Annotated in this window: 42 protein-coding genes and 2 pseudogenes (1 of these 44 cut by a window edge); 21 read left to right on the top strand and 23 right to left on the bottom strand. The window is 72.8% G+C overall.

Translation table 11 applies throughout. The features are described from left to right. A partial coding sequence (locus tag IE225_RS26760) for an ATP-binding protein (RefSeq protein ID WP_190060183.1) occupies positions 1-1,135 on the top strand: 1,135 nt, incomplete at its 5' end. A 187-nt stretch (positions 1,136-1,322) separates the two neighbouring features. On the opposite strand, the gene IE225_RS26755 is transcribed toward IE225_RS26760, so the two are convergent. Continuing rightward, entirely contained in the window at positions 1,323-2,297 is a 975-nt protein-coding gene (locus IE225_RS26755; RefSeq protein ID WP_190060182.1) for a DeoR/GlpR family DNA-binding transcription regulator, read from the bottom strand. Between the two features lie 178 nt (positions 2,298-2,475). Next, positions 2,476-3,936: pseudogene (locus tag IE225_RS26750) on the bottom strand (NAD(P)H-quinone dehydrogenase); the annotation flags it as partial. Between the two features lie 105 nt (positions 3,937-4,041). On the opposite strand from IE225_RS26750, the gene IE225_RS26745 reads away from it, so the two are divergent. The 3 genes from IE225_RS26745 (at position 4,042) to IE225_RS26735 (ending at position 7,395) form a co-directional block, all read left to right on the top strand. Next, positions 4,042-4,479 (top strand): gamma-glutamylcyclotransferase family protein, encoded by a 438-nt coding sequence (locus IE225_RS26745; protein WP_190060180.1) that lies wholly within the window; start codon positions 4,042-4,044, stop codon positions 4,477-4,479. A 316-nt stretch (positions 4,480-4,795) separates the two neighbouring features. Next, the gene (locus tag IE225_RS26740; protein ID WP_190060179.1) at positions 4,796-5,620 is read left to right on the top strand and encodes a purine-nucleoside phosphorylase; all 825 of its coding nucleotides are present in this window, start codon (positions 4,796-4,798) and stop codon (positions 5,618-5,620) included. A gap of 146 nt (positions 5,621-5,766) precedes the next feature. After that, the gene (locus IE225_RS26735) at positions 5,767-7,395 is read left to right on the top strand and encodes a phospho-sugar mutase (protein WP_190060178.1); all 1,629 of its coding nucleotides are present in this window, start codon (positions 5,767-5,769) and stop codon (positions 7,393-7,395) included. Between the two features lie 188 nt (positions 7,396-7,583). Here IE225_RS26735 and IE225_RS26730 read toward each other — a convergent pair. Further along, a pseudogene (locus tag IE225_RS26730) lies at positions 7,584-7,928 on the bottom strand (hypothetical protein); the annotation flags it as partial. 148 nt (positions 7,929-8,076) lie between these two features. Here IE225_RS26730 and IE225_RS26725 point away from each other — a divergent pair. From IE225_RS26725 to IE225_RS26710, 4 genes are all read left to right on the top strand, one after another. Further along, complete coding sequence (locus IE225_RS26725) at positions 8,077-8,955, top strand: helix-turn-helix domain-containing protein (protein WP_190060177.1); 879 nt, start codon at positions 8,077-8,079, stop codon at positions 8,953-8,955. Continuing rightward, positions 8,952-9,161, top strand: a complete 210-nt coding sequence (locus tag IE225_RS26720; RefSeq protein WP_190060176.1) for a DUF397 domain-containing protein — start codon at positions 8,952-8,954, stop codon at positions 9,159-9,161. Before IE225_RS26725 ends, IE225_RS26720 begins: the two co-directional genes overlap by 4 nt. Before the next feature lie 80 nt (positions 9,162-9,241). After that, positions 9,242-9,451, top strand: a complete 210-nt coding sequence (locus tag IE225_RS26715) for a DUF397 domain-containing protein (protein WP_190060175.1) — start codon at positions 9,242-9,244, stop codon at positions 9,449-9,451. A gap of 80 nt (positions 9,452-9,531) precedes the next feature. Next, on the top strand, positions 9,532-9,738 hold the full coding sequence (locus tag IE225_RS26710) for a DUF397 domain-containing protein (RefSeq protein ID WP_190060174.1): 207 nt from the start codon (positions 9,532-9,534) through the stop codon (positions 9,736-9,738). Between the two features lie 28 nt (positions 9,739-9,766). On the opposite strand, the gene IE225_RS26705 is transcribed toward IE225_RS26710, so the two are convergent. Next, entirely contained in the window at positions 9,767-10,468 is a 702-nt protein-coding gene (locus tag IE225_RS26705; protein WP_190060173.1) for a PH domain-containing protein, read from the bottom strand. Between the two features lie 188 nt (positions 10,469-10,656). On the opposite strand from IE225_RS26705, the gene deoC reads away from it, so the two are divergent. Genes deoC through IE225_RS26690 form a run of 3 tightly spaced genes read left to right on the top strand, consistent with a single transcriptional unit; the run spans position 10,657 to position 14,082 of the window. Continuing rightward, positions 10,657-11,613, top strand: coding sequence for a deoxyribose-phosphate aldolase (gene deoC / locus IE225_RS26700; RefSeq protein ID WP_190060194.1), 957 nt, complete (start codon positions 10,657-10,659; stop codon positions 11,611-11,613). Between the two features lie 5 nt (positions 11,614-11,618). After that, positions 11,619-13,079 (top strand): aldehyde dehydrogenase family protein, encoded by a 1,461-nt coding sequence (locus IE225_RS26695; RefSeq protein WP_190060172.1) that lies wholly within the window; start codon positions 11,619-11,621, stop codon positions 13,077-13,079. Further along, positions 13,072-14,082 carry an aldehyde dehydrogenase family protein gene (locus IE225_RS26690; protein ID WP_229880070.1) on the top strand — a complete coding sequence of 337 codons (1,011 nt, stop codon included), beginning with the start codon at positions 13,072-13,074 and terminating at the stop codon, positions 14,080-14,082. Before IE225_RS26695 ends, IE225_RS26690 begins: the two co-directional genes overlap by 8 nt. Before the next feature lie 110 nt (positions 14,083-14,192). On the opposite strand, the gene IE225_RS26685 is transcribed toward IE225_RS26690, so the two are convergent. Continuing rightward, positions 14,193-14,594, bottom strand: coding sequence for a hypothetical protein (locus IE225_RS26685; RefSeq protein ID WP_190060171.1), 402 nt, complete (start codon positions 14,592-14,594; stop codon positions 14,193-14,195). 160 nt (positions 14,595-14,754) lie between these two features. Here IE225_RS26685 and IE225_RS26680 point away from each other — a divergent pair, with 160 nt between their 5' ends. Continuing rightward, positions 14,755-15,360 (top strand): uridine kinase family protein, encoded by a 606-nt coding sequence (locus IE225_RS26680; RefSeq protein ID WP_190060192.1) that lies wholly within the window; start codon positions 14,755-14,757, stop codon positions 15,358-15,360. A gap of 404 nt (positions 15,361-15,764) precedes the next feature. On the opposite strand, the gene IE225_RS26675 is transcribed toward IE225_RS26680, so the two are convergent. Then, positions 15,765-16,574, bottom strand: a complete 810-nt coding sequence (locus tag IE225_RS26675) for a SigE family RNA polymerase sigma factor (protein ID WP_190060170.1) — start codon at positions 16,572-16,574, stop codon at positions 15,765-15,767. A gap of 247 nt (positions 16,575-16,821) precedes the next feature. On the opposite strand from IE225_RS26675, the gene afsQ1 reads away from it, so the two are divergent. The 5 genes from afsQ1 to IE225_RS26650 all read left to right on the top strand — a co-directional run bounded on the left by afsQ1 (position 16,822) and on the right by IE225_RS26650 (position 20,988). Then, positions 16,822-17,499 carry a two-component system response regulator AfsQ1 gene (gene afsQ1, locus IE225_RS26670; RefSeq protein ID WP_190060169.1) on the top strand — a complete coding sequence of 226 codons (678 nt, stop codon included), beginning with the start codon at positions 16,822-16,824 and terminating at the stop codon, positions 17,497-17,499. A 143-nt stretch (positions 17,500-17,642) separates the two neighbouring features. Further along, a complete protein-coding gene (locus IE225_RS26665; RefSeq protein WP_229880084.1) occupies positions 17,643-19,271 on the top strand; it encodes an ATP-binding protein in 1,629 nt (542 codons plus the stop codon). Then, positions 19,268-19,891, top strand: coding sequence for a hypothetical protein (locus tag IE225_RS26660; protein ID WP_190060168.1), 624 nt, complete (start codon positions 19,268-19,270; stop codon positions 19,889-19,891). The genes IE225_RS26665 and IE225_RS26660 overlap by 4 nt, the downstream gene beginning before the upstream one ends. Positions 19,892-20,141: 250 nt before the next feature. Next, positions 20,142-20,693 carry a VanZ family protein gene (locus IE225_RS26655; RefSeq protein ID WP_190060167.1) on the top strand — a complete coding sequence of 184 codons (552 nt, stop codon included), beginning with the start codon at positions 20,142-20,144 and terminating at the stop codon, positions 20,691-20,693. A gap of 94 nt (positions 20,694-20,787) precedes the next feature. Beyond that, positions 20,788-20,988 carry a PspC domain-containing protein gene (locus tag IE225_RS26650; protein ID WP_190060166.1) on the top strand — a complete coding sequence of 67 codons (201 nt, stop codon included), beginning with the start codon at positions 20,788-20,790 and terminating at the stop codon, positions 20,986-20,988. Positions 20,989-21,080: 92 nt separating this feature from the next. Here the strand turns inward: IE225_RS26650 and IE225_RS26645 are convergent, their stop codons facing one another. Together IE225_RS26645 and IE225_RS26640 are read right to left on the bottom strand one after the other, a co-directional pair. Then, positions 21,081-21,494, bottom strand: a complete 414-nt coding sequence (locus IE225_RS26645; protein ID WP_190060165.1) for an ATP-binding protein — start codon at positions 21,492-21,494, stop codon at positions 21,081-21,083. A 147-nt stretch (positions 21,495-21,641) separates the two neighbouring features. Then, complete coding sequence (locus IE225_RS26640) at positions 21,642-22,796, bottom strand: adenosine deaminase (RefSeq protein WP_190060164.1); 1,155 nt, start codon at positions 22,794-22,796, stop codon at positions 21,642-21,644. A gap of 122 nt (positions 22,797-22,918) precedes the next feature. On the opposite strand from IE225_RS26640, the gene IE225_RS26635 reads away from it, so the two are divergent. Beyond that, positions 22,919-23,689: an alpha/beta hydrolase gene (locus tag IE225_RS26635; protein ID WP_190060163.1), complete on the top strand. Its 771-nt coding sequence runs from the start codon at positions 22,919-22,921 to the stop codon at positions 23,687-23,689. Between the two features lie 71 nt (positions 23,690-23,760). Here the strand turns inward: IE225_RS26635 and IE225_RS26630 are convergent, their stop codons facing one another. Next, the gene (locus IE225_RS26630) at positions 23,761-24,768 is read right to left on the bottom strand and encodes a LysR family transcriptional regulator (protein ID WP_190060162.1); all 1,008 of its coding nucleotides are present in this window, start codon (positions 24,766-24,768) and stop codon (positions 23,761-23,763) included. A 63-nt stretch (positions 24,769-24,831) separates the two neighbouring features. On the opposite strand from IE225_RS26630, the gene IE225_RS26625 reads away from it, so the two are divergent. Together IE225_RS26625 and IE225_RS26620 are read left to right on the top strand one after the other, a co-directional pair. Beyond that, positions 24,832-26,169, top strand: a complete 1,338-nt coding sequence (locus tag IE225_RS26625) for an MFS transporter (RefSeq protein ID WP_190060161.1) — start codon at positions 24,832-24,834, stop codon at positions 26,167-26,169. A 162-nt stretch (positions 26,170-26,331) separates the two neighbouring features. Continuing rightward, positions 26,332-27,357 (top strand): sigma-70 family RNA polymerase sigma factor, encoded by a 1,026-nt coding sequence (locus tag IE225_RS26620; protein ID WP_190060160.1) that lies wholly within the window; start codon positions 26,332-26,334, stop codon positions 27,355-27,357. Here IE225_RS26620 and IE225_RS26615 read toward each other — a convergent pair. The 10 genes from IE225_RS26615 to IE225_RS26570 form a co-directional block, all read right to left on the bottom strand. Then, a complete protein-coding gene (locus tag IE225_RS26615) occupies positions 27,241-27,627 on the bottom strand; it encodes an STAS domain-containing protein (RefSeq protein ID WP_190060159.1) in 387 nt (128 codons plus the stop codon). The two genes, IE225_RS26620 and IE225_RS26615, sit on opposite strands and share 117 nt — an antisense overlap. An 85-nt stretch (positions 27,628-27,712) precedes the next feature. Beyond that, positions 27,713-28,300 carry a Uma2 family endonuclease gene (locus IE225_RS26610; protein ID WP_190060158.1) on the bottom strand — a complete coding sequence of 196 codons (588 nt, stop codon included), beginning with the start codon at positions 28,298-28,300 and terminating at the stop codon, positions 27,713-27,715. Positions 28,301-28,396: 96 nt separating this feature from the next. Beyond that, positions 28,397-29,680, bottom strand: a complete 1,284-nt coding sequence (locus tag IE225_RS26605) for a thymidine phosphorylase (protein ID WP_190060157.1) — start codon at positions 29,678-29,680, stop codon at positions 28,397-28,399. A 74-nt stretch (positions 29,681-29,754) separates the two neighbouring features. Further along, positions 29,755-30,156 carry a cytidine deaminase gene (locus IE225_RS26600; protein WP_190060156.1) on the bottom strand — a complete coding sequence of 134 codons (402 nt, stop codon included), beginning with the start codon at positions 30,154-30,156 and terminating at the stop codon, positions 29,755-29,757. Next, positions 30,153-31,415: an ABC transporter permease gene (locus IE225_RS26595; protein WP_190060155.1), complete on the bottom strand. Its 1,263-nt coding sequence runs from the start codon at positions 31,413-31,415 to the stop codon at positions 30,153-30,155. The genes IE225_RS26600 and IE225_RS26595 overlap by 4 nt, the downstream gene beginning before the upstream one ends. Continuing rightward, positions 31,415-32,539: an ABC transporter permease gene (locus IE225_RS26590; protein ID WP_190060154.1), complete on the bottom strand. Its 1,125-nt coding sequence runs from the start codon at positions 32,537-32,539 to the stop codon at positions 31,415-31,417. Before IE225_RS26590 ends, IE225_RS26595 begins: the two co-directional genes overlap by 1 nt. Continuing rightward, entirely contained in the window at positions 32,536-34,206 is a 1,671-nt protein-coding gene (locus IE225_RS26585; RefSeq protein WP_190060191.1) for an ABC transporter ATP-binding protein, read from the bottom strand. Before IE225_RS26585 ends, IE225_RS26590 begins: the two co-directional genes overlap by 4 nt. Before the next feature lie 226 nt (positions 34,207-34,432). Then, entirely contained in the window at positions 34,433-35,476 is a 1,044-nt protein-coding gene (locus IE225_RS26580) for a BMP family lipoprotein (protein WP_190060153.1), read from the bottom strand. Positions 35,477-35,741: 265 nt separating this feature from the next. After that, positions 35,742-36,770, bottom strand: a complete 1,029-nt coding sequence (locus tag IE225_RS26575; protein WP_190060152.1) for a BMP family lipoprotein — start codon at positions 36,768-36,770, stop codon at positions 35,742-35,744. A 353-nt stretch (positions 36,771-37,123) separates the two neighbouring features. After that, complete coding sequence (locus IE225_RS26570; RefSeq protein ID WP_190060190.1) at positions 37,124-38,356, bottom strand: amidohydrolase; 1,233 nt, start codon at positions 38,354-38,356, stop codon at positions 37,124-37,126. A 296-nt stretch (positions 38,357-38,652) separates the two neighbouring features. Here IE225_RS26570 and IE225_RS26565 point away from each other — a divergent pair, with 296 nt between their 5' ends. Beyond that, positions 38,653-39,315 (top strand): class I SAM-dependent DNA methyltransferase, encoded by a 663-nt coding sequence (locus tag IE225_RS26565; RefSeq protein ID WP_190060151.1) that lies wholly within the window; start codon positions 38,653-38,655, stop codon positions 39,313-39,315. A 235-nt stretch (positions 39,316-39,550) separates the two neighbouring features. Here the strand turns inward: IE225_RS26565 and IE225_RS26560 are convergent, their stop codons facing one another. The 4 genes in view from IE225_RS26560 to IE225_RS26545 are tightly spaced (at most 59 nt apart) and all read right to left on the bottom strand, a layout consistent with a single transcriptional unit that may run on beyond the window. Then, positions 39,551-40,630 (bottom strand): hypothetical protein, encoded by a 1,080-nt coding sequence (locus IE225_RS26560; protein WP_190060150.1) that lies wholly within the window; start codon positions 40,628-40,630, stop codon positions 39,551-39,553. A gap of 32 nt (positions 40,631-40,662) precedes the next feature. After that, the gene (locus IE225_RS26555; protein WP_190060149.1) at positions 40,663-41,598 is read right to left on the bottom strand and encodes an N-acetylneuraminate synthase family protein; all 936 of its coding nucleotides are present in this window, start codon (positions 41,596-41,598) and stop codon (positions 40,663-40,665) included. Positions 41,599-41,613: 15 nt separating this feature from the next. After that, positions 41,614-42,981 carry an N-acylneuraminate cytidylyltransferase gene (locus tag IE225_RS26550; RefSeq protein WP_190060148.1) on the bottom strand — a complete coding sequence of 456 codons (1,368 nt, stop codon included), beginning with the start codon at positions 42,979-42,981 and terminating at the stop codon, positions 41,614-41,616. Positions 42,982-43,040: 59 nt separating this feature from the next. Then, on the bottom strand, positions 43,041-44,116 hold the 3' portion of the coding sequence (locus IE225_RS26545) for a DUF6716 putative glycosyltransferase (protein ID WP_190060147.1). The gene runs 259 nt beyond the window's last position; the window shows 1,076 of its 1,335 coding nt (coding positions 260-1,335); its start codon lies off the right edge, out of view — the gene reads right to left on this strand; it ends in the stop codon at positions 43,041-43,043.

Raw genomic sequence — 44,116 nt, 5'->3', positions numbered from 1 at the left:
CGACACCCACGGCAACGTGGTGGTGGTCTCCACCCGGGACTGCTCGCTGCAGCGCCGCCACCAGAAGCTGGTGGAGGAGGCCCCCGCCCCCTACCTGAGCGACGAGCAGCTGGCGGAGCTGTACCGGGCCTCCAAGGCCATCCTGAAGGAGGCCGGCTACGTCGGCGCCGGCACCTGCGAGTTTTTGGTCGGCCAGGACGGCACCATCTCGTTTCTGGAGGTCAACACCCGCCTGCAGGTCGAGCACCCGGTCACCGAGGAGGTCGCCGGCATCGACCTGGTCCGCGAGATGTTCCGCATCGCCGACGGCGAGCCTCTCGGCTACGACGACCCGGTGCTGCGCGGGCACTCCATCGAGTTCCGCATCAACGGCGAGGACCCGGGCCGCAACTTCCTGCCCGCGCCCGGCACGGTGACGAAGTTCGAGGCACCGTCCGGGCCCGGGGTGCGGCTGGACGCGGGGGTGGAGGCCGGCAGTGTGATCGGCCCGGCCTGGGACTCGCTGCTGGCCAAGCTGATCGTCACCGGCCGCACCCGCAAAGAGGCCCTGGAGCGGGCCGCGCGGGCCCTGGACGAGTTCCGCATCGAGGGCATGGCCACCGCGCTGCCCTTCCACCGCAAGGTGGTGCGCGACCCCGCCTTCGCCCCCGAAGTCCACGGTTCCGAGGGCCCGTTCAGCGTGCACACCCGCTGGATCGAGACCGAGTTCACCAACGACATCCCGCCCTTCGCCGCGCCCGCCGAGGCGGCCGAGGCGGAGGCGGAGGCCGGCCGGGAGACGGTCGTGGTCGAGGTCGGCGGCAAGCGCCTGGAGGTCTCCCTGCCCGCCTCCCTGGGCATGTCCCTGGCCCGCACCGGGCTGGCCGCCGGCGCCAGGCCCAAGCGGCGCGCCGCACGCAAGTCCGGCCCGGCCGCCTCCGGCGACACCCTCGCCTCCCCCATGCAGGGCACCATCGTCAAGGTCGCCGTCGAGGAGGGCCAGCAGGTCAAGGAGGGCGACCTCATCGTCGTGCTGGAGGCGATGAAGATGGAACAACCCCTCAACGCCCACAAGTCCGGCACCGTCAAGGGCCTGACCGCCACCGTCGGCGCCGCCATCAGCTCCGGCGCCGCCATTTGTGAAATCAAGGACTGACCCGGCGGACGGGCCGGCAGACAGACGGACAGCGGGGGCTCCCGGCATCGGGAGCCCCCGCTGTCGCTGTCGGGGCGGAGGCGCGCGGCCCGCGGGGCGTGCGTCCATGCGGACTGCCGGGCGTACGTCCGCCGGGGCGCGCGCCCGCGGGACACACCCGCCCCGGCATACGCCCCGCCGCCGTACGTCACCGCCGCCGCAGGTCCGCCACCCGGGCCCGCTGCTCCGCCCCCGTGGGGGCCTGCTCACCCAGTACCCCGGCGCTTCGCAGGCCCGGGGCGCCGGGGTGCTGCCCGCGGCGCGGCCCCGGGAGGGGTACGTCCCGGCGCTGTGCGCGCGCCTGGTTCTGCTCACCCCCCGCCCCGCCGCCCGCGGTCCCGGAAGGGTTCGCGACGGCGATCTGGACGCCCTGGTCGGCGAGCGCCTGCAGCTCGGTGGCCGCCCGCTCCTCGTGCGCGGGCGGCTCGTCGGTGACGAGGCGGGTGATCAGTTCGGTCGGCACGGTCTGGAACATCGTGTCGGTGCCGAGCTTGGTGTGGTCGGCGAGCACGACGACCTCCGCGGCCGCCTGCACCAGCGCGCGGTCGACGGACGCCGACAGCATGTTGGACGTGGACAGGCCGCGCTCGGCGGTCAGGCCACTGCCGGACAGGAAGGCCTTCGACACCCGCAGCCCGTGCAGGGACTGCTCCGCGCCCGAGCCGACGAGGGCGTAGTTGGAGCCGCGGAGCGTGCCGCCGGTCATCACCACCTCCACCCGGTTGGCGTGAGCGAGCGCCTGGGCCACCAGGAGGGAGTTGGTGACGACGGTCAGCCCGGGCACGCGGGCGAGCCGGCGGGCCAGTTCCTGCGTGGTGGTGCCCGCCCCGACCACGATCGCCTCGCCCTCTTCGACGAAGCCGGCGGCGAGGTCGGCGATGGCGGTCTTCTCGGCGGTCGCGAGGTGCGACTTCTGCGGGAAGCCGGATTCGCGGGTGAACCCGCCCGGCAGCACCGCACCGCCGTGCCGGCGGTCGAGGAGTCCTTCTGCCTCCAGCGCGCGCACGTCCCGCCGTACGGTCACTTCGGAGGTCTGGACGACGCGGGCGAGCTCACGGAGCGAGACCGCTCCGTTGGCCCGCACCATTTCGAGGATCAGTTGGCGACGTTCTGCAGCGAACACGAAACTGACAGTAATGCCAACGACCGTCTGGTTTCAGCAGTTTGCGCCGATTAACAGAAGTTGTTCGCACCGTGGGGCGGAAAGTGGTATACGGACGCGGAACGTTCCACCTGTGCCGCCCGCGGGCCCGGCACCCCGCGTGACCAGCGGCGATCCGCCCCCGTGCGGGAGCGGACCGTCAGGCGCCGTCCTCCACCTTGCGGGTGTGGAGCTGCCGGGCCACCTCGGCGATCGACCCCGAAAGGGAGGGGTACACGGTGAACGCGTTCGCGATCTGTTCGACCGTCAGATTGTTGTCGACGGCGATCGAGATGGGGTGGATCAGTTCCGAGGCGCGCGGCGAGACGACCACGCCGCCGACGACGATCCCCGTGCCCGGCCGGCAGAAGAGCTTGACGAAGCCGTCCCGGACGCCCTGCATCTTCGCGCGCGGGTTGCGCAGCAGCGGCAGCTTCACGCACCGGGCGTCGATCCGGCCGGCGTCGACGTCGGCCTGGGTGTAGCCGACGGTGGCGATCTCGGGGTCGGTGAAGACGTTGGAGGAGACGGTCTTGAGGTTGAGCGGGGCCACCGCGGCGCCGAGGAAGTGGTACATGGCGATGCGGCCCTGCATGGCGGCGACGGACGCCAGCGCGAACACGCCGGTGACGTCGCCGGCCGCGTACACGCCCGGAGCCGTCGTGCGCGACACCTTGTCGGTCCAGATGTGACCGGACTCGCGCAGCTTCACCCCGGCCTCCTCCAGGCCGAGCCCGGCGCTGTTGGGGACGGCGCCGACGGCCATGAGGCAGTGGGTGCCGGTGATGACGCGGCCGTCGGCGAGGGTGACCTCGACCCGGTCGCCGACGCGCTTGGCGGACTGCGCGCGGGAGCGGGCCATGACGTTCATGCCGCGACGGCGGAAGACGTCCTCCAGGACGGCGGCGGCGTCCGGGTCCTCGCCGGGCAGCACGCGGTCGCGGGAGGAGACGAGGGTGACGCGGGAGCCGAGGGCCTGGTAGGCGCCGGCGAACTCGGCGCCGGTGACGCCGGAGCCGACCACGATGAGCTCCTCGGGCAGCTCGGTGAGGTCGTAGACCTGGGTCCAGTTCAGGATGCGCTCGCCGTCCGGCCTGGCGTCGGGCAGCTCGCGCGGGTGGCCGCCGGTGGCGATGAGGACGGCGTCGGCGACGAGGGTCTCCTCGCTGCCGTCGGCGGCGGTGACCACGACCTTGCGGGAGCCGTCGAGGGCCTGCTGGCCCACCAGCCGGCCGCGGCCGCGCATGACCCGGGCGCCGGCGCGGGTGACGGAGGCGGTGATGTCGTGCGACTGGGCGAGCGCGAGGCGCTTGACGCGGCGGTTGACCTTGCCGAGGTCGACGCCGACCACGCGGGCGGCCCGCTCCAGCGGCGGGGTGTCGTCGGCGACGATGATGCCCAGCTCCTCGTAGGAGGAGTCGAAGGTGGTCATCACCTCGGCCGTGGCGATCAGGGTCTTCGACGGCACGCAGTCGGTCAGGACCGAGGCCCCGCCGAGCCCGTCGCAGTCGACGACCGTCACCTCCGCACCGAGCTGCGCGGCCACCAGGGCCGCTTCGTATCCGCCGGGTCCGCCACCGATGATCACGATCCGAGTCACGTACTCCATTGTCCCGCACTCCCGCCCGGCCCCCGGCCCCGGGGCCGGGGCGAGGCGCCTCCGTTATCGGTGCGAGGCACCTCTGTTACGCCTGGGACGCGAGTGTCGCTGCCGTACGCTTCACGCATGTCGCTCTACGCCGCGTACGCCGGCAATCTCGACGCGCGGCTGATGTCCCGCCGCGCCCCGCACTCCCCGCTGCGCGCCACCGGCTGGCTCAACGGCTGGCGGCTGACCTTCGGCGGGGAGCAGATGGGCTGGGAGGGCGCGCTCGCCACCATCGTCGAGGACCCGCTCTCCCAGGTCTTCGTCGCGCTGTACGACATCGCCCCCATGGACGAGGACTCCCTCGACCGCTGGGAGGGCGTCGGCCTCGGCGTCTACCGCCGCGTCCGGGTGCGCGTCCACACCCTCGACGGCGAGGAGCCGGCCTGGACCTACGTCCTCGACGCCTACGAGGGCGGCCTGCCCTCGGCCCGCTACCTGGGCGAGATCGCGGACGCGGCGGAGTCGGCGGGGGCGCCGCACGACTACGTGATGGAGCTGCGCAAGCGGCCGTGCTGACGGCTTCCCGAACGCGTCCCGAACGGCTTCCCGAGGAGGCCGGCCGGCCCGCGCGAGACCGGCGCCCTCGTCGCCGGCGTCCGGCCGGGACCGGGCGCGCCTCCTCGGAGGCGATCACCGCAAACCGTCGCCGGGAACGGCCACCGGGAGCGACCACCGCGAACCGTCACCGGGAGCGACCAGCGAAAGCGATCCCCGGAAGCGACCCCCAAGAACGCTCCCCGGAAGCGATCGCCGGAAACGACAAGACAACGATCGCCTTCCCGTGACCTCCCTCATCTACGCGCGTAGGCAAAGACCGGCTACCCTCATCCGCGTGAACGCATCTCTTCTTCCGGAAGACATCCAGGGCGACCCCCACGCGGCCGCGGACGCCGCTGCGGCACGCCTGCGCGAGCTCACGGGCACCGAGACCCACGACGTCGCCCTCGTGATGGGCTCCGGCTGGGCTCCGGCCGTGGACGCGCTCGGGGCACCCCAGTCCGAGCTCCAGGTCACCGAGCTGCCCGGGTTCCCGCCGCCGGCGGTCGAGGGCCACGGCGGGCGGATCCGCTCCTACGCCCTCGGCGACAAGCACGCCCTGGTCTTCCTGGGCCGCACGCACTACTACGAGGGCCACGGTGTCGCCGCCGTCGCCCACGGTGTGCGCACCGCGGTGGCCGCCGGGTGCAAGACGGTGGTGCTCACCAACGGCTGCGGCGGCCTGCGCGAGGGCATGCGCCCCGGCCAGCCCGTCCTGATCAGCGACCACATCAACCTCACCGCGGTCTCCCCCATCGTCGGCGCCCACTTCGTCGACCTCACCGACCTGTACTCGCCGCGCCTGCGCGCCCTGTGCAAGGAGGTCGACCCCACGCTGGAGGAGGGCGTCTACGTCCAGTTCCCCGGCCCCCACTACGAGACCCCGGCCGAGATCCGCATGGCCCGCACCCTCGGCGCGGACCTCGTCGGCATGTCCACGGTCCTGGAGGCCATCGCCGCCCGCGAGGCCGGCGCCGAGGTGCTCGGCATCTCCCTGGTCACCAACCTCGCCGCGGGCATGACCGGCGAGCCCCTCAACCACGAGGAGGTCCTCCAGGCCGGCCGGGACAGCGCGGCGCGGATGGGGTCGCTGCTGGCGCAGGTGCTGCGGAGGCTGTGAGGGGCGGCCGGCAAGGGGCGTCGGCCCCGCCGGCGCCGGGGCCGCGCGGTCCCACATGTCCGCCGGGCGCCCCGACCGCGACGGCGGGCCCGGCATCCTCCGCCGAAGGCAACCCGCACGATCAAGCAACGAGAGGCTGACGAACCGTGCACGACGTGATCGCCCGCGCCCAGGCCTGGCTCGCCGAGGACCCCGACCCGGACACCCGCGCGGAACTCGCCGCCCTGATCGACGCCGGCGACACCGCCGAACTGACCGCACGTTTCTCCGGCACCCTCCAGTTCGGCACCGCCGGCCTGCGCGGCGAGCTGGGCGCCGGCCCGATGCGGATGAACCGCTCGGTGGTGATCCGGGCCGCCGCCGGCCTGGCCGCGTACCTGAGGAAGAAGGGCCACGACGGCGGCCTGGTGGTCATCGGGTACGACGCCCGCCACAAGTCCGCCGACTTCGCCCGCGACACGGCCGCCGTGATGACGGGCGCGGGCCTGCGCGCGGCGGTCCTGCCCCGCCCGCTGCCGACGCCGGTGCTGGCGTTCGCCATCCGCCACCTGGGCGCGGTCGCCGGCGTGGAGGTCACCGCCAGCCACAACCCGCCCCGGGACAACGGTTACAAGGTCTACCTCGGCGACGGCTCCCAGATCGTCCCCCCGGCGGACGGGGAGATCGCCGCCGAGATCGCCGCCGTGCGCAGCCTGCACGACGTGCCCCGCCCGGACGGCGGCTGGGACGTTCTGGACGACGGCGTCCTGGAGGCCTACCTGGCCCGCACGGACGCCGTCCTGGCCAAGGACTCCCCGCGCACGGCCCGCACCGTCTACACGGCGATGCACGGCGTCGGCAAGGACGTGGTGCTGGCCGCCTTCGCCCGCGCCGGCTTCCCGGAGCCGGTGCTGGTCGCCGAACAGGCCGAGCCCGACCCGGACTTCCCCACCGTCGCCTTCCCCAACCCGGAGGAGCCGGGCGCGATGGACCTGGCCTTCGCCAAGGCCCGCGAGAGCGACCCGGACCTGGTCATCGCCAACGACCCGGACGCCGACCGCTGCGCGGTGGCCGTGAAGGACGGCGCCGACTGGCGCATGCTGCGCGGCGACGAGGTGGGCGCGCTGCTCGCCGCCCACCTGGTCCGGCGCGGGGCCACCGGCACCTTCGCGGAGTCGATCGTGTCCTCCTCCCTGCTGGGCCGCATCGCCCGGAAGGCGGGCCTGCGCCACGAGGAGACCCTGACCGGCTTCAAATGGATCGCCCGCGTCGAGGGCCTGCGCTACGGCTACGAGGAGGCCCTCGGCTACTGCGTCGACCCCGACGGCGTACGCGACAAGGACGGCATCACCGCGGCGCTGCTCGTCACCGAGCTGGCGTCGGTCCTGAAGGAGGAGAACCGCACCCTCCTCGACCTCCTGGACGACCTCGCCGTCGAGCACGGCCTGCACGCCACCGACCAGCTCTCGGTGCGGGTGAAGGACCTGTCCCTGATCGCCGACGCGATGCGGCGCCTGCGCGAGCAGCCCCCGACGCACCTCGCCGGCCTGCCCGTGACCCGCCACGAGGACCTCGCCCGGGGCACGGACACCCTCCCGCCCACCGACGGCCTGCGCTACACCCTCGACGGCGCTCGTGTCGTCGTCCGCCCCAGCGGCACCGAGCCCAAGCTCAAGTGCTACCTGGAGGTCGTCGTCCCGGTCACCACCCACGCCGACCTCCCCGCGGCCCGCGCCAGGGCCACCGACCTCCTGACCGCCCTCAAGCGGGACCTGTCGGCAGCGGCGGGCATCTGACCCGCGGCCCCCGCCCCCGCCCGGCGCCCGGCGACCGGCACGCGGCTGTGCGCCGGGCGGGGCGAGCGTCCGCCGTCGAGCGCGGGACGGCGCAACGGCGCGGAAGGAAATCAGCAGGAGCCGTCCGGGCGGCTTCTCCCGGCGCCGCAGGCGTTTTCGGCGCCGCAGGCGTTTTTCCCCTCCGGCTCCCCCCGGACCGCCTTCATGGCCTCGTCCAGGACGGTGCTCAGCTCTCGCAGGGCTTCCTGGGCGACGACGGAATCTTCGTGCTCCAGATCGCTCTTGGCGCGAGCGTGACGCATGGCCAGGTCGGGGCGCCGGGCGATCTCGATGTCCCTGGCCCAGGCCAGGACCCAGCTCCGCACAGGGCCCAGGGACTGCCACTCGACCGCCTTGGCGAAGGCCTCGTCCTTCGTGGCCTGCATCTCGTCCAGGCGACCGGGGTCGACCGCGGCGAGTGCCGCGCGCAGTGCCTCCGGGGTCCGCCGGGGGCGGGGAATCAGCTCGCGTCCGTGATCGGCCCGCATACTCATGGTGTCCTCCGTGACTGCCGCGGCCAGGGTGTCCGGGCGGGTTTGCCCATACACGCCACCTGGCGCGGTGGCTCCGCCCTACCGTGAGGGATAACGCATCCGGACCATGCGGTTACTTTCCGGATTCAGCACGACGGAGGGGCACGGGATGACGACGGTCGAGACGGACGCGGAGCGGCTCGTCGGCGAGACGGACGAGCCGGGGTGGGAGGTGGACCCGGACGACGAGTGGGGGCTGGCGGTCATCGCCACCGTGGGGCGGCAGTTGCGGCTGCGCCGGGAGGCCGCGGGCCTGCGCGCCGCCGACTTCGCCAAGGCCCTCGGCTACGGCGAGGACCTCATCTACAAGATCGAGGGCGGGAAACGGATCCCCCGGCCCGAGTACCTGGACAAGGCCGACGAGGTCCTGGGGGCGGGCGGGCTGCTCGCCGCGATGAAGGAGGACGTCAAGAAGGTCCGGTATCCGAAGCAGGTACGGGACCTGGCACAGATGGAGGCCAGGGCGGTCGAGCTGGGTGTGTACGTCGGGCTCAGCATCCATGGCCTGTTGCAGACGCCCGAGCACGCGCGGGCACTGTTCGAGGCGCGGCAGCCTCCCTACACGGAGGACGAGGTGGAGCGCATGGTGGCCGCCCGCATGGCGAGAAAGGCGATCTTCGAGCGGTCACCCTCGCCGGCGCTGAGCTTCGTGCTGGAAGAGGCGCTGTTGCGTCGCCGGGTGGGAGGCACAATGGTGTGGCGCCGCCAGCTCGAACACTTGCTGGAGGTGGCCCAGTTGCGCAACGTGACGTTCCAGGTGATGCCGACGGAGACCGATGCCCACCCAGGCGTGGACGGCAAGATCGAGGTGCTGAAGTTTGGAGACGGCACGGCAGTGGGCCGCTCCGAGGGCGCCTTCAACGGTCGGCCGACGTCCGATCCGAAGCAGCTCCGGATCCTTGAACTGCGGTATGGCATCATCCGGGCCCAGGCCCTCACGCCAGGGGAGTCAGTCGCTTTCATCGAGCAAGTGCTAGGAGAGACATGATCCGCAAAGCCTCCGCCGGTGACGCCTCCGAACTGGCGTGGTTCAAGAGCAGCTACAGCGACGGCACCGAAGGCGACTCCTGCGTCGAGGTCGCCATAACCCCCCGCGCCATCCACATCCGCGACTCCAAGAACGTCGAGGGCCCCCGCCTCGCCGTCACACCGACCGCCTGGGCGGATTTCGCGACGTACGCTGCCGGGCGCTGATCCCGGTCTCCACATCGCTGGTGCGTGCGCTCACGCGCACGGCGGTCACCATGCGTCATATACCAACCGCTGGGGGGTACGTGATCCGCAAAGCCTCCGCCGGAGACGCTTCCGAACCGGCATGGTTCAAGAGCAGCTACAGCAGCGGTCCTGACGGCGACTCCTGCATCGAAATCGCCACGACTTCTTCCACTGTCCACATACGCGACTCCAAGAACATCAACGGCCCCCGCCTCGCCGTCACGCCGACTGCTTGGGCGGAATTCGTGACGTACGCGGGCGGACGCTGATCCCGGTTTCCGTACGCCAGCGCATGCGCTCACACAGCACAGGAGTCACTGTGTGTCATCGATCAACCAGTGAGGGAAACGTGATCCGCAAAGCCTCCGCCGGTGACGCCTCCGCACTGGTGTGGTTCAAGAGCAGCCACAGCGACAGCAGCGACATCAACGACTGTGTCGAGGTCGCCATGACCCCCCGCACGATCCACGTCCGCGATTCCAAGAACGCCTCCGGCCCCCGGCTCGCCCTCTCCCCCGCTACCTGGGCCGGTTTCATCACGCACGTGACACGGTGAGCGCGGACCGCGCGCGCCCGTCCCGCGGTCACCCCGTCGCCAGCAGGACGGCCAGCAGCACGGCTCCGGCCGCCGCCGGGCCCAGCACCTCGTACGCCCACCGTACGGTGATCTCGCCCTGCGCGGATTCGGCGTCCTGCCGGGTCTCGTGGAGTTCCCGCAGGTCGTCCATGATCTTGTCGGTCTCGGCGCGGACGGGTCCCGTGTCGGCCGCGCCGGTGCCGGCCGACCACGGGTCCCGGCCCCCGGCGAGGGTACGGCCCCCGGCAAGGGTGCGGCGGCCGGCCGGGTCGTCCCCGGCGATCCGGCGCGCCTCCTGCCGGGCCGCCTTCTTGCGGGCCCGCAGCGAGACCGGGATGGCCCAGAGCTGGTACTTCTTGCCGGACTTGGCGACGACCTCGTTGGAGTAGCCGGAGCGCAGGACGGCGACCTGGCCCCAGGGCAGGACGACGACGCGGAAGGGGTTGCGGACGCGCAGCCGGTCGTCGTTGGCGTACACCGCGGGCCGCAGGGTGAAGGCGGTCACGAGCGGCACCACGAGGAGCAGCGCGGCGAGCGCGAGCCACGGCGTGCGGCCGGTGCCGGAGACGATGGCGTCGATGCCGAGCCAGGCGCCGATGGCGAGCAGCAGGACGCCGCCGGCGATGCCCGCGGAGGAGCGGTGGACGCGATCCTGCACGGCGGGGACCGGCGGCTGCGGCGCGGGGGACGGGTGCTCCGGGGTGGTCATGGTCCCGATTGTGCCCGACGCCGCCGGCGGCGCCCCGGCCGGTGCGTCCACGGCCGGGCAGTGCCGGGCGGTGCCGGGCAGTGCCGAGCGGCGCCGGGCAGTACCGGACGGTGCCGGTCGGCGCCCGGGAAGACGGCCGCCCCACCCTGTACAGCCGCTACGCGCGTAGATATGCTCGCCTGGTGACCATGTCCACCACTGCACCAGCACACCCGCTCCAAGACGTCACCGCGTCCGACGGCACGCTGCGCCGCTTCCTGCACGGGCTGCCCGGCGTCGACGCGGTCGGCCTGGAGGCGCGCGCCGCCTCGCTCGGCACCCGTTCCATCAAGACCACCGCGAAGGCGTACGCCCTCGACCTGGCCATCTCGATGGTCGACCTGACGACGCTGGAGGGCGCGGACACCCCGGGCAAGGTCCGGGCGCTCGGCGCCAAGGCGGTCCGCCCCGACCCGACCGACCGCACCACGCCCTCGACGGCCGCGGTGTGCGTCTACCCCGATCTGGTGGCCGTCGCCAAGGAGGCCGTCGCGGGCTCCGGCGTGAAGGTGGCCTCCGTCGCCACCGCCTTCCCCGCCGGCCGCGCGGCGCTGTCGGTGAAGCTCGCGGACGTGCGCGAGGCCGTCGCCGCGGGCGCCGACGAGGTCGACATGGTCATCGACCGCGGCGCCTTCCTCGCGGGCCGGTACCTGAAGGTGTACGACGAGATCGTCGCCGTGAAGGAGGCCTGCGGCCCGCACGCCCGCCTGAAGGTCATCTTCGAGACCGGCGAGCTGTCGACGTACGACAACATCCGCCGCGCGAGCTGGCTCGCCATGCTGGCCGGGGCCGATTTCATCAAGACCTCCACCGGCAAGGTCGCCGTCAACGCCACCCCGGCCAACACGCTGCTGATGCTGGAGGCGGTGCGCGACTTCCGCGCGGCCACCGGCGTGCAGGTCGGGGTGAAGCCGGCCGGCGGCATCCGGACCGCCAAGGACGCGATCAAGTTCCTGGTGCTGGTCAACGAGACGGCGGGCGCGGACTGGCTGGACCCGCACTGGTTCCGCTTCGGCGCCTCCTCCCTCCTCAACGACCTGCTGATGCAGCGTCAGAAGCTGGCCACCGGCCGCTACTCCGGCCCCGACTACGTGACGGTGGACTGATCACCATGACGACGGACAACGGCGGCAAGCGGCCCGCCGCCTTCGAGTACGCCCCCGCCCCCGAGTCGCGCGCGATCGTCGACATCGCGCCGTCCTACGGCCTGTTCATCGACGGCGAGTTCACCGAGGGCGCCCAGGGCAGGGTCTTCAAGACCGTCTCGCCCAGCACCGAGGAGGTGCTGTCGGAGGTCACCCAGGCCGACGAGACCGACGTGGACCGCGCGGTCGCGGCCGCCCGCCGGGCCTTCGGGACGTGGTCCGCGCTGCCCGGCTCCGAGCGCGCCAAGTACCTCTTCCGCATCGCCCGCATCATCCAGGAGCGCAGCCGCGAACTGGCGGTCCTGGAGACCCTGGACAACGGCAAGCCGATCCGGGAGACCAGGGACGTCGACCTGCCCCTGGTCGCCGCGCACTTCTTCTACTACGCCGGCTGGGCCGACAAGCTCTCCTACGCCGGTTTCGGCCCCGACCCGCGCCCGCTGGGCGTGGCCGGCCAGGTCATCCCCTGGAACTTCCCGCTGCTGATGCTGGCGTGGAAGATCGCCCCGGCGCTCGCGACCGGCAACACCGTCGTGCTGAAGCCGGCGGAGACGACCCCGCTGTCCGCGCTGTTCTTCGCGGACGTCTGCCGCCAGGCGGGCCTGCCGAAGGGCGTCGTCAACATCGTCACCGGCGACGGCCGCACCGGCGCCGCGCTCGTCGCGCACCCGGACGTGGACAAGGTGGCCTTCACCGGCTCGACGGCCGTCGGCAAGGAGATCGCCCGCACCGTCGCCGGCACCCGCAAGAAGCTCACCCTCGAACTCGGCGGCAAGGGCGCCAACATCGTCTTCGACGACGCCCCGATCGACCAGGCCGTCGAGGGCATCGTCAACGGCATCTTCTTCAACCAGGGCCAGGTCTGCTGCGCCGGTTCGCGCCTGCTGGTGCAGGAGTCGATCCACGACGAGCTGCTGGACGCCCTCAAGCGGCGGCTGTCCACCCTGCGGCTCGGCGATCCGCTGGACAAGAACACCGACATCGGCGCGATCAACTCCGCCGAGCAGCTCGCCCGGATCACCGACCTCGCCGACCGGGGCGAGGCGGAGGGCGCCGAGCGCTGGACCGTGCCCTGCGAACTGCCGTCCTCCGGCTACTGGTTCGCGCCGACGCTGTTCACCAACGTCACCCAGGCGCACACCATCGCCCGGGACGAGATCTTCGGACCCGTCCTGTCCGTGCTGACCTTCCGCACCCCCGAGGAGGCCGTCGCCAAGGCCAACAACACCCCCTACGGCCTCTCGGCCGGCGTCTGGACCGAGAAGGGCTCGCGGATTTTGGCCGTCGCGAACAAGCTGCGCGCCGGCGTCGTGTGGTCCAACACGTTCAACAAGTTCGACCCGACCTCGCCGTTCGGCGGTTACAAGGAGTCGGGCTTCGGCCGCGAGGGCGGCCGCCACGGCCTGGAGGCGTACCTCGATGTCTGACACGTCCGAGAAGACCGGGAACACCGGGAACGCTGGGAAGACCGGGAGCACCGGGAACCCTGGGAAGACCGGGAGCACCGGGAAGATCGAGAAGACCGGAAGGACCGGGAAGGCCGGGAAGACCGAGCGGCTCTCCGTCTTCAAGACCTACAAGCTGTACGTGGGCGGGAAGTTCCCGCGTTCCGAGAGCGGCCGGGTGTACGAGGTGACGGACTCACAGGGCAAGTGGCTGGCCAACGCGCCCCTGGCCTCCCGCAAGGACGCCCGGGACGCGGTGGTCGCCGCCCGCAAGGCGTTCGGCGCCTGGTCGGGCGCGACGGCGTACAACCGGGGGCAGATCCTCTACCGGATCGCGGAGATGCTGGAGGGCCGCCGGGAGCAGTTCGCGCGGGAGGTCGCCGACGCCGAGGGCCTGAGCGGGTCCGAGGCGGCGGCGGTGGTGGACGCGACGATCGACCGCTGGGTCTGGTACGCGGGCTGGACCGACAAGATCGCCCAGGTGGTCGGCGGCGGCAACCCGGTCGCGGGCCCCTTCTTCAACCTCTCCACTCCCGAGCCGACCGGCGTGGTGGCCGTCCTGGCCCCGCAGGAGTCGTCGTTCCTCGGCCTGGTCTCCGTCGTCGCCCCGGTGATCGCCACCGGCAACACGGCGGTCGTGGTGGCGAGCGAGCGGCGCCCGCTGCCGGCACTGTCGCTGGGCGAGGTCCTGGCCACCTCCGACCTGCCCGGCGGTGTCGTCAACGTCCTCTCCGGCCGTACGGCCGAGATCGCCGCGCCACTCGCCGCGCACCAGGACGTCAACGCCATCGACCTGGCGGGCGCCGACGAGGAGCTGGCGAAGGAACTGGAGATCGCCGCGGCCGACAACCTCAAGCGAGTGCTCCGCCCGCGGCCCGTGGACTACTCCGCCGTGCCGGGCATCGAGCGCATGACCGCGTTCCTGGAGACCAAGACGGTCTGGCACCCGACAGGATCGCTGGGCGCGTCGGGTTCGTCGTACTGACCCACGGCCTGCCCCGCGACCTGACCCGCGGCCCGGCGGAGCACCACGGCGTACCGCACAGCCGCACCCCGGCCGGGGTGCGGCTGTGCGCCTGCCGCGCCGGGTCGGCGTCAGCCCAGCAGGCCCATCGCCTGCCCCAGCACCGGCACCGCCCCGAGGGACGGCGCCTGCGCCACCGGACCGGTCAGCGCCTTGGACTCCAGCGGCCGGAAGTCGCTGATCCGGGTGCTCACACCGTTGTCGAGGGGGTCGACGCCGGTGCCGGCGAGGGGGTTGGGCTTGAGCCCCTGGACCGCCCCGGTGGCGTACCGCGCGCTGCCGAGCGTGCCGCGCAGGCCGGCCTCCGGGTCGATCCGTCCGGTGTCCACGGGCCGGTGGTGCGGGCCGGGCGCGGCGGACAGGCCGTCCGCGGCGGCCGTCGCCGCGCCCGCGCCGACGGCGATGCCCGCGGACACGAGGACGACCAGGGCCCGGCGGGCGGCGGGAGTCGGGAGGGAGGCGTGTCGAGCCATTGCTGGTGCCACCTTCTGCTGCACAGGGTGATGATGTCCGCACGAAGGGTAGTTGAGGTGTGACGCACGCGCCAAAGCCGACCCGCGGGCTCGGCAGGGTGTCCACCATGCGTCAAACTGGTGTTCCGTGAGCCTTCATCCCCCGTCACCGGCCCGTGTCGTGCTGCTGTGCGGCCCCTCGGGTTCGGGCAAGTCCCTCGCCGCCGCCCGCTCCGGGCTGCCGGTCCTGCGTCTCGACGACTTCTACAAGGAGGGCGACGACCCGACCCTGCCGCTGGTGGAGGGGAGTTCGGACATCGACTGGGACCATCCGCTGTCGTGGGACGCGGATGTCGCCGTCGAGGCGATCGCCCGGCTGTGCGCCACGGGCTCCGCCACCGTCCCGGTCTACGACATCGCCCGCAGCGCCCGCACCGGCGAGACCACGCTGCACCTCGGCGGGAGCCCGCTGTTCGTGGCCGAGGGCGTCTTCGCCGCCGAGATCGTGCGGCGCTGCCGGGAACTCGGGGTGCTCGCCGACGCGCTGTGCCTGACCCGCGGCCCGCTCACCACGTTCCGCCGCCGCTTCCTGCGGGACGTGCGGGAGGGCCGCAAGTCGGTGCCGTTCCTGCTGCGGCGCGGCTGGCGCCTGATGCGCGCCGAGCGCTCCATCGTCGCCCACCAGGTCGCCCTCGGCGCCCACCCCTGCGACCTCGACGAGGCTTTGGACCGGCTGGCGGCCGCGGCGGACGGCGGCCGGGCGCGGACCGCGCCGACGGCGGCGTGACGGCTGCGGGAACCACGAAAACCACGGGAGCCGCGGGAACCGCAGGGACTCGCACGGAAGGCACGGGAGAGACGGGAGACACGGGAGGCGCATGACGGCTCCGCGGCCGTACGGGCCTGCCGGAGCCGGGACAGCAGAAAGCGGAAACGGAAAGCGGGAAACGGACAGCAGGCAACGGAAAGGGAAAGCGGGGCCGGACGGGCCCCCCTCGGCCCTCCAGCCCCGCTCCCCGGTGCTCCCCCCAGAGCTCCCCCGTGTTCCCGAACCCCCCTCGGGCTTCCCTTTTCCTTCTCCCCTTGCGATTCCCCCGTGTTGTGGTTCCCCCCGCGGTTCCCCCTGGCTCCGCGCGGTCCCCCGTGGTTCCCCCGTGCTTCTCCCCCGGTCCTCCGGCCGAACCGCCGCGCTCAGGCGACGAGTTCGCCGAAGGACTCCGTCTCGTCACGGCCGAAGCTGAGGGCCTGGTCCTCGCGCAGCCGGCGCAGGGAGCGCCAGATGCTGGACTTGACCGTGCCGACGCTGATGCCGAGGATCTCCGCGATCTCCGGGTCCGTGCGGCCCTCGTAGTAGCGCAGGACCAGCATGGTGCGCTGGAGCTCGGGCAGCCGGGCCAGCGCCTGCCACAGGACCGCGCGCAGCTCGGTGCCGCGCATCGCGTCCGTGTCGCCGGGCGTCTCCGGCAGTTCCTCGGTCGGGTACTCGTTGAGCTTGCGGCGCCGCCAGGCGCTGATGTGCAGGTTGGTCATGGTGCGGCGGAGGTATCCGCCGACCGCCGCCTTGTCGCTGATCCGGTCCCACGCCCGGTACGTCGAGAACAGCGCGTTCTGCAGCAGGTCCTCGGCCTCGAAGCGGTCGCCGGTCAGGTGGTAGGCGGTGGCGTACAGGGAGGCGCGGCGCTCCTGGACGTAGGCGGTGAACTCCGCCTCCGACAGGGAGCGGCGCTCCCCCGATGCCTCCCCGTACGCGCTTCCCCCGCTGTCCCCCGTCTCCCCCGTGGGCCTTCCCCCCGTGTGCGCGTCAACCACCGACATGTACGCGGTGCCGCCATGTGCGGTGTGCTGACGCCCGGCGCCACGAGCACATCCCCGCCCTCCCCCGAGCTCTCGGTTCCGCTCGAGCAGGGAGGTGCCGCCGGCTCCGGACTTCTCCGTGTTCCGGGTCACGTCGTGCAGACGCGTGACCACTGCGCTGGTGCTGATGCCGTGCAGCGTGTTCATCTCGCGCCCCCCGTCGTGGACTTCCGGTTTCCGGCTGTTTCCTTGCCTGTGCCGAAAAGCTTGCCGCGGCCACTTCATCGCCGTGTCCGCCGACTGTCACAGGCCTGTCACAGGGGTCCGGGCCGCTCTCCCGCAGCTCAGCCGCGCCGCACGGTCCGCGCACGGCCGGGCACGCTGCGCGCACGGCGCCGTACGGGTGACGTACGGGTGTCGCAGCCCCGCCCCGCCATGGGCCAGAATGAGCCCTGTGCCTTCCCTGTTGCTGATCGAGGACGACGACGCCATCCGTACGGCCCTGGAACTGTCGCTGACGCGCCAGGGGCACCGCGTGGCCACGGCCGCCTCCGGTGAGGACGGCCTGAAGATGCTGCGCGAGCAGCGGCCGGACCTGATCGTGCTGGACGTGATGCTGCCCGGCATCGACGGCTTCGAGGTGTGCCGGCGCATCCGGCGCACGGACCAGTTGCCGATCATCCTGCTGACCGCGCGCAGCGACGACATCGACGTCGTGGTCGGCCTGGAGTCCGGCGCGGACGACTACGTCGTCAAGCCCGTGCAGGGACGGGTGCTGGACGCCCGGATCCGGGCCGTGCTGCGGCGCGGCGAGCGGGAGTCCAACGACTCCGCCGTCTTCGGCAACCTCGTCATCGACCGCGCGGCGATGACGGTCACCAAGAACGGCCAGGACCTGCAGCTGACGCCGACCGAGCTGCGGCTGCTGCTGGAGCTGAGCCGGCGTCCGGGGCAGGCGCTGTCCCGGCAGCAGCTGCTGCGGCTTGTGTGGGAGCACGACTACCTCGGCGACTCCCGCCTGGTCGACGCGTGCGTGCAGCGGCTGCGCGCCAAGGTCGAGGACGTGCCGTCGTCCCCGACGCTGATCCGCACCGTCCGCGGTGTCGGCTACCGCCTGGACCCGCCTCAGTGACTTCTCCGCACGTGTCAGAACAGCACGCAGAACAGCACGCGGACCGGCGCACCGGCCGGCCGGCCGACCAGCAGACCGACCAGCAGACCGACCAGCGGACCGACCAGCAGGAGGGCGCCCGCGGCTGGGCCGCGCGCGGGGCGCTGTCCCGGCTGCGCTTCACCAGCCTGCGGCTGCGCCTGGTCGTCGTCTTCGCCCTGGTCGCGCTGACCGCCGCCGTGTCGGCGTCCGGCATCGCGTACTGGCTCAACCGCGAGGCCGTCCTCACCCGCGCCCAGGACGCGGTACTGCGCGACTTCCAGCAGGAGATGCAGAACCGCGCCGGCGCCCTGCCCGTCCACCCCACACAGGACGAACTGCAGCGCACCGCCGGGCAGATGGCCAGCGGCAGCCAGCACTTCAGCGTGCTGCTGGTCGCCACCGACCCCGGCGGGCGCACGGCGTACGGCACCTCCGGCGGCCTGAACGGCTTCTCCCTCAAGGACGTGCCGAAGCCGCTGCGCGCCGCGGTGAACCGGCAGCAGAAGGTCACCTCCGCCAACAAGTCGCCCTACCACCTGTACTGGCAGCGGGTCGTCGACCACGGCACCCCGTACCTGGTCGCGGGGACACGGGTGATCGGCGGCGGGCCCACCGGCTACATGGTCAAGTCGCTGGAGCCGGAGGCCAAGGACCTCAACTCGCTGGCCTGGTCCCTGGGCATCGCCACCGGCCTGGCGCTGATCGGCTCCGCGCTGCTGGCGCAGGCCGCCGCGTCCACCGTGCTCAAGCCCGTGCAGCGGCTCGGCGTCGCCGCCCGCCGGCTCGGCGAGGGCAAGCTGGACACCCGGCTGCGGGTCTCCGGCACCGACGAACTCGCCGATCTGTCGCGGACGTTCAACAACGCGGCGGAAGCGCTGGAGAAGCGGGTCGCGGAGATGGCCGCGCGGGACGAGGCCTCCCGCCGCTTCGTCGCCGACATGTCGCACGAGCTGCGCACCCCGCTGACCGCCATCACCGCCGTCACCGAAGTGCTGGAGGAGGAACTGGAGATGGAGGGCGGCGGCATCGACCCGATGATCGAGCCCGCCGTACGCCTGGTGATCAGCGAGACCCGGCGCCTGAACGACCTGGTCGAGAACCTGATGGAGGTCACCCGCTTCGACGCGGGCACCGCCCGGCTCGTCCTGGACGACGTCGACATCGCCGACCAGATCACCGCCTGCATCGACGCCCGCGCCTGGCTCGACGCCGTGGAACTCGACGCCGAGCGCGGCATCCACGCCCGCCTCGACCCCCGCCGCCTCGACGTGATCCTCGCCAACCTCATCGGCAACGCCCTCAAGCACGGCGGCTCGCCGGTGCGGGTCTCCGTGCGGGAGGCGGACGACGAGATCGTGATCCGGGTGCGCGACCACGGACCCGGCATCCCCGAGGACGTCCTGCCGCACGTCTTCGACCGCTTCTACAAGGCCAGCGCCTCCCGGCCGCGCTCCGAGGGCAGCGGCCTGGGCCTGTCCATCGCCCTGGAGAACGCCCACATCCACGGCGGCGAGATCACCGCCGCCAACTCCCCCGAGGGCGGCGCGGTGTTCACCCTGCGGCTGCCGCGGGACGCGTCCGCGCTGACCGGGCGGCCGGCCGAGGAGGACAAGGACGGGAAGCAGGCGAGCGGGACCGGAGGGGAGCCGGCCGCTTCCTCGCCCTCGCCCTCGGCCGCACCCCAGCCCCAACCCCCGTCCCCGTCTCAGGAGCAGGGCGGCGGGCAGGACCCCACCCGGGAGGAGGCGTGAGGACCGTACGCAGCGCACGGACCGTGCGCCGACTGCTCGCCCTACCGCTGCTCGCCGCGCTGGCCGCCGGATGCGGCATCCGGGCCACAAAGGTGCCGACGGACTTCGGCGCGGCGCCCTCCCGGGTGCCGTGCTCGCAGACCGGGCCGGAACCGTCGGTGCAGTCCTCGCACGGGGTGCCGGTGCGGGTGTTCCTGCTGTGCGGCTCGCAACTGGTCGCCGTGGACCGCACCGTGCGCGTCCCGGCGGGCACGGCGGACGCCCGGCGGCGCGCCATCGTCGCGCAGGGGCTGCTCGACCAGCTCGCGGCGGCCCCGTCGGCCGGCGAGCGGGGAGCCGGGTACACGACGCACGTGCCCGGCGGGATGACGGTCACCGGCCCCGGCCCCGGGGACCCCGAGGAGACCCTGCGGCTGAGCACCGCGCCGGAGGAGCTGACGCCGTACGCCCTCGCCCAGCTCGTGTGCACCTTCTCCGACTCGGCCGCGGCCGAGGGCGACGGCTCGGTGGTGCTGGGCGGCCCCGGCACGCAGCCGCCGCGCCGCTACTCCTGCACGTCCGACGTCCGCACCCGCCCGGGAACGGTGAAACCGCCGTCGAGCGAGGTCGTGCCGGGCTGAGCCGCGCACCGGGACGGGCCGGGTGCTGGGATGGGCGCCGGACCGGGCCGGGCGCACCGGGCGGCCGGAAGGACCCGGCGGGCCGTGGGTCGGAAAGAACCGGCGCGCCGGGAGCCGGAGAGAACCAGTAGGGGGAAAGAACCGGGAGCCGGAGAGAACCAGGAGCCGGAAAGGCCCGGCGCACCAGGACCCGGCGCACCAGGACCCGGCGGACCGGAACCGGAGGCGCCGGGGGCGCGTCTAGGGGGGCGTGCAGCGTCAAGGTTCCGTCGGCGGCAGCGCCGCGCTCCGCATCCGTGTGGCCGGAGGTGTCCTCCTCGTCGCCCATCTCGCGCTGGTCGCCTGGCTCACGCTGCGTCCGCTGGACGTCCCCTGGGTGCGGCCCGCCAACCTGCGGCCGCTGGCGGGCCTCCGGGCCGACCTCGCCCTCGGCTGGCCGGAGGCGGGCCTGCGGATCGGCGAGGGGCTGGCGCTGCTCGCGCCGCTGGGCGTGCTGCTGCCCATGGCGCACGGCCGGCTCGCCGTCTCCCCGCTCGCGTCGCTGCTGCGCACGATGGCCGCCGGCGCGCTGCTCTCCCTCGGCATCGAGCTGCTGCAGACCGGAGTGCCGGGCCAGGTCACGGACGTCGACGCGCTGCTGCTGAACACGGTGGGGGTGGCGCTCGCGCACGCCGCCGTGGTACCCGCCGCCCGGGCCCGGCTGCGCCGCAGGGCGCAGCGGGCGGGCCGGCCGGCCGACCGCCGGGAGGAGCCGGCTCAGGGTCCGACCCCGACGTTTCCCAGGGTCGGGATCGCACCGTAGAGCGACGCTTCGCCCGCTTCGTCACCCTACCGTGGAGTCATGAGCGGAGGCAGCCGACGGGGGCCTCCCGCCGACGTCCACGAAGGAGCCCGCGATGACCTCCCTGGTCCGCCCCACCCACGGCCGCATGATCGGCGGCGTGTGCGCCGCGCTGGCCCGGCGCTTCGGCACGTCCGCGACGACGATGCGCGTGATCTTCCTGCTGTCCTGCCTGCTGCCGGGCCCGCAGTTCCTGCTCTACCTGGCGCTGTGGATCCTGCTGCCGTCGGAGGACAAGACCCGCACCGCCTGGTGACCGGGCGGTCCGCCCGCGGGAACACCGCGGAAACACCGTTGGGGCGCGCCCGTGACAGGGTGCGCCCCAACGGCATGTGGGGGGACGGTGGTTCAGTTGCCGACCGGCAGTCCGTTGACGCCGACGCCGCGCATCGGCAGGCCCTGCACCGGCAGGCCGCCGAGCAGCCGGTCCACCGGTGCGGCGAGGCCGTCCTCCAGGAGGCGCTCGGCGACCGGCTCCGCGGTGGCCAGTCCGCGCTCGGCCACCGGCCCGGTGGCGGCCAGTCCACGTTCGGCGACCGGCTTCGCGGTGGCCGGCCCGCGTTCGGCCACCGGACGGGCCCGGCCGAGTGCCCCGCCGCCCGGGACCGCGGCGGAGAGCCGCTCCGCCGGGAGCGTCCTGCCCGCGGTATCCAGGACCGGTCCGGCGTCGGGAAGAGCGGCGTGGGCGGCACCGGCGCCGCTCGCGGCGAAAACGGCACCGAGAGCGGCGACACCGAGGGTCTTGGCAGCAGGCAGCTTCATGGTGAGTGCGTCCTTGAGGGAGCCCGGAGGGGGATGACGGGGAGGAGCGGGTCACGACCCAAACACGGCGCACCGCTCACCGCAAACACCGGAATGCGGACGACCGGTGAAAGCCCGCCCGCACCCGGTGCTCCCCCGGGTTCCCTCTCAGTCGGTGAAACCGCTGGTGGACGCGGCCTGCGGGAACAGCCATTCGGACTTCAGCTCGGCGTACCCCGGCTTGATCACGTCATTGATCATTGCCAGCCGTTCATCGAAAGGGATGAACGCCGACTTCATGGCGTTGACGGTGAACCACTGCATGTCGTCGAGCGTGTAGCCGAACGCCTCGACCAGGTGCTCGAACTCCCGGCTCATGCTGGTGTGGGACATCAGCCGGTTGTCCGTGTTCACGGTGGCCCGGAACAGCAGCCGGCGCAGCAGCCCGATGGGGTGCTCGGCGTACGAGGCCGCGGCACCGGTCTGCAGGTTCGAGGTGGGGCACAGTTCCAGCGGGATCCGCTTGTCGCGCACGTACGCCGCCAGCCGGCCGAGCTTCACCGAACCGTCGTCGCCGACCTCGATGTCGTCGATGATGCGCACGCCGTGCCCCAGCCGGTCGGCGCCGCACCACTGCAGGGCCTGCCAGATCGACGGCAGGCCGAAGGCCTCGCCGGCGTGGATGGTGAAGTGGTTGTTCTCCCGCTTCAGGTACTCGAAGGCGTCCAGGTGCCGGGTGGGCGGGTAGCCGGCCTCGGCGCCGGCGATGTCGAAGCCGACGACGCCCGCGTCGCGGTAGCGGTTGGCGAGTTCGGCGATCTCCAGGGCGCGGGCGGCGTGCCGCATCGCGGTGAGCAGGGCGCCCACCCGGATGCGGTGGCCGTTCTCCCGGGCCCGGCGCTCCCCCTGCCGGAAGCCCTCATTGACGGCTTCGACGACCTCCTCCAGGCTCAGCCCGCCCTGCAGGTGCTGCTCGGGGGCGTAGCGCACCTCGGCGTAGACGACTCCGTCCTCGGCGAGGTCCTCGGCGCACTCGGCGGCCACCCGCACGAGCGCCTCACGCGTCTGCATCACGGCGACGGTGTGCGAGAAGGTCTCCAGATACCGCTCCAGCGACCCGGAGTCGGCGGCCTCGTGGAACCATGTGCCGAGCTTGTCCGGGTCGGTCTCGGGCAGGTGCGGGTAGCCCGTCTCACGGGCGAGGTCGACGATCGTCCCCGGGCGAAGCCCACCGTCGAGGTGGTCGTGCAGCAGTACCTTCGGCGCCCGGCGGATCTGGTCCGGCGTCGGGGTACGGCCGGTCTGGGCAGTCTGGCGCGTCATTTCCGCACTGTAACCCCTACACCCCCTACGCGCGTAGAGGCCGAGGTGTACACATCCGTCGATACGTAACGGTGACCGCACGGCGGGGTGGCGTACACCCGCGCTTCTGAGAATGTTCTGTCATGGGACAGCAAGCGACGCCGGTTCGTACGGCCCGGCTGGGGAGGACGGTCGGTCCGGATCCGGAAACGGTGAGCGGGGTGGTGCTGCTGCTTCCCGGCGGCGAGGAGGTCTCCGGCCGGCGGCCCACCGCCCTGCGGACGGCGGGGCTGGTGCGCGCGCTGGGCCGCCGGCTGGCCCGGGCGGGCCGCGCCGAGGGGCTCGCCGCGCACCCGGTCCATTACCGCTTCCGCGGCTGGAACGGCAGCGAGGCGCACCTGGCCCGGGACGCCGCCTGGGCCGCCGAGGAGGTCGTACGGCGCTACGGCGACGTGCCCGTCTGCCTGGCCGGGATCGGCATGGGCGGGCGGGCGGCGCTGCACGCGGGCGGGCACGAGGCCGTCAACTCCGTGGTGGCGATCGCGCCCTGGCTGCCGGAGGACGACGTCGCCGCGCCACCCGAACCGGTGAAGCAGCTCGTCGGGCGCCGGGTGCTGATCGTGCACGGCACCAACGACCGGCGCACCGACCCGGAGTTGTCGTTCCGGCTCGCGGCGCGGGCGAAGAAGGCGAACCGGGAGGTGTGCCGGTTCGAAGTGCACGCCGACGGCCACGGGTTGCGCCACTACCGCCACGAAGTCCTCGCGCTCGCCGAGGACTTCGTCATGGGGGCGCTGTTCGGGCGGCCGCTGTCCCGGCCGGTGCAGGACGCGCTGGCCGCACCGCCGCCCATAGGCCTGCGGATGCCGCTGGCCGCGGGGTTCGGGCAGTCGTGGAGCTCCCGCCGTTCCTGATCTGTGACCGAGGGTGCCGTGCCCGGGTGCCGCCCCCGACCGGGGGTGCCGCCCTGGCCCGGGGTGCCCTTCTAACCGGGGATCAGGTTGCCCCGCCGGGAGAGCAGGAACTTCTTGAAGGCGGCCACCGGGGGTGTGTCCGGGCGGTCCTTCAGCCAGGCGACGCCGATCTCACGGACCGCGCGCGGGGCGGTGACGGTCAGTTCGACCACGCCCGGGCGCGGGACCGTGGGCGGGGGCAGCAGGGCCACGCCGAGGCCGGCCGCGACCAGGCCCCGCAGCGTCTCGGCCTCCTCGCCCTCGAAGGCGACCCGGGGTGTGAAGCCGGCCTCGCGGCACAGGGCGTCGGTGATGCGGCGCAGGCCGTAGCCGGGTTCGAGGGTGACGAAGGTCTCGTCGGCGGCCTCGGCGAGGCGGATGCGGCGGCGGGCGGCGAGGCGGTGGTCGGCGGGGACGACGAGGCGGAGCTTCTGCTCGTCGAGGCGGCGCGCGACGAGGTCGGGGGCGTCGGGCACCGGGGAGGTCAGGCAGAGGTCGAGCGCGCCGGCCCGGAGACCTTCGAGCATGGCCTCGCCGTAGTTCTGGACGAGGCTGAAGCGGACGCGGGGGTGGTCGGCGCGGAAGGCGTGGATGAGGCCGGGCACGGTCTCGGCGCCCAGGGTGTGCAGGAAGCCGAAGGCGACCTTGCCGGTGGCCGGGTCGGCGTCGGCGCGGACCTCCTCGGCGGCCCGCTCGACCTCGGCGAGGGCCCGCTCGACGGAGGCGAGGAACGTGCGGCCGGCCGGGGTGAGCGAGACGGTGCGGCCGCGGCGGGCGAACAGGTCGACGCCCAGATCCGCCTCGAGGCGGGCCAGGGCGCGGGAGAGCGTCGACTGCGGCACCTGCATCTCCTGCGCGGCCCGGGTGACGTGCTCGGTGCGGGCGACGCCGGCGAAGTAGGCGAGGCGGGGGGCGAGGCGCAGGACGAGGTCGTCCGGGTCGCCGGGCGCGCGGTTCCCGGCCCGGCGGGATGTCGCCCGGATGAGTTGTGTGTCACTGGACCGTGACAGGGAGCCTCGTGACCTCGGTTCATGCACCATGGGAACGATTATGGGGAATCCGTGCATTGGACGGATCAGCGCGGCCGTTCCTACGTTCGAGGCATGACTCCCGCCGATACCGAGGCGTCCACGGCCGTGGGCGCCGCCGCTTCCGCCGTCCCCGCTTCCACCGCACCTGCTTCCGCCGTCCCCGCTTCCGCCGTCCCTGCTTCCGCCGTCTCCGCAGCCGGCTCGCGCATGGCCCCGGGCGGCCCCGGCTACCGCCGGATGAGCCTCGCCCTCTTCCTCGCGGGCGTCGCCACGTTCGCGCTGCTGTACTCCACGCAGGCGCTGCTGCCGCTGATCTCCGGCGAGTTCCGCGTGACGGCGAGCGAGGCGAGCTGGACGGTGGCGGCCGCGACCGGCGGCCTGGCGGTGTTCGTGCTGCCGATGAGCGCGCTGTCGGAACGGTTCGGGCGGCGCACGGTCATGACCGCCTCGCTGGCGGTCGCGGTGACGGTCGGCCTGCTGGTGCCGTTCGCGCCGTCGCTGGGCGCGCTGGTGGCGCTGCGGGCGCTGCAGGGCGCGGCGCTGGCCGGCCTGCCGGCCTCGGCGCAGGCGTACCTGGCGGAGGAGGTCCGGCCCACGGTGCTGGTGACCGCGATCGGGTTGTTCGTCGCCGGCAACAGCGTCGGCGGCATGAGCGGCCGGGTCGTCACCGGCTGGGTCGCGCAGGCGTGGGGCTGGCGGGCCGCGGTCGGCATGATCGGTGTGATCGCGGTGGTGTGCGCCGTCGCCTTCCGGCTGCTGCTGCCGGCGCCGCGCCACTTCACGCCGGGGTCGCTGCGCCCGCGCGTGCTGGCCGGCACGGTCCGCGCCCACCTGTCCCGTCCGCTGCTGCGCCGCCTGTACGCGATCGGCGCGCTGTTCATGGCGGTGTTCGGCGGCGTCTACACGGTCATCGGCTACCGCCTGACCGAGGCGCCGTTCTCCCTCCCGCAGGGCATCATCGGCTCGATCTTCCTGGTGTACCTCGTCGGCACGGTGTCGGCGTCGGCGGCGGGCCGCCTGGTCGGCCGCTTCGGCCGCCGCGGTGCCCTGTACCTGGCGGGCGGGACGACGGCGGGCGGGCTGCTGCTGTCCCTGGTGGGCTCCCTCCCCCTGGTCCTGCTCGGCCTGGTCCTGATCACCGCGGGCTTCTTCGCGGGCCACGCGGTGGCGTCCTCCGCGGTCAGCAAGGCCGCCGCGCACGGCCGCGCCCAGGCCTCGGCCCTGTACCAGTCCGCCTACTACGTCGGCTCCAGCGCGGGCAGCACGCTCGGCGCGGTGGCCTTCCACGCGGGCGGCTGGGCCGGGACGGTGGGCGTCGGGCTGCTGGCGGTACTCGGGGTCGGCGCGATCACCCTGGCCGGGTCGCGGGCGGCACGGGCGGCGGCGCGGCGCGAGCCGGTAGCGGCGTAGCACCGGACGCGCCGTTCCTTCCCCTTCCTCCCCCTTCCTTCCCCTCTCCTCCCACCTGGGGTTTTCCTCGCTCCGGGGGCCGTTGTCAGTGGGCTGCGGTAGCTTCCAAGGTGTCGGCGCACAAGGAGGCGCGTCGGCCTGGAGCGGCCACAGGGGGACGCGATGAGCGACGGTACGGCGACGACGACCGCGGCACCGGATCTGGAAGCCGCGCTGGAGAAGCACCGGGTCGAACTGACCGGGTACTGCTACCGGATGCTGGGCTCCTCCTTCGAGGCCGAGGACGCGGTGCAGGACACCCTCGTGCGGGCCTGGCGTGGCTACGACAGGTTCGAGGGCCGCTCCAGCCTCCGCTCCTGGCTGTACCGGATCGCGACCAACGTCTGCCTGGACATGCTGGCCGCCGGGAACAAGCGGGCGCGGCCGATGGACCTGACGGAGTCGACGCCGCTGGCGCAGGCGGCCCTGACGCCCCGCCCGGACCACACGTGGCTGGAGCCGGTGCCGGACGCGCGGGTGCTGCCGACGACCGACGACCCCGCGGAGGCGGCCGTGGCCAAGGAGTCGGTGCGGCTGGCGTTCATGGCGGCGCTGCAGCAGTTGCCGCCCCGGCAGCGGGCGGTGCTGATCCTGCGCGAGGTGCTGGCGTGGCGGGCGAGCGAGGTCGCCGAGCTGCTGGGCACCACGGTGGCCTCGGTCAACAGCGCGCTGCAGCGGGCGCGGGCGACGCTCGCCGAGCGGGCCGACCGGGGTGCCGAGGCGGAGGTGTCCGACCCGCTGGACGAGGAGCAGCGCAAGCTCCTGGAGCGCTACGTGGCGGCGTTCGAGGGGTACGACATGGCGGCGCTGACGGCACTGCTGCACGAGGACGCGGTGATGACGATGCCGCCGTTCGACCTGTGGCTGGCGGGCCCGGCGGACATCACCGGGTTCATGACCACCCTCGGCGCCGGCTGTGCGGGCTCCCGTCTGCGGCCGGTGCGGGCCAACGGCCTGCCCGCCTTCGCCCACTACAAGCCCGATCCGGAGGGCGGCGGTTTCGCCGCGTGGGCGGTCCAGGTGCTGGAGATATCAGACGGCCGGATCACGGGGTTCCACTGCTTTCTGGACACGCAGCGGTGGTTCCCGCTGTTCGGCCTGCCCCTCCGTCTCGAAGACGAGCCCGACCAGGTCGAGCAGCCTCAGTAGCGCCGGATCGGCGTCCCACAGCCGGATGCGTCCCCCGGCCCGGCGCGCGGCGAGCTGCAGCCGCGCCAGCAGGTCGACGACGCCCAGGCCCGGCGGTCCGACCCCGCCGACGTCGCAGACCACGACCCGCGTCCCCGGGGCCCGCAGCAGCGCCCCGACCTGACCGCACAACCCCGGCACGGCCTCCCGGGGGACGGGTCCGGCGAGCCTCAGCACGGGCGGTGTCGTCGCGTCCACGGTCGGTAGACCGGCGGGGTGGCGGCAACTCATCGGAGCGGACCGCCCCGGTCTGCCGGGCCGGCTCTTCCCAGTCGGCGGCTCTTCCCAGTCGGCAGCTTTTCCCAGTCGGCAGCTCTTACTGGTCTACGGGGAACTCGCCGGTGTCGATGACGAGGTCGAAGGGGGCGGGGAGTTCGAGGGGCTCACCGAACTTGGCCACGCTCAGCGGGCGGTAGACGTCGCCCTTCGGCTCTCCGTACAGCGTGGCGGCGGGGCCCCCGGGAGCCCAGCGGTCGACCAGGAGGTAGAGGGGGATGCCCGCGGTGGCGTAGGCGGCGGGCTTGCTGATCCGGTCGTGGCGGGCGTTGGACTTGGACGTCACCTCGACGACGAGCTCGGCGAGGGCGGCCGGGATGTGGGTGTCCGCCTCCGCGTTCTCCCGCACCGGGGCCACGACGAGATCCGGGATCAGCATGCCCAGACGCGATGGCACGGCGATGGCCAGCGTCTGGAAGACTTCCCAATTCTCGGGGATCACGGAGTAGAGGCGACGCTGGATGCGGGCCGCGATCAGGTTGTGGCGGTACGCGGGAGCGGGTGACACGGTGACGATCCCCTCGATGATCTCCACCTTGCTGCCCTCAGGCCATTCCATCTCCTCCCAGAACCGGACGAGTTCGTCCCAGCCCTGCTCGGGGTCGTGGCTGACGGTGAGTGCGCTCATGGCGGTTCTCCTATCGGTGCGTCACCGATCCCAGCATGCCGAACGGGATCGGCGGCGGTCCACCGATCCCGTTCACCCGAAAGGAGAAACCCCAGGTCAGGCGATACGTTCCAGCACCACCGGGGACGGGGTGAACTCCGTGCCCGCCGCCGCGATGTCGTAGGAGCCCTCAAGCGCCTGCTCCGCGTACGCGAAGCGTTCCGGGGTGTCGGTGTGCAGGGTCAGCAGCGGCTGCCCCTCGGTGACGGGGTCGCCCGGCTTGGCGTGCAGCTCGACGCCGGCCGCCGCCTGCACCGGGTCCTCCTTGCGGGCGCGGCCGGCGCCGAGGCGCCAGGCGGCGAGGCCGACGGCGTAGGCGTCGAGGCGGGTGAGGACGCCGGAGGCGGGGGCCTTGACGACGTGCTGTTCCCGGGAGGTGGGCAGCGGGGCGTCGGGATCGCCGCCCTGGGCGGCGATCATGCGGCGCCAGACGTCCATCGCGGAGCCGTCGGCGAGGGCCTTGGCCGGGTCGGCGTCCCGCAGGCCGGCCGCGTCCAGCATCTCGCGCGCCAGGGCCAGGGTCAGCTCCACCACGTCGGCCGGCCCGCCGCCCGCGAGGACCTCGACCGACTCGCGGACCTCCAGGGCGTTGCCCGCGGTCCGGCCCAGCGGGGTGGACATGTCCGTCAGCAGCGCCACGGTCCGCACGCCGTGGTCGGTGCCGAGGCCGACCATGGTCGTGGCCAGTTCCCGGGCGTCGTCGAGCGTCTTCATGAAGGCGCCGGAGCCGACCTTCACGTCCAGCACCAGCGAGCCGGTGCCCTCGGCGATCTTCTTCGACATGATGGAGGAGGCGATGAGCGGGATCGCCTCCACGGTGCCGGTGACGTCCCGCAGCGCGTACAGCTTCCGGTCGGCCGGGGCCAGGCCCTCGCCCGCCGCGCAGATCACCGCGCCGACCTCGTCCAGGACGCGCAGCATCTCGTCGTTGGAGAGCCGGGCGCGCCAGCCGGGGATGGACTCCAGCTTGTCCAGGGTGCCGCCGGTGTGGCCCAGGCCGCGGCCGGAGAGCTGGGGGACGGCCGCGCCGCAGGCCGCGACGAGCGGGGCCAGCGGCAGGGTGATCTTGTCGCCGACGCCGCCGGTGGAGTGCTTGTCGGCGGTCGGGCGGGTCAGGGAGGAGAAGTCCATGCGCTCGCCGGAGGCGATCATCGCGGCGGTCCAGCGGGCGATCTCGCGGCGGTTCATGCCGTTGAGCAGGATGGCCATCGCGAGCGCGGACATCTGCTCGTCGGCCACCTCGCCGCGGGTGTAGGCGTCGACGACCCAGTCGATCTGCTCGTCGGTGAGTTCGCCGCGGTCCCGTTTGGTGCGGATGACGGAGATGGCGTCCATGGCCATGGGGTTCGGTTTCCTTCCGGGTGCGAAGGGGCGGCCCCCGCGGCCGGTGGCCGGCGCGCGGGGGCCGCGGGAGGTCACGTGGTCAGGTGCTCCGGGCCGAAGGCCTGGGGCAGCATCTCCGCCAGCGGCAGGACGCCCGCCGGGGTCTGCAGCAGCAGGCCGGGGCCGCCGAACTCGTACAGCAACTGGCGGCAGCGCCCGCACGGGACGAGGAGTTCGCCCCGCCCGTCGACGCAGGTGAAGTGGGTCAGCCGGCCGCCTCCGGTGTTGAGCAGTTGCGAGACGAGTCCGCACTCGGCGCACAGGCCGAGGCCGTAGGAGGCGTTCTCAACGTTGCAGCCGGTGACGGTGCGCCCGTCGTCGACGAGCGCGGCGGCCCCGACCGGGTAGCCGGAGTAGGGGGCGTAGGCGCGGGTCATCGCCTCGCGCGCCGCCTCGCGCAGCCGGTCCCAGTCGCAGCCGCCGGGCCCGGTCACTTGCCCTGTCCCTTCCGGTACGGCTGGCCGTCCGCCTTCGGCATCCGCAGGCTCTGCGCGGACAGCGCGAGGACCAGCAGGGTGACCAGGTACGGGGTGGCGGTGACGACCTGCTTGGGCACCTCGTTGGTGCCGGCGTACCAGGCGAACATCAGGACGGAGACGGCCAGGGTGAGCACGGCGGGGAGGTACTTCTTCCGCCACGCCAGCCAGGCCGCGCCGAACACCAGCAGGATCGCCAGCAGCAGGATGAGGGCGTGCACGTTGGTGGTGCCGCCGCGCAGGTTGAGGCTGTCGGTGTAGCCGAACAGGCCCGCGCCGAGGGCGAGTCCGCCCGGCATCCAGTTGCCGAAGATCATCGCGGCGAGGCCGATGTAGCCGCGGCCGGCGGTCTGCCCGTCCAGGTAGACGTTGGAGGCGACGATGGACAGGAACGCGCCGCCCAGGCCGGCGAAGCCGCCGGAGATGATCACGGCGATGTACTTGTACTTGTAGACGTTGACGCCGAGGGACTCCGCGGCCACCGGGTTCTCGCCGCAGGAGCGCAGCCGCAGCCCGAACGCCGTGCGCCACAGCACGTACCAGGTGACCGGTACCAGGGCGATGGCGACGACCGTGAGCGGCGACAGGTCGGTGATCAGGCCGCCGAGCAGGCCGGCGAGGTCCGAGACCAGGAACCAGTGCTTGCCGTTGAGCGTGTTCAGGGCGCTGGACAGGCCGGGGATGTCGAAGGTGCCGAGCGAGTCGATGGGCGGGGACTGCTTGGAGGAGCCCTGCGGGGCGTTCTCGAAGGTGAACTTCGACAGGTAGCGGGTGGTGCCGAGGGCGAGGATGTTGATGGCCACACCGGAGACGATGTGGTTGACGTTGAAGGTGACGGTGGCGACGGCGTGCAGGATGCCGCCGAGCACACCGCCGGCGATGCCGAAGACGACACCGGTCCACGGGCCCCACTGGTAGCCGGCCCAGGCGCCGAACCAGGTGCCGAGGATCATCATGCCCTCGAGGCCGATGTTGACCACGCCGGCCCGCTCGGCCCACAGGCCGCCGAGGCCGGCCAGGCCGATGGGCACGGCCAGGCGCAGCGCGGTGGACATCTGCCCGGTGGACGTGATGCCGTCGGCGCCGGTGATCAGGCGGACGGCCGAGGTCAGGACCAGGACGCCGGCGACGAGCAGCAGCACGGCGGGCAGGGAGAGACGGCGGCTGCCCTTGCCGGGCTGCTGCGCCTGCGGTTTCGCGAGGGTCGCGGTGGTCATCAGGCAGCCACCTCCTTCTGGGACGCGTGGTGGGCGAGTTCGGCGGCGAGTTCGGCGCCGACCCGCTTCTGCTGGCGGCGCAGGCCCCACTGGCGTACGGCCTCGTACGAGACGACGACCGCGAAGACGATCAGGCCCTGCATGATCGTGGCGATCTCCTTCTCGTACGCCACCGGGGTCGCGTAGTCGAGGGCCGGGGACGCCTTGTCGAGGAAGGCGATGAGCAGCGCGGCGAAGGCGATGCCGACGGGGCTGTTGCGGCCCAGCAGGGCGATGGTGATGCCGGTGAAGCCCAGGCCGGTGGGGAAGCTCAGGCTGTAGGTGTGGGCGTCGCCGAGCAGCAGCGGCAGGCCGGACAGGCCCGCGACGCCGCCGGAGATCAGCATGGCGGTGAGGATCATCCGCTTGGCGTCGACGCCGGAGGCCGCGGCGGCGGTCTCGGAGGCGCCGGTGGCGCGCAGGTCGAAGCCGAAGCGGGTGCGGTTGAGGACGATCCAGTAGGCGACGCCCATGAGGACGGCGAGGAAGACCAGGCCGTAGATCTCACCGACGTCCGGGCCGAGGTCGATGCCGGGGAACCAGCCGGACTTGTGCATGATGCCGGTCGTCATGTTGTTGCCGACCTGCACGCCCCACACGTCGGACAGGGTGAGGTAGCCGATGAGGCTGGTGGCGATGGCGTTCAGCATGATCGTGGCGACGACCTCGCTGACGCCCCGGGTCACCTTCAGCACGCCCGCGATGCCGGCCCACACGGCGCCGGTGCCGATCGCGACGATCAGCAGCACCGGTATCTGCAGGAAGCCGGGCAGGGCGAGGTTGGCGCCGGCGACGGCGGTCATCATGGCGGCGAGGCGGTACTGGCCGTCGACGCCGATGTTGAACAGGTTCATGCGGAAGCCGATGGCCACCGCGAGGGCCGCCAGGTAGTACATCGACGCCTGGTTGATGATCAGCACCTGGACGTCGGAGTACGCGGCCTGCTGCAGCATGAGCCGGTAGGGCTCGAAGGGGTTCTTGCCCGAGGCGATCAGCACCACCGAGGTGAGCAGGATCGCCGAGACCAGCGCGATGACCGGCCCGGCCACCGCGAGGAGCACGCGCTCCCGGTCGAACTTCTTCATCGGGTCTCGTCCTTCCGGGACTCGGACTTCCGGGACTCGGTCTTCCGGGACTCGGTCTTCCGGGATTCGGACTTCCTGGACTCGGACGCGGAGTCCGCGGAGCCTTCCTGGTGCTCCAGGTGGCCGGTCACGGCACCGGTCATGGCCGAGCCGAGCTGCTCCGGCGTGATGGTGGCGGGGTCGGCGTCGGCGACCAGGCGGCCGTTGTAGATGACCCGCAGGGTGTCCGACAGGCCGATCAGCTCGTCCAGGTCGGCCGAGATGAGCAGGACGGCGAGGCCCTCGCGGCGGGCCTCGCGGATGCGGTCCCAGATCTGCGCCTGCGCGCCGACGTCCACACCGCGCGTGGGGTGGGCGGCGATGAGGAACTTCGGCCGGTGGCTCATCTCGCGGCCGACGATCAGCTTCTGCTGGTTGCCGCCGGAGAGGGAGGCGGCGGTGACGTCGATGCCGGGGGTGCGCACGTCGTACTCCTCGACGATGCGCCGGGTGTCCTCCTGGGCGCCCTTCGGGTCCAGCCAGAAGCCGCGGGCGTTGGGCCGCTCCGTGACGTGGCCGAGGATGCGGTTCTCCCACAGCGGGGCCTCCAGGAGCAGGCCCTGACGGTGGCGGTCCTCGGGGATGTAGCCGATGCCGTGCTCGCGGCGCTTGCGGGTGGGCCAGGAGGTGATCTCCTGGTCCCCGAGCGTGATCGTGCCGGAGTCGGCGGGCTTGAGACCGATGAGGGCCTCGATCAGCTCGGTCTGGCCGTTGCCCTCGACGCCCGCGAGGCCCAGCACCTCGCCGGCGTGGATGGTGAAGCTGATGTCGTCGAGGACCGGGCGGCCGCCCTCCGCCTCCAGGCGGAGGTTGTCCACCCGGATCACCGGGCGGTCGGTGACCGTGGACTCGGCGGTCTCCGGGGTGGGCAGCTCGCTGCCGACCATCATCTCGGCGAGCCGGCGCGGGGTGGTCTCGGACGGTACGGCGGTGCCGACCGTGGTGCCGCGGCGGATGACGGTGATGTCGTCGGCGACCGACAGCACCTCGCCCAGCTTGTGGGAGATGAAGATGACCGACAGGCCCTCGGACTTCAGCTCGCGCAGGTTGGCGAAGAGCGCGTCGACCTCCTGCGGGACGAGCACGGCGGTCGGCTCGTCGAGGATGAGGATGCGGGCGCCGCGGTAGAGGACCTTGAGGATCTCCACGCGCTGGCGGTCGGCGACGCCGAGGTTCTCCACCAGGACGTCGGGGCGGACGTTGAGGCCGTAGCGGTCGGAGATCTCCTCGATCTTCCTGCGGGCGGCGCCGCCGATGCCGTACAGCTTCTCGCTGCCCAGCACGACGTTCTCCAGCACGGTCAGGTTGTCGGCCAGCATGAAGTGCTGGTGGACCATGCCGATGCCGCGCGCGATGGCGTCGGCGGGCGAGGAGAAGACGACGTGCTCGCCGTCGACGGCGATGGTGCCCTCGTCCGGCTTCTGCATGCCGTAGAGGATCTTCATCAGGGTCGACTTGCCGGCGCCGTTCTCGCCGACCAGGGCGTGCACGGTGCCCTTGCGGACCGTGAGGTGGATGTCGTGGTTGGCGACGACACCCGGGAACCGTTTGGTGATGCCCGTGAGCTCCACCGCGACCGCCGACGGCGCGGACTGTGCGGTGGGCGGAGGGCTGCTGGACGCGTCGATGGCGCACTCTCCTCGGGAAAGGGGCCGCTCTACGCGCGTAGCGCCCCTGCCTCAATAGGGCTCGGACCAGACCGGCCTGGGTACCAGTGTCCGATCCGCTCCGAGCATTCTGCCGCGTGAACGGGGTACGGAGAGGCCACCCTCCCCGTACCCCGTTCGGTGCCGTAACGCTGCCATGACAGCGCTCTTTCGGCCATAGTCCTGCCGGCCCTGTGACGGGGGACGGTCAGGAGGTCTTCACCTTGATCGTGCCGTTCTTGATGCCCTCCTCGGCCTTCTTCACCGCGGCCTGGATGTCCGCGTTGCTCTTGAAGGCCGGGTTGGAGTCGGCCAGGCCCACGCCGCCGCTGGCCAAGCTGGCCCGCACCTCGCCGGTCCGGGGCTTGCCGTCGTGGACGGACTTGGCCAGGTTGTACACCGCGCCGGCGACGTCCTTCATCGCCGAGGTGAGGATGTACTGCTTGTACTTGGCCAGCGCGGCCTGCTTGTACTGGTCGGAGTCGACGCCGATCGCCCACACCTTGTGCGCCGCGGCGGCCTTGATCACGCCCTGCCCGGACAGGCCCGCGGCGGCGTACACCACGTCGGCGCCGGCGTCGATCTGGCCCTCGGCGGCGTTCTCGCCCTTGTCCGGGCTGGAGAAGCCGCCCTCGGCGGCGGTCTGGGTCAGGTACTGCGACTTGACCTTGACGCCCTTCTTGGTGTCCTGGACGCCCTGCCGGAAACCGGCCTCGAACTTGTGGATCAGCGGGACGTCCACGCCGCCGATGAAGCCGACGGTGTTCGACTTGGTGGCCTTGGCGGCGACGACACCGGCCAGGTACGACGCCTGCTCCTCGTGGAAGACCAGGTCGGCGACGTTCTTCGCCTTGATCGTGTTGTCGTCGACGATGCCGAAGGTGGTCTTCGGGAACTTGGCGGCGGCCGCCTTGACGGCCGGCGCGTAGGCGAAGCCGACGCCGATCACGGGGTTGTAGCCCTGCTTGGCGAGCGTCTCCAGGCGCTGCACCTTGTCCGCGTCGGACTCGCCGTCCTGCGGCTCGACGGCTGTGGACTTGTAGCCGAACTCCTTGTCGGCCTTCTCCATGCCGGCGGTGGCGGCGTCGTTGAAGGACTGGTCGCCCCGGCCGCCGACGTCGTAGGCGAGGGCGAGGCCCTTGCCCTTGCCGCCCGCGGCGGATTCACTGGACGAACTGCCACAGGCGGACATCGTGACAGCGAGGGTGGCGGTCGCAACGCCTGCGACCGCCAGTCGGGACACCCGGCGCATGGAATGTGACTCCTTTGTGCAAGCGCCCCTACCAGGCGCTGGTTCCGCCGCAGCGTAACGCGCGTAGACCAGACGGAAAAACCTTTCTGTCCGGTCTGTTATCGAGCTGTGGCCACACTTTTCGCCCGGACTACGCACAGCAGCGCGCCCCTTGCGGAAGGCAAGGGGCGCGGAGGCGGGGGGCGCGTGCGCGGGGCGGGGCGGCGGCCGGAGGGCTGGCTGGCCCGGCCGGCCCGGGCCGGGGGCTACCGCGCCCGGCGGGGTCTCACTGCGTCCTGACGGTGACCTTGCCCTCGACGATGTCCTGCCTGGCCTTGTCGACGGCGGCCACGACGTCCTTCATGGCCTGGTAGCGGGGGTTGGAGTCGGCGAAGCCGACACCGCCGGACTTCAGGTCACCGCGCACCTCGCCGGACAGCGGCTTGCCCTCGACGACGGACTTGGTGAGCTCGTACACCGCGCCGCCGACGTTCTTCAGGGCCGAGCCGAGGATGTACTGCTTGTACGCCGCGAGCGCGCTCTGCTTGTACTGGTCGGAGTCGACGCCGATCGCCCACACCCGGTGCGCCGCGGCGGCCTTGATCACGCCCTGCCCGGACAGGCCGGCCGCGTGGTAGATGACGTCCGCGCCGGCGTCGATCTGGCCAGTGGCCGCGTTCTCGCCCTTGTCCGGGCTGGAGAAGCCGCCCTCCTGCGCGGTCTGCGTCAGGTACTGCGACTCGACCTTGATCTTCGGGTTGACGGACTTGGCGCCCTGGACATACCCCGCTTCGAACTTGTGGATGAGCGGAATGTCCACGCCGCCGATGAAGCCGATGTGGTTCTTCTTCGTCGCCTTCGCCGCGGCCACGCCCGCCAGGTAGGACGCCTGCTCCTCGTGGAAGACCAGGTCGGCGACGTTCTTCGCCCGGACGGTGCTGTCGTCGATGATGCCGAAGGTGACCTTCGGGTACTTGGCCGCCACCTCCTTCACCGCCGGCGCGTACACGAACCCGACCCCGATGATCGGGTTGTAGCCGGCCTTGGCGAGCTGCTCCAGGCGCTCCACCTTGTCGGCGGTCGACTCGTTGTCGCTGGGCTCGACGTCCCGGCCGCCGATCTTGAATTCCTTCTCGGCCTTCTGGAACCCGGCGAACGCGGCGTCGTTGAAGGACTGGTCGCCCTTGCCGCCGATGTCGTACGCCAGGCCGATGCCCTTGCCGGAGTACTTGCCGGACTCCGACGAGCCGCCCGAGGAGTCACTGCTGGACTTGCCGCAGCCGGCGGCCGCGAGCGCGAGGACCGCGACGGTCACCGCGGCCCGGGAGAGCCTTCTGCGCCGCGGGACCTGCGTCGGGATCCGCGTCGAGATCCGCGTCGGGATCCGCTGAGAAGTCCACTGAGAAGTCCGCCGAGAGTTGAGACCCACAGCACGCACCCTTCATCCCCGCGGCGCCGTCGCCGGCCCGTACCGGCGCCCCGCCACTGGCGAGCGATTGCGGCGCACAGTAACGCGCGTAGAAGGGGAGGGGAACGGGGTTTCGCCGGGCCGTTATCGATTCGTGCCGAGGGCGGGTTACGTCTCCGTGCGCCCGGTTGCGCCCGGATGACACAGGCGAACAAGGTGGACAAAGGGTGCCGGACGGACGCGCGCGGGCACCCCGCCGCTCACTCGCCGACGTCCAGCAGGGCCGCCGCCGTGAACAGCTCCACGCCGACCGTGATGGCCGACTCGTCGGCGTCGAAGTCGCCCTGGTGCAGGTCGCGGACGACGTGGTCGCCGGGGCGGCGGACGCCGAGGCGGGCCATGGCGCCGGGCACGCGCTCCAGGTACCAGGAGAAGTCCTCGCCGCCGAGGCTCTGCTCGGTGTCCTCGATGCTCTCCGCGCCCCGGCGGGCGGTCATGGCGAGGCGCAGCAGCCGGGTGACCATCGGGTCGTTGACGACGGGCGGGACGCCGCGGACGTAGGTGATCTCGGACTTGGCGCGGTGCAGGTTGGCGACCTCGTCGATGGCGCCGACCACGATGTCGGGGGCCTGCCGCCACGCCTCGATGTCCAGGCAGCGCACGGTGCCCGCGAGCTCGGCGTGCTGCGGGACGACGTTGGGCGCGTGTCCGGACTCGATCCGGCCCCAGGTCACGGCGAGCCCGGCGCGGGTGTCGACGCGGCGGGAGACCAGCGCGGGCACGTCGGTGACGACGCGGGCGGCGGCGGTCACCAGGTCGGTGGTCAGGTGCGGGCGGGCGGTGTGGCCGCCGGGCCCGTCCAGGGAGACCTCCAGCCGGTCGCAGGCGGAGGTGATGGGCCCGTGCCGCAGCCCGATGCGTCCGGCGTCGACGCGGGGGTCGCAGTGCACGGCCAGGATGCGCCGTACGCCGTCCAGCGCGCCGCACTGGATGGCCTGGTCGGCGCCGCCGGGCAGGACCTCCTCCGCGGGCTGGAAGATCAGCCGCACCGGCCGCGGCAGCCGGCCCCGGCGGTGCAGGTCGGCGAGGACCAGGCCGGCGCCGAGCACGACGGTGGTGTGCACGTCGTGGCCGCAGGCGTGGGCGCGGTCGGGCACGGTGGAGCGGTACGGGCAGTCCTCCTTGGTGTCCGGGATGGGCAGCGCGTCGATGTCGGCGCGCAGGGCGAGCAGCTCCGCTCCGCCCTCCCGCTTCCCGTCCTCGACCCCGACGTCGCAGATGAGCCCGGTGCCGCCGGAGAGCACGCGCGGCTTCAGGCCGGCCTGCTCCAGCCGCTCCTTGATCGCCGCGGTGGTGCGGAACTCCTGGTTGCCGAGCTCGGGGTGCATGTGCAGGTCGCGGCGGAACGCGACGAGCTCGGCGTACAGCGGCTCCGGCAGAGTGCCGGGGAGCGCCGTTTCCCCGGCCGGACCGACCTCGGACTCAAGGGACATCAGTTGCTTCACCCTTTGAAGGGTAGGACGCCCGACCGCGAGACGGCTCCACGATCAACAAAATTTCAACCCGATGGAGGGAGAAAAATCTCACTGCCGGGCGCATGGGGCGGGAACAGGATGGGTAGGCTCACCTGTTTTTTACGCCAGGCCACCTCCCCTTCTCCCCTCACGGATACCACGCCTTTGGCGAACCAAGCCGACCTGTCCACCTGGCGGACCTCCGGTGAACGGCCCGGCCGACTTCCGGTGAACGCCCGGACGGGTGAGGCGGAAGGCCGCTAGGGTGCGCCGACGTGACCGCCGACCACGCCTTCCTGCGGGCCACCCGGGCCTCGTACGACGCCATCGCGCACGACTACGCCGCCGCGTTCCCCGGCGGCCCGGCCGACCGGCCGCTGGAGCGCGCCCTGCTCGCCGCCTTCGCCGAGCTGGTGCGGGCGGGCGGCGACGCGCCCGTCGCCGACGTCGGCTGCGGGCCCGGGAACGTCACCGCCCACCTGCACGACCTCGGCGTTCCGGTGTTCGGGGTGGACCTCTCCCCGCGCATGGTGGCACTGGCGAGCCGCGCCCATCCCGGGCTGCGCTTCCACGTCGGTTCCATGACCGGACTGGACCTGCCGGACGCCACGCTCGGCGGGGTCCTCGCCCTCGACTCCGTGATCCACATACCCGACGCGCACCTGCCCGCCGTCCTCGCCGAATTCCACCGCGTCCTCGTCCCCGGCGGCCTGCTCCTGCTGGGCTTCCGGACCGGGGACGCCGAGCACCTCCACCTGTCGGAGCGGTTCGGGCACGAGACGTCCCTCGACTACTACTTCCGCACCCCGCAGGACATGGCCGCCGCGGTGACGGACGCCGGCCTGGAGCCGCGCGCCCGGCTGCTGCGCGAGCCCGAGGGCGAGGAGAAGCGGGCCCGGGCCTTCCTGCTGGCGGCCCGGCCGGGCGCGCGGGGGTGAGCCGGGCGGGGTGAGCCGCGCGCGCCCCGCCGCGGCGCCCACCGTCCCCGCCGCGTCACGCCCGCGGCCCTCGCCGCACCCGTGCCCACCCCGGGCGCTGCACCGCGCCCACGGCCCGCGCCATGCCGCGCCCACGGCCCGCGCCATGCCGTCCTCACGGCCGCGTCATGCCGTGCTCACAGCCCCACGCCACGCCGTTCTCACGTCCCGCGCCACGCCGTGCTCACGGCCCGCGCTACGCCGTCCTCACCGCCGTGAGCCGGTGCACGTCCCGTGCGGTGTCCGTCACCCCCGACAGGAAGCCCTGGGCCCGCGGTGAGGCGTGGGCGGTGAGCCAGGCCGGGTCGATGTCGCAGACGGCGACGCGGACGCCGGTGCCGGCCAGGGCGAGGGGCAGGGTGTGGACGACGGTGGAGGGGAAGCTGAGGATGGTGCTCCCGACGGGGCCGCGGCGGGCGATCAGCTCCAGCGGCAGGTCGGGGCGGACGATCTCCAGGCCCGTCTCCAGGGCGAGGCGGTGCAGCTTCTCGGCGCTCTCGCGGCGGTGGGCGAAGTAGCGGGTGGCACCGTGGGCCTTGGCCAGGGCGCGGACGGCGTCCAGGTAGCGGTCGCCGTCGACGACGCCGGTCTCCACCAGGGACGTGCCGACCAGGTCGGCGCTCCTGGTGATGCGGGGCGGGCCGAAGCGGGCACGGGTCCAGGAGAAGTCGTTGGCCGTGACGGTCACGCCGGCCGGTGTCTCGTCCACCGGCATGGAGGAGAACACCTCGACGCTGCGCCGGCCGTCCGGTGTCAGGCGGCGGCGGGCCGCGGAGGAGACCGGCGCGAAGAGCAGGTCGCGGGCGCCGGGGCGGCCGCCCTTGCGGTGCCAGCGCACCAGGCGCTCGCCGCGGGCGAGCTGGGCGACGAACTCCATGGTCGCCGTGCCGTCGTCGACGACAACCAGGTCGCGGGCCCGGGTGAGGGTCAGCAGGAGCTGGACGTAGCGGGAGAACGGGTCGCCCATGACGACCCGGTCGGCCCGGCGCAGCAGCGGGGCCAGGCCGCCCGTCGTCCGCAAGGGCGCGGTGGCGCCGCCGCGGGCCTCCTCCCAGCGAACGTCGTGGCCGTCGTCGCGGGCCAGCTCGGACATGCGGCGGAGCTGGCCGCGGGTCATGGGGTCGGTGGGCGACAGGACGACGAGGGTGAGCCCCGCGCCGGGTTCCTCCTGGGCCCTGGGCGCGTGCGCGTGCGCCCACTCCAGTACGTTCAGCAGCTGTACCGGGCTCTCGACGAACGCGAGAGTGCGGGGGGTGGATCCGGCGCGGGGGCTCATCGGCGTACGACCGTCCCGTCAGTCGGCGCGGCTCAGACCGTGACCGGCTCGCCCGCGGCCGCGGCGATCTCCGCCTCGGCGACCACGCCGGCGACGCGGCGCAGCTTCTTCATCGGGCCCAGCTCGGACTCGTAGACCTTCTTCACGCCGTCGCCGAGGGCCTCCTCGATGATGCGGATGTCGCGCACCAGGCGGGCCAGGCCCTGCGGCTCGACGGAGGCGGCCTGGTCGGAGCCCCACATGGCGCGGTCGAGGGTGATGTGCCGCTCGACGAAGCAGGCGCCGAGCGCGACCGCGGCGAGCGTGGTCTGCAGGCCGGTCTCGTGGCCGGAGTAGCCGATCGGCACGTTCGGGTACTCCCGCTCCAGGGTGTTGATCACGCGCAGGTTGAGCTCCTCGGCCTTGGCCGGGTAGGTCGAGGTGGCGTGGCAGAGCAGGATGTTGTCGCTGCCGAGGACCTCCACCGCGTGGCGGATCTGCTTCGGGGTGGACATGCCGGTGGACAGGATGATCGTCTTGCCGGTGGCGCGCAGGGCGCGCAGCAGCTCGTCGTCGGTCAGGGAGGCGGAGGCCACCTTGTGGGCCGGGACGTCGAACTTCTCCAGGAAGGCGACGGCCTCGGTGTCCCACGGGGAGGCGAACCAGTCGATGCCCTTCGTGCGGCAGTACTCGTCGATGGCGCGGTACTCGTCCTCGCCGAACTCCACCCGGTGGCGGTAGTCGATGTAGGTCATGCGGCCCCAGGGGGTGTCACGCTCGATGTCCCACTGGTCGCGCGGAGTGCAGATCTCCGGGGTGCGCTTCTGGAACTTCACGGCGTCGCAGCCGGCCTCGGCGGCCGCGTCGATCAACTTGAAGGCGTTCTCGAGGTCGCCGTTGTGGTTGATGCCGATCTCGCCGGTGACGTAGACCGGGCGGCCCGGGCCGACCTCGCGGGAACCGAGCGTGCGCAGACGGGAGTTGCTCATGGCAGGTGATGTCCCTTACGTGACGGGCTGGGTGGGGGAATCGGGGGAGTCGAGGGAGGAGCCGAGGATCCAGCCGGCGATCTCCCGGATCGCGCCCTCACCACCGGGGACGGTGGTGACCGCGCGTGCGGCGCCGCGGACGGCGTCGTGGGCGCTCGCGACCGCCACGGGCCAGCCGGCGAGGGCGAAGCACGGGAGGTCGTTGACGTCGTTGCCGACGTAGAGCACGCGCTCCGGCGCGATGCCCTGCTCCTCGCACCACTGCTTGAGCGCGAGGTCCTTCCGGTCGATGCCGTGCAGCACGGGGATCCGCAGTTTCCGTGCGCGGGCCGCCACGACCGGGTTCTGTTCCGTGGACAGGATCAGCATCTTCAGGCCGCTGCGGCGCAGGGCGGCGATGCCGAGGCCGTCCCCGCGGTGCACGGAGACGAACTCCCGTCCGTCGGAGTCGATCAGCACCCGGTCGTCGGTCTGGGTGCCGTCGAAGTCGAGGACGACGGCGTCGACGTCGTCGCGGGTGGGGAGGGCGCCGGTGGGGGTCTCCCCTGCCCGAGTGAGGTCGGGAGCCTGGGGGAGGCCGGCGTCGAAGAGGGGCGCCAGGGCACGGGCGCGGGCCAGGTCGTGCGGGTCGTCGATCTCCAGCACCCGCGCGGGGTCGGTGCGGACGAGTTCGGTGCGGCCGAAGAAGCGGTGCCGGTGCTCGCGGAAGCCCGCGGCCGTCATCGCGTAGGCGGCGCCGGTCTCCAGCAGGTCCTGGGGGCGGTCCTGGCGGCGGGGGCGGAAGGACTTGTCGTGGTTGACGCCGTAGCCGCCCTCGGTGACGGTCGCGTGGGCGACCCGGGTGCCGCCGGCCGCGCCGCCGACCTGGCCGGCGGTGCGGGCCGGCTCGGCGACCCGGGGGTCGTCGGCGGCGTCGCGCCAGATGAAGCCGTGGAAGGGGGCGACGGTGACGGCGGTGTCGGCACCGTGCTCCAGGATCGCGGCGGCCACCCCGTCGACGTCCTCGCGCCTCAGGAACGGGCTGGTGCACTGCACGAGCAGCACGACGTCGACGGGCGCGCCGTGCAGGGCCTCGTGGGCGTCCAGGGCGTGCAGCACGGCGGCCTCGGAGGTGGCGGTGTCGCCGGCGAGGGCGGCCGGGCGCAGCACGACCTCGGCGCCGGCCTCGCGGGCCACGGCGGCGATGGCCCGGTCGTCGGTGGAGACCACGACGTCGGTGACCAGCCGGGCGGCCAGGCACGCGCGCACGGCGCGGGCCACCAGCGGCACGCCGCCGACGGGGGCGAGGTTCTTCGCGGGCACGCCCTTGGAGCCGCCGCGCGCGGGGATCACCGCGAGCACACGGCGTGCCGGGCTGCCGGGGCCCGCCTGCGGATCGGACATGGGGTCAACTCCTTGGGATGCGTCGGGCGCTGGGCGTGCCTGACGCGGGACGCGGGTGGTCACAGCTCTCCCATCCGGCGGATGACGGGCGCCACGCGCTGCACTCCGTGCCGGTAGGCGCCGCGGGCGGCGCGGCGCACGATCTGCCGCACCGGGCCGGGCTCCTTGTCGGCGGCGGGCGCGCCGGGCAGCGGGCTGCCGTCCGGGCCGAGGTGGTGGCGGGCGAGGATGCCGGGCAGGTAGCCGGGGGCGGTCGCCGGGGTGTAGTAGGGGGTCAGGGGCGGCAGCGCGGGCTGGGCGAGCAGCTTGGCGATGCGTTCGCGCGCCGTGTCGAAGGCGGTGGCGTACGAGCCGTCGGCGCACACGCCCTGCCGGGCCACCCACTCCGGGTCGGGCTCGGGCCGGTGCCCGGCGTCGAGCTGGTCCCAGGAGGCGAGGCAGCCGGAGCCGGTGAAGTGGTGGTTGCCGAGCGCCTCGCGGATGCCGAGGTCGGTGAGGACCACCGTGGGGATGCGGCGGTGCAGGGCCTCCAGGGCGGCCGTGGAGCTGACCGTGACGAGCAGGTCGGTGCGGTCCAGGACCTCGCCCATGTTGCCGTAGACCAGGCGGAAGTTGGGCGGCAGTTCGCCCGCCTTCTGCGCCAGCTTCTGGTACGGCAGCTCCTCGATGTGGGTGGTGTGCTCGCCCGGTCTGGAGCGCAGCTTGAGCAGCACCTCGCGCTCGGGGTGCCGGCGGGCGTGCCCGATCAGCCGCTCGAGGAGGTAGGTGCGGTCCCGGCGGGTCTCCGGGACGGAGGGCTGGGCGGCGAACACCACGGTGTAGGGGTCGTGTTCGCCGGTGTACGGGGCGCCGCCGAGGAACGGCAGCGCCACCTCGGTGACCGCCGAGGCGTCCGCACCGACTCCCTCGTAGACGGCGCGGAAACGCTCCGCGTCCTGGCGGGAGTTGGCGAGGACGAGGTCGGCGCCGTGCCGCAGCAGCAGGCCGTCGGCGAGCTTCTCGTAGACGACGCCGACATAGCCGGTGACGACGACGGGCCGCCTGTCCCGGCCCTCCCACACGCGCTTCAGGCCGTGCAGCATCGCCTGCACACCGCCGCCGACCAGGGCGAGCACGAGGACGTCGTACGCCTCCT

This window comes from Streptomyces echinoruber (genome assembly GCF_014651135.1).
Lineage (GTDB): Bacteria > Actinomycetota > Actinomycetes > Streptomycetales > Streptomycetaceae > Streptomyces > Streptomyces echinoruber.
Note: the sequence above shows the minus strand (reverse complement) of the source record. Positions and strands in the feature narration are given on the sequence as shown.

Bases quoted from the DNA above. Each gene is read 5' to 3' on its own strand.
- IE225_RS26745 (WP_190060180.1), top strand. From the start codon at position 4,042: ATGTCGCTCTACGCCGCGTACGCCGGCAATCTCGACGCGCGGCTGATG.
- IE225_RS26725 (WP_190060177.1), top strand. From the start codon at position 8,077: ATGACGACGGTCGAGACGGACGCGGAGCGGCTCGTCGGCGAGACGGAC.
- IE225_RS26720 (WP_190060176.1), top strand. From the start codon at position 8,952: ATGATCCGCAAAGCCTCCGCCGGTGACGCCTCCGAACTGGCGTGGTTC.
- IE225_RS26705 (WP_190060173.1), bottom strand. From the start codon at position 10,468: ATGACCACCCCGGAGCACCCGTCCCCCGCGCCGCAGCCGCCGGTCCCC.
- deoC (WP_190060194.1), top strand. From the start codon at position 10,657: ATGTCCACCACTGCACCAGCACACCCGCTCCAAGACGTCACCGCGTCC.
- IE225_RS26695 (WP_190060172.1), top strand. From the start codon at position 11,619: ATGACGACGGACAACGGCGGCAAGCGGCCCGCCGCCTTCGAGTACGCC.
- IE225_RS26690 (WP_229880070.1), top strand. From the start codon at position 13,072: ATGTCTGACACGTCCGAGAAGACCGGGAACACCGGGAACGCTGGGAAG.
- IE225_RS26685 (WP_190060171.1), bottom strand. From the start codon at position 14,594: ATGGCTCGACACGCCTCCCTCCCGACTCCCGCCGCCCGCCGGGCCCTG.
- IE225_RS26675 (WP_190060170.1), bottom strand. From the start codon at position 16,574: ATGAACACGCTGCACGGCATCAGCACCAGCGCAGTGGTCACGCGTCTG.
- IE225_RS26650 (WP_190060166.1), top strand. From the start codon at position 20,788: ATGACCTCCCTGGTCCGCCCCACCCACGGCCGCATGATCGGCGGCGTG.
- IE225_RS26645 (WP_190060165.1), bottom strand. From the start codon at position 21,494: ATGAAGCTGCCTGCTGCCAAGACCCTCGGTGTCGCCGCTCTCGGTGCC.
- IE225_RS26640 (WP_190060164.1), bottom strand. From the start codon at position 22,796: ATGACGCGCCAGACTGCCCAGACCGGCCGTACCCCGACGCCGGACCAG.
- IE225_RS26635 (WP_190060163.1), top strand. From the start codon at position 22,919: ATGGGACAGCAAGCGACGCCGGTTCGTACGGCCCGGCTGGGGAGGACG.
- IE225_RS26630 (WP_190060162.1), bottom strand. From the start codon at position 24,768: ATGGTGCATGAACCGAGGTCACGAGGCTCCCTGTCACGGTCCAGTGAC.
- IE225_RS26625 (WP_190060161.1), top strand. From the start codon at position 24,832: ATGACTCCCGCCGATACCGAGGCGTCCACGGCCGTGGGCGCCGCCGCT.
- IE225_RS26620 (WP_190060160.1), top strand. From the start codon at position 26,332: ATGAGCGACGGTACGGCGACGACGACCGCGGCACCGGATCTGGAAGCC.
- IE225_RS26615 (WP_190060159.1), bottom strand. From the start codon at position 27,627: ATGAGTTGCCGCCACCCCGCCGGTCTACCGACCGTGGACGCGACGACA.
- IE225_RS26610 (WP_190060158.1), bottom strand. From the start codon at position 28,300: ATGAGCGCACTCACCGTCAGCCACGACCCCGAGCAGGGCTGGGACGAA.
- IE225_RS26605 (WP_190060157.1), bottom strand. From the start codon at position 29,680: ATGGCCATGGACGCCATCTCCGTCATCCGCACCAAACGGGACCGCGGC.
- IE225_RS26595 (WP_190060155.1), bottom strand. From the start codon at position 31,415: ATGACCACCGCGACCCTCGCGAAACCGCAGGCGCAGCAGCCCGGCAAG.
- IE225_RS26590 (WP_190060154.1), bottom strand. From the start codon at position 32,539: ATGAAGAAGTTCGACCGGGAGCGCGTGCTCCTCGCGGTGGCCGGGCCG.
- IE225_RS26580 (WP_190060153.1), bottom strand. From the start codon at position 35,476: ATGCGCCGGGTGTCCCGACTGGCGGTCGCAGGCGTTGCGACCGCCACC.
- IE225_RS26570 (WP_190060190.1), bottom strand. From the start codon at position 38,356: ATGTCCCTTGAGTCCGAGGTCGGTCCGGCCGGGGAAACGGCGCTCCCC.
- IE225_RS26560 (WP_190060150.1), bottom strand. From the start codon at position 40,630: ATGAGCCCCCGCGCCGGATCCACCCCCCGCACTCTCGCGTTCGTCGAG.
- IE225_RS26555 (WP_190060149.1), bottom strand. From the start codon at position 41,598: ATGAGCAACTCCCGTCTGCGCACGCTCGGTTCCCGCGAGGTCGGCCCG.
- IE225_RS26550 (WP_190060148.1), bottom strand. From the start codon at position 42,981: ATGTCCGATCCGCAGGCGGGCCCCGGCAGCCCGGCACGCCGTGTGCTC.